At 69.9% G+C, this 57,671-nt stretch carries 41 protein-coding genes and 2 pseudogenes (1 of these 43 running past the window's edge); 15 read left to right on the top strand and 28 right to left on the bottom strand.

The window, feature by feature from the left end; all coding sequences use genetic code 11:
- A protein-coding gene (locus AB0M82_RS04265) for a DNA methyltransferase (RefSeq protein WP_364717603.1) crosses the window boundary here: on the bottom strand, positions 1–3,485 show its 5' portion. The gene continues 613 nt to the left of window position 1, outside the view; 3,485 of the gene's 4,098 nt are visible here — the first part of the coding sequence; it begins with the start codon at positions 3,483–3,485; its stop codon lies beyond the left edge, outside the window.
- Complete coding sequence (drmD, locus tag AB0M82_RS04260; protein ID WP_364717602.1) at positions 3,482–6,652, bottom strand: DISARM system SNF2-like helicase DrmD; 3,171 nt, start codon at positions 6,650–6,652, stop codon at positions 3,482–3,484. The genes AB0M82_RS04265 and drmD overlap by 4 nt, the downstream gene beginning before the upstream one ends.
- Positions 6,653–7,933: 1,281 nt before the next feature.
- Here drmD and AB0M82_RS04255 point away from each other — a divergent pair.
- The 3 genes from AB0M82_RS04255 to AB0M82_RS04245 are packed head-to-tail and all read left to right on the top strand — an operon-like array spanning position 7,934 to position 14,095.
- Positions 7,934–9,139 carry a DUF6361 family protein gene (locus AB0M82_RS04255; protein ID WP_364717601.1) on the top strand — a complete coding sequence of 402 codons (1,206 nt, stop codon included), beginning with the start codon at positions 7,934–7,936 and terminating at the stop codon, positions 9,137–9,139.
- A complete protein-coding gene (locus AB0M82_RS04250; protein ID WP_364717599.1) occupies positions 9,126–10,943 on the top strand; it encodes a hypothetical protein in 1,818 nt (605 codons plus the stop codon). Before AB0M82_RS04255 ends, AB0M82_RS04250 begins: the two co-directional genes overlap by 14 nt.
- Entirely contained in the window at positions 10,940–14,095 is a 3,156-nt protein-coding gene (locus tag AB0M82_RS04245) for a helicase-related protein (RefSeq protein WP_364717598.1), read from the top strand. Before AB0M82_RS04250 ends, AB0M82_RS04245 begins: the two co-directional genes overlap by 4 nt.
- A gap of 117 nt (positions 14,096–14,212) precedes the next feature.
- Here AB0M82_RS04245 and AB0M82_RS04240 read toward each other — a convergent pair whose 3' ends face one another.
- Positions 14,213–14,344: a hypothetical protein gene (locus AB0M82_RS04240; RefSeq protein ID WP_364717596.1), complete on the bottom strand. Its 132-nt coding sequence runs from the start codon at positions 14,342–14,344 to the stop codon at positions 14,213–14,215.
- A 199-nt stretch (positions 14,345–14,543) separates the two neighbouring features.
- On the opposite strand from AB0M82_RS04240, the gene AB0M82_RS04235 reads away from it, so the two are divergent.
- Entirely contained in the window at positions 14,544–14,897 is a 354-nt protein-coding gene (locus AB0M82_RS04235) for a hypothetical protein (protein WP_364717594.1), read from the top strand.
- Positions 14,898–15,299: 402 nt separating this feature from the next.
- Here AB0M82_RS04235 and AB0M82_RS04230 read toward each other — a convergent pair whose 3' ends face one another.
- The 6 genes from AB0M82_RS04230 to AB0M82_RS04205 form a co-directional block, all read right to left on the bottom strand.
- Positions 15,300–15,908, bottom strand: a complete 609-nt coding sequence (locus AB0M82_RS04230) for a response regulator transcription factor (RefSeq protein WP_364717593.1) — start codon at positions 15,906–15,908, stop codon at positions 15,300–15,302.
- On the bottom strand, positions 15,905–17,047 hold the full coding sequence (locus AB0M82_RS04225; protein ID WP_364717591.1) for a sensor histidine kinase: 1,143 nt from the start codon (positions 17,045–17,047) through the stop codon (positions 15,905–15,907). Before AB0M82_RS04225 ends, AB0M82_RS04230 begins: the two co-directional genes overlap by 4 nt.
- Positions 17,044–17,454, bottom strand: coding sequence for a hypothetical protein (locus AB0M82_RS04220; protein WP_364717590.1), 411 nt, complete (start codon positions 17,452–17,454; stop codon positions 17,044–17,046). The genes AB0M82_RS04225 and AB0M82_RS04220 overlap by 4 nt, the downstream gene beginning before the upstream one ends.
- Positions 17,455–17,690: 236 nt before the next feature.
- Positions 17,691–18,014 carry an MFS transporter gene (locus AB0M82_RS04215; protein ID WP_364717588.1) on the bottom strand — a complete coding sequence of 108 codons (324 nt, stop codon included), beginning with the start codon at positions 18,012–18,014 and terminating at the stop codon, positions 17,691–17,693.
- Positions 18,015–18,228: 214 nt separating this feature from the next.
- Positions 18,229–18,675, bottom strand: a complete 447-nt coding sequence (locus AB0M82_RS04210; RefSeq protein ID WP_364717587.1) for a hypothetical protein — start codon at positions 18,673–18,675, stop codon at positions 18,229–18,231.
- A 342-nt stretch (positions 18,676–19,017) separates the two neighbouring features.
- The gene (locus AB0M82_RS04205) at positions 19,018–19,998 is read right to left on the bottom strand and encodes a helix-turn-helix domain-containing protein (RefSeq protein WP_364717585.1); all 981 of its coding nucleotides are present in this window, start codon (positions 19,996–19,998) and stop codon (positions 19,018–19,020) included.
- Positions 19,999–20,078: 80 nt separating this feature from the next.
- On the opposite strand from AB0M82_RS04205, the pseudogene AB0M82_RS04200 reads away from it, so the two are divergent.
- Both AB0M82_RS04200 and AB0M82_RS04195 read left to right on the top strand, forming a co-directional pair.
- A pseudogene (locus tag AB0M82_RS04200) lies at positions 20,079–21,290 on the top strand (S8 family serine peptidase); the annotation flags it as partial.
- Between the two features lie 79 nt (positions 21,291–21,369).
- Complete coding sequence (locus AB0M82_RS04195) at positions 21,370–23,040, top strand: carboxypeptidase regulatory-like domain-containing protein (RefSeq protein ID WP_364717583.1); 1,671 nt, start codon at positions 21,370–21,372, stop codon at positions 23,038–23,040.
- A gap of 340 nt (positions 23,041–23,380) precedes the next feature.
- Here the strand turns inward: AB0M82_RS04195 and AB0M82_RS04190 are convergent, their stop codons facing one another.
- The gene (locus tag AB0M82_RS04190) at positions 23,381–24,643 is read right to left on the bottom strand and encodes a ricin-type beta-trefoil lectin domain protein (protein WP_364717581.1); all 1,263 of its coding nucleotides are present in this window, start codon (positions 24,641–24,643) and stop codon (positions 23,381–23,383) included.
- 179 nt (positions 24,644–24,822) lie between these two features.
- Here AB0M82_RS04190 and AB0M82_RS04185 point away from each other — a divergent pair, with 179 nt between their 5' ends.
- Complete coding sequence (locus tag AB0M82_RS04185) at positions 24,823–25,056, top strand: hypothetical protein (protein WP_364717579.1); 234 nt, start codon at positions 24,823–24,825, stop codon at positions 25,054–25,056.
- A 172-nt stretch (positions 25,057–25,228) separates the two neighbouring features.
- Here AB0M82_RS04185 and AB0M82_RS04180 read toward each other — a convergent pair whose 3' ends face one another.
- The 11 genes from AB0M82_RS04180 to AB0M82_RS04130 all read right to left on the bottom strand — a co-directional run bounded on the left by AB0M82_RS04180 (position 25,229) and on the right by AB0M82_RS04130 (position 39,534).
- Complete coding sequence (locus tag AB0M82_RS04180) at positions 25,229–26,812, bottom strand: ABC transporter ATP-binding protein (protein ID WP_364717578.1); 1,584 nt, start codon at positions 26,810–26,812, stop codon at positions 25,229–25,231.
- Positions 26,809–27,633 (bottom strand): ABC transporter permease, encoded by an 825-nt coding sequence (locus tag AB0M82_RS04175; protein WP_364717576.1) that lies wholly within the window; start codon positions 27,631–27,633, stop codon positions 26,809–26,811. Before AB0M82_RS04175 ends, AB0M82_RS04180 begins: the two co-directional genes overlap by 4 nt.
- Positions 27,626–28,579, bottom strand: coding sequence for an ABC transporter permease (locus AB0M82_RS04170; RefSeq protein WP_364717574.1), 954 nt, complete (start codon positions 28,577–28,579; stop codon positions 27,626–27,628). The genes AB0M82_RS04175 and AB0M82_RS04170 overlap by 8 nt, the downstream gene beginning before the upstream one ends.
- Positions 28,576–30,186, bottom strand: coding sequence for an ABC transporter substrate-binding protein (locus AB0M82_RS04165; RefSeq protein WP_364717573.1), 1,611 nt, complete (start codon positions 30,184–30,186; stop codon positions 28,576–28,578). The genes AB0M82_RS04170 and AB0M82_RS04165 overlap by 4 nt, the downstream gene beginning before the upstream one ends.
- Before the next feature lie 145 nt (positions 30,187–30,331).
- A complete protein-coding gene (locus tag AB0M82_RS04160) occupies positions 30,332–31,552 on the bottom strand; it encodes an MFS transporter (RefSeq protein ID WP_364717571.1) in 1,221 nt (406 codons plus the stop codon).
- A gap of 13 nt (positions 31,553–31,565) precedes the next feature.
- Entirely contained in the window at positions 31,566–32,612 is a 1,047-nt protein-coding gene (locus tag AB0M82_RS04155) for a ketoacyl-ACP synthase III (protein WP_364717570.1), read from the bottom strand.
- Between the two features lie 21 nt (positions 32,613–32,633).
- Positions 32,634–33,887 (bottom strand): ATP-grasp domain-containing protein, encoded by a 1,254-nt coding sequence (locus tag AB0M82_RS04150; RefSeq protein WP_364717568.1) that lies wholly within the window; start codon positions 33,885–33,887, stop codon positions 32,634–32,636.
- Positions 33,880–35,850: a biotin carboxylase N-terminal domain-containing protein gene (locus AB0M82_RS04145; protein ID WP_364717566.1), complete on the bottom strand. Its 1,971-nt coding sequence runs from the start codon at positions 35,848–35,850 to the stop codon at positions 33,880–33,882. The genes AB0M82_RS04150 and AB0M82_RS04145 overlap by 8 nt, the downstream gene beginning before the upstream one ends.
- Positions 35,851–35,856: 6 nt before the next feature.
- A complete protein-coding gene (locus tag AB0M82_RS04140; protein WP_364717565.1) occupies positions 35,857–37,461 on the bottom strand; it encodes a carboxyl transferase domain-containing protein in 1,605 nt (534 codons plus the stop codon).
- The gene (locus tag AB0M82_RS04135) at positions 37,458–38,663 is read right to left on the bottom strand and encodes an aminotransferase class I/II-fold pyridoxal phosphate-dependent enzyme (RefSeq protein WP_364717563.1); all 1,206 of its coding nucleotides are present in this window, start codon (positions 38,661–38,663) and stop codon (positions 37,458–37,460) included. Before AB0M82_RS04135 ends, AB0M82_RS04140 begins: the two co-directional genes overlap by 4 nt.
- Before the next feature lie 10 nt (positions 38,664–38,673).
- The gene (locus AB0M82_RS04130; protein WP_364717562.1) at positions 38,674–39,534 is read right to left on the bottom strand and encodes a 3-hydroxybutyryl-CoA dehydrogenase; all 861 of its coding nucleotides are present in this window, start codon (positions 39,532–39,534) and stop codon (positions 38,674–38,676) included.
- A 665-nt stretch (positions 39,535–40,199) separates the two neighbouring features.
- Between AB0M82_RS04130 and AB0M82_RS04125 the strand changes: the two genes are divergently transcribed.
- The gene (locus AB0M82_RS04125; protein WP_364717561.1) at positions 40,200–43,073 is read left to right on the top strand and encodes an AAA family ATPase; all 2,874 of its coding nucleotides are present in this window, start codon (positions 40,200–40,202) and stop codon (positions 43,071–43,073) included.
- A gap of 7 nt (positions 43,074–43,080) precedes the next feature.
- Here the strand turns inward: AB0M82_RS04125 and AB0M82_RS04120 are convergent, their stop codons facing one another.
- The 4 genes from AB0M82_RS04120 to AB0M82_RS04105 are packed head-to-tail and all read right to left on the bottom strand — an operon-like array spanning position 43,081 to position 46,197.
- Positions 43,081–44,019 carry an ABC transporter substrate-binding protein gene (locus AB0M82_RS04120; protein ID WP_364717559.1) on the bottom strand — a complete coding sequence of 313 codons (939 nt, stop codon included), beginning with the start codon at positions 44,017–44,019 and terminating at the stop codon, positions 43,081–43,083.
- 8 nt (positions 44,020–44,027) lie between these two features.
- The gene (locus AB0M82_RS04115; RefSeq protein ID WP_364717558.1) at positions 44,028–44,795 is read right to left on the bottom strand and encodes an amino acid ABC transporter ATP-binding protein; all 768 of its coding nucleotides are present in this window, start codon (positions 44,793–44,795) and stop codon (positions 44,028–44,030) included.
- Positions 44,792–45,715, bottom strand: a complete 924-nt coding sequence (locus tag AB0M82_RS04110; RefSeq protein WP_364717557.1) for an amino acid ABC transporter permease — start codon at positions 45,713–45,715, stop codon at positions 44,792–44,794. Before AB0M82_RS04110 ends, AB0M82_RS04115 begins: the two co-directional genes overlap by 4 nt.
- Positions 45,712–46,197, bottom strand: coding sequence for a GNAT family N-acetyltransferase (locus AB0M82_RS04105; protein ID WP_364717556.1), 486 nt, complete (start codon positions 46,195–46,197; stop codon positions 45,712–45,714). The genes AB0M82_RS04110 and AB0M82_RS04105 overlap by 4 nt, the downstream gene beginning before the upstream one ends.
- 385 nt (positions 46,198–46,582) lie before the next feature.
- On the opposite strand from AB0M82_RS04105, the gene AB0M82_RS04100 reads away from it, so the two are divergent.
- The 4 genes from AB0M82_RS04100 to AB0M82_RS04085 are packed head-to-tail and all read left to right on the top strand — an operon-like array spanning position 46,583 to position 49,982.
- Positions 46,583–46,825, top strand: coding sequence for a hypothetical protein (locus AB0M82_RS04100; RefSeq protein ID WP_364717554.1), 243 nt, complete (start codon positions 46,583–46,585; stop codon positions 46,823–46,825).
- A 49-nt stretch (positions 46,826–46,874) separates the two neighbouring features.
- Positions 46,875–47,078 carry a hypothetical protein gene (locus AB0M82_RS04095; RefSeq protein ID WP_364717552.1) on the top strand — a complete coding sequence of 68 codons (204 nt, stop codon included), beginning with the start codon at positions 46,875–46,877 and terminating at the stop codon, positions 47,076–47,078.
- Positions 47,079–47,100: 22 nt separating this feature from the next.
- Complete coding sequence (locus AB0M82_RS04090; protein WP_364717550.1) at positions 47,101–49,509, top strand: hypothetical protein; 2,409 nt, start codon at positions 47,101–47,103, stop codon at positions 49,507–49,509.
- A 5-nt stretch (positions 49,510–49,514) separates the two neighbouring features.
- Complete coding sequence (locus tag AB0M82_RS04085; protein WP_364717548.1) at positions 49,515–49,982, top strand: hypothetical protein; 468 nt, start codon at positions 49,515–49,517, stop codon at positions 49,980–49,982.
- An 801-nt stretch (positions 49,983–50,783) separates the two neighbouring features.
- On the opposite strand, the gene AB0M82_RS04080 is transcribed toward AB0M82_RS04085, so the two are convergent.
- The 3 genes from AB0M82_RS04080 to AB0M82_RS04070 form a co-directional block, all read right to left on the bottom strand.
- Positions 50,784–51,833 carry a phenylacetaldoxime dehydratase family protein gene (locus tag AB0M82_RS04080; RefSeq protein WP_364717547.1) on the bottom strand — a complete coding sequence of 350 codons (1,050 nt, stop codon included), beginning with the start codon at positions 51,831–51,833 and terminating at the stop codon, positions 50,784–50,786.
- Between the two features lie 14 nt (positions 51,834–51,847).
- A complete protein-coding gene (locus tag AB0M82_RS04075; RefSeq protein ID WP_364717545.1) occupies positions 51,848–52,840 on the bottom strand; it encodes a carbon-nitrogen hydrolase family protein in 993 nt (330 codons plus the stop codon).
- Positions 52,841–52,922: 82 nt separating this feature from the next.
- A complete protein-coding gene (locus AB0M82_RS04070; protein ID WP_364717544.1) occupies positions 52,923–53,879 on the bottom strand; it encodes a helix-turn-helix domain-containing protein in 957 nt (318 codons plus the stop codon).
- A 383-nt stretch (positions 53,880–54,262) separates the two neighbouring features.
- Here AB0M82_RS04070 and AB0M82_RS04065 point away from each other — a divergent pair, with 383 nt between their 5' ends.
- The 3 genes and pseudogenes from AB0M82_RS04065 to AB0M82_RS04055 all read left to right on the top strand — a co-directional run.
- Positions 54,263–55,783, top strand: coding sequence for a hypothetical protein (locus tag AB0M82_RS04065; protein WP_364717542.1), 1,521 nt, complete (start codon positions 54,263–54,265; stop codon positions 55,781–55,783).
- On the top strand, positions 55,780–57,291 hold the full coding sequence (locus AB0M82_RS04060; RefSeq protein WP_364717540.1) for a hypothetical protein: 1,512 nt from the start codon (positions 55,780–55,782) through the stop codon (positions 57,289–57,291). Before AB0M82_RS04065 ends, AB0M82_RS04060 begins: the two co-directional genes overlap by 4 nt.
- A gap of 2 nt (positions 57,292–57,293) precedes the next feature.
- Positions 57,294–57,671 (top strand): annotated as a pseudogene (locus AB0M82_RS04055) (glycosyltransferase family 2 protein); the annotation flags it as partial.

The following is a 57,671-nucleotide window of genomic DNA, read 5'->3' as shown; positions in this document are numbered from 1 at the left end:
ATAACCACCTTGCTGACCAACGTAATCGCAATCACATGATCGAGACCGTCGATCGCCCGATAGAGCGCTTTTCCGCGACGGCCGTACTGCCACCAAGTTCGTCGATAGTCCGCTTGTTTTTTGGCCATTCTATCTTGTTTGACGAGACGAACCACCTGATCGAAGCATTCGACATACTTGGCCGCGCGATCCTCTGGCCAATCAAAGAAGTTGATAATCCATCTACTGGCCGCCCCGTCGGGACGAGAGTTGAGATCATCGCCGTTTACATAAGGAAAGAGGATTTCGATATTTCGTGGATCCTTGCTGATGAATCCCTCCGCCTCAAGCCCTGTCATGGTGAAGCCAAGTCCTAATACGATCGAGCCCTGAAATGCAATGCCTTGATTGGAGTGGAGTCGGCGTGGATTCCCCATGGTGCGACCTGCCGGATCCAGAGCGGGAGTGATCGTTTCAACTAATACCCCGTCGGCGGTCGCTCGAACACCGACCCGGCGTTGCTTTCGTGAAGCCCACACGACACAGTACTCAAGGTTGGCACCTTTGGTGGGCCATTTGGCACTCTTGATGGCAGCTCGAATGTCAATACCGTCGGCTGCAATCTGGTCAAGTCCTACCTCTCGCGTGTCACCCTGAGCCAGTGTGTTTGTGGCAATGAGGCCGAGTTGGCCTTGCTGGAGGTCGGCCACACTTGCCGCACGAAGAAACATGTAAGCCACCAGATCGGCATTGCCGGCGCGGCCATGAGCGACGGCCCGAACAAGATGATCTCGGTAGGCGCCACCAAGGACGCCGCTGATCTTCTTCCCGCCTAGGAATGGAGGGTTGCCAACCACCGCGTCGAACCCTGTATGTGGTCGGGCAAAGACTTCAGGGAACAGTAGGGGGAAATGCGCGGGCTGGTGAGTCGTGCCCTGATTGTCAGTGAGACCGAACTGGCCTTCCTCGCCAAGTTGTGTCCAGGCATCCAACCCGACCGTCTCGGTAGTTCCCACTGTCGCCGTATCGGCGAGTTGGGCGACTCGCAGGTACTGCTGGTCCTGTCCCCCCGCGAGACTCGCGCCGGAGAGGGCATCCGCGGTGATCTCCAACTGTTCCGTGGCGGCTCGGGCTTGATTCAGCAGCCGTGCTTTGTGCTCGCCATCATGGCTGTCGATGAGGTCTACCTCGGCGATCTGTTCGCGTAGGTCGACGGACTGTTTGATCAGGCCGGGCATGTCGGCGGTCCACAGCGGGAGTGCCCCGTGGTGAATCCGCCTGCCGGCCTGTGGGTCCAGGTGCAGGGTGAGGAGTTGGTCCATGCTCGTGATGCCCAGGAGGCTGTCGCCGACCGCGAGTCGGTCGTCGAGGAAGCCGAAGGGGCGTTGCCGGTCGAGGGTGACGAGCCAGAGGGAGAGTTTGGCCATCTCGATGGCCATGGGGTTGATGTCGACGCCGTAGATGCAGTGGTCGAGGATGCGGCGGCGAGCGTCGATGACCTGCTGTTCGTCGTCGACGGGCAACGACTCCGGTCGCGGTTGGTGCTCCTGTCGGGCGTCGAGGAGTCGGTCGGCCAGGTAGCGGGTGGCGGCGACGAGGAAGGCTCCGCTGCCGGCCGCGATGTCCACGACCTTGAGGTCGGTGATCTGCTCGGGTGTGCGGATCTTCCAGTCTGCTTTGTCTTCGGTCTCGAGTGGCCCTGGTGTGTAGACGAGGGGTTCGAGGGCTTTCACGACGACGCTCTCGGCGAGCATCCTCGGGGTGTAGACGCCACCGGTGTGGCTGCGGAGTTCGCTGTCGGTCAGGTAGAGGGTTCCGGGGGCGTAGATGACGGGCAGCTCTCGTGGGTCGTGTCGCAGCAGGCCGGCGAATGGGAGGATCGCGGTGGCGGCCCGCTGGTTTCCGCCGCAGGCCTCCAGCACACCTGTCCAGGCGTGGTCGCCGGCCGACCCAGTGGCTGGTATCAGCGCCTTCTTGATGGCTGCGGGACTTCGCTTGGAGCCGCCATCCTTGGTCAGCGGCGACAGCCAGTCAGCGAAGTCGACAGGACCTGCGGCGAGATGGCGCTGGAGGTCCACCAGCGCCATCTCGGGGCCGTTCTTCTCACCCTTGTTGTCGGCCGCGATCCCGAGGGTCCAGCCTTCGGAGCGGCGCGCGTCCTGGTCGAGCAGACCTTCGTAGACGTAACCGATCTGTTCGACGTCGAGGACCCGGAACGACACGCGGCGGCGCTCGCCGACGAAGCGGAGCCATTGCAGGGCTTCGAGAGCGCGCAGGAGCGTGCGATCGTCGATCTTGAGCGGCTGGCAGTCCTGCAGTGGTGCGACGGCGTCGGCTCGGCCTTCGAGCCAGGGATAGCGGTCTGGGTCGAAGAGGCTGCCGCCGTATCCGGGGAGGTTGAGTTGGTCATGGCGGGCACCACGGTGGACGGCGCGGAACGTGGCCAGCAGGCGATGCCAGGCGGCGCTGGAGCGTTCGAGGGTGTCCTCGCCCGCGTCGCCGGCGCGGTCACGGAGCTGCCCGGCGAGGGTGCTGGCGGCATAGCCGGCGGCGTAAGTGTCGTCGTCCAGCGGGAGGAGCCCGCGTTCCTCGGCGTAGAGGAGGAAGACCAGGCGCATGAGGACGGCGACAGCGGCTTGGTAGATCTCGGCGGGTTCGACGTGCGCGGGCAGCAGTGGCGTGCCGTGCTGGGCGCGGTGGTCGGCGTCGAGCCGGCCGATCGTGGCGACGAGCATCTCCACGACGGCTTGGGACTGCTCGGAGAGTCGTTCGGTGATTTCCTCCTGCCGTTCCAGGCTGGCGGCGAGCATCGCGGGCAGATGCTCGGCGTCCGGGACGCCGTAGAAGCGCAGCCGGCCGAGCAGGGCGTGGAACGCCTTGAGCGTGTCAGGCTCGTCGAGCCAGGTATGCCGGGTCCAGGTCGCGGTGGTGGTCGCACCACCGGGCACGGCGCACACCAGAGTCCATTCGCTGCCATCGGTGACCAGGCCGAGCGGAACCTTCTGCGCTCGGAGGGCGTAGGCGAGCCGGTCGGCGGCGCTGGTGTTCCACGTGCCGGCGCCGGGTGCGCCTGCTCGTGGCTTGGCCGTCGCGTGCACCCCGGGATCGGTGATCACACCGAGCAGCAACGGCCGCGCCGCGGGCTGGTCGAGCTCCGCGAGGAGCGCGAAGTCCGGACGGACGTCGGTGTGGTGTTCTGGGACCTGGGTGGTGAGCATGGGCGCGACGGTGCCGCTGTTGGCGAAGTTGCCGTGCCAGCCGAGGAAGTCGGCTAGAACGTGGTGGACGAAGGCGTCCCGGGTGCCGGGGCTCGCGTCGAGCAGGCCGCTGGCGTCGCGCAGGTGGCCCACCGCGTCCCGGTCGAGCGCCGGTAGCCCGCTCGGCCAGATCTCGTTGACGACGGGGGCGGCCAGGAACGGCCCGTCGGGAGCGAGGAGTTCGAGCCATTCGGTAGTGCTTGCCCGCCGACCGGGCCTGCTGAATCGTCGGGTCTTGGCTGGGCTCATCGTGCGCTCCGAACAGGGACGAGGTGGACGACGGCGGCGGGGAACCACAGGACCCGGACGGACTCGTACCGCCGGGCAATCCCGGCCAGCTCGCTGGCCTTCTCGCCGGGCAGTGCGTCCAGGCGTTCCTGCCACGCGGATCTGTCCTGTTCGAGCTGGGCGCGCTGGTCTGCCTCGATGTCGGCGAAGGACAGCTGCAGGTCGGTGTCCTCTGGGGCGAGTGCGGTGCGCAGGGACTGCTCGAACGCGTCGAGTAGTCGGGTTGTGCGGGTTTCGTCCTCGGTCTGCCGTGTGGCCAATGCTCGCTGCAGGCTTGCTTCTCGTTCCCTCGCCCGGGCGGTGATGGCCGCGTCCAGTCCTCTGGCGACGTGCCGCCAGGTCACGGCGAGTTGTTTACGTACTGTGTCGGAGCTTTGCCGGGGGTGGGCGTCGGGGCCGAGCGCGGCATCGAGGATGCTGGCAAGCTCGGTGACGCCGAGCCTGGCGAAGGACCGGCCACGCAGCCAGCCGCCCGCGGGGAACAGTTCCTCGTGCAGCCGTGTGCCGTCGGCTCCGACTAGGACCAGCCGGGAGTAGGCCGCGAGTACTGGTGCGGTCAGGCGTGGATCGTCGATGAGCAGGCTCGCTGCGCGGGCGAGGTTCCCCGCTCCCCACACCTCCGCCCGCAGCAGCCGGGTAGCCATGGCGACCAGGGGGTGGTTGAGATGGGCGAGGACCAAATCGGTGCGGCTGGCCGCGATGGTGGCGTCGAAGCTGATCGGGCGCTGCCCGTAGTCGCGATCCGTCAGGCCGGCAGTTGTGCGGGCCCACGATCCGGTCAGCGCCGGGACGCGCCAGATCGAAGCCCCAGTCGGTCCGTCGTTTTCGGGGACAAGGGACGGTTGCCGGCCCAGGGCCAGGCCGACCCGCACCACGCGCTCGACATCGGCCGGGGTGCAGTGCAGTTCGTGCGCGGACTGCGCGAGGGTGGCCCGTAGGCGGTCAGCCTCGTCGCGCAATTGTCGCTCTACCTTCAGCGCCTGCCGGGCGATGTTCTTGGGCTGGATCGTGTTGAGGTTGAACGCCGGGTCCGGGTAGCCGAGCATGCGGCGCTCCACCGCGGCCGACAGGACCGGGTTGATGCTGCCCAGATCCTCGCTTATCGTCGCGACCTTGACCGCGACGCGAGTAAGGAAGTCCAGGTCGGCGTCGGCGCTGTGCGCGGCAGCGGTGTGCCAGTGCGAGCCGACGAAGTGCCGGATCTGAGGGCGGTGTGTCTGCCCGTATCGATCGATTCGGCCTGCGCGTTGTTCGAGCCGGTTCGGGTTGAACGGGATGTCGTAGTTGACCAGCCGGTGGCAATGATTCTGGAGGTCGATTCCCTCGCTCGCGGTGTCCGTGGCGAGCAGGATCCGTACGGGGTGGCGGTCGGGTGGCTTCTGGAAATCATCCTTGACTCGTTCGCGTTGGTCGTCGTCCATGCCGCCGTAGAGCAATTCCAACCGGCCGCCGTCGGCGAGTTCGTAGCGATCGAGGAGTTCGGCCAGCCAGGTCTGGGTGGCGCGATACTCGGTGAACACAACGACCCGTTCGTCGTTCCACCGGCCCTTCGGTTTGCCGTTTTTGCAGACCGCTGTGAGATAGGTGATGAGGGCACGGGCCTTGGCGTCGCTGTCGTGGCCGTGTTCCTCGACCCAGGCGGCGAGCCGGTCCAGGAGGATCTGTTCGGCCTTGCCCGGACGTCCGGCCGCCTCGGTGGCGGCGTCGTTGGCGGCGGTTTCGGCGTCGTCGAAGACGTCGTCTGTTCCCCACTCGCCGAAGATCAGGTCGCGGCGCTGCTCGTCGACCCATTCTGGATCGACCTCTTCGGCGTGGCCGGCACGGGCGACGGCGTCCTGATGCAGGCCGAAGGTGCGGGTGAACGCCGCCGGGCTGGAGAACAGACGCTTTTTCAACAGCAACGTCACCAGGTCAGCTGCTCTATTGGTGCCCGTGCGCGCCGTCGAGGTCCGGCCGATCCTGTTCTTGCGAGCCGCGGTGTAGTCCCGGAGCAGAGTGTGGACCTCACGCTCATGATCGGGGTACACGACGGGGATGTCCTCGACGACCCGGTCGGGGTAGCGGCTGGTGCCGTCGGCATTGGTGAGCTCAGACTTGAGCCGGCGGATCAGGACCTGCTTGAGCGCGATCGGATCGGGCGCCGCGCCGCGGAGGAACCGTTGCGGGTCCAGCATGGCCAGCAACGCCGACCAGGACTCGGGGTAGCCGTTGTGCGGTGTGGCGGAGAGGAACAGCCGGTGTTCCGAGTGCGCCGACAAGCGCGAGACCGCGCGGGTCTGCTGGCTGTCGACGGCATACTTGCCGCGGCCTGGCGGTGCGCAGTGATGCGCCTCATCGACGACCAGCAGGTCGATCACCCGAGGCAGGGCTGGGCTCGCGTCTCCGAGAACCTCGGCGAGCAGGCGTTGGCATCGGTCCCCGCGCAACCACGACAGGCTGACAATCGTGTGCGGGTGAACACGGAACGGGTTGGCGTACAGGCCACGCTCGCGGTGGACTTCTCGTATCTTGTCCGTGTCGATGATGTGGAAGTCCAACCCGAAGCGGACATCCATTTCCTCCTTCCACTTCACTGTCAATGGAGCGGGGCAGACGATCATCACGCGCCGGGCCCGGTGACGCAAAAGCATTTCCTGGATTACCAGGCCAGCTTCGATCGTTTTTCCTAGTCCAACATCATCTGCGACGAGAAGATTTACCCGCGGCATTCTCAATGCCCGGGTCACCGGCTCAAGTTGATAGTCCTCGATCGCGATACCAGCACGAAATGGCGCCTGCAGAACAGTGGTTTCGGCGTTGGTGACCGCTCCCCATCGGAGTGCGTCGAGGAACGCACCCAGCGTTGACGGGTCATCGAAGCGCCCTTCGGACAGGTCAGGCAGGGTGGCGGCGTCAAGGACTCGACGGCCGGCCTCCAGCTCCCAGAGGACGCGCAGTTCCTCCCCGAGGCCATCGTCTTCGACGCTGGACAAGGTGACCAACGTGTGTCCCTCACCGACGGCAGCGCTCTTCACGTCGAACGGGATGGCCGTCGGCAAGATCTCAGTGACGACCCAGTGCCGGCCGCGGACCATGGCAAGCTGGCCGGTGGCGGGCAGGTCGGGCGCGCGGAGAGTTGTGCTAGTCATATGGACCTGACCTCTCAGGCTCGGCAAAGCGGCCCGACGGTCGTACCGGGCTGGAAGGACCTGCGGGTGCGGTCATGCCCAGTGAAAGTGGCCCATTGTATTCGGACTCAATCGGCACGTATGATCAACTTCGAACACGTTGCGGAGGACGTTTCTCCGTGTGGTGAACGCGTCTGTCCTCAGGACTCGTCGCGGTCGTCGTCGAGCCCCGCCCTTGACTCGCGTGTGGACCGACTTTTCGGACCACACGCTGGCGAAGTTGATCCGCCGGTCCGGTACCGCCGCTAGGGAGCGAAACCGAACCTGCCTCCGTCACGCACGGACGCGTAGAGGCGATATTGGACAGTCGTCATAGTGGCCTCGACCCGGTGTGTATCCGTCACCGGCAGACTGTCAGACACCGGGGTCCCGGGCGACACTCTCACCCTACGCTCCCGAGCTGCTCGTGGCGCATCGTCCGATGTGGTGAGTGCGCGGCCGTGGACGACGGTGCCGGTGGTGACGGTGATGGAGGTGAGGGCCATGATCGTGCCGCGGAAGGTCGAGGTTGGCCCAGTGTCGCCGAGCTGTCTACCTGCCAGTAGATGCTGGCAGGTCGAGCGTTACGTGGCGACGGCGGCCTGACGGACTCCGTCGACACCAGGCGTCGTCATCCGACCTGTGTGACTGCTCGCCGACACCGCTGCCGGAACCCGGCTCGCCACCGTGGGCCAATTCCTCGAACAACTCGGCAACGACATCCTCCGTGCCGCCGAAAAACACGCTCATGCCACTCAGGACGCCGGACCCCAGAACCTCCGGAAAGTCCCGAAAACGGCCGCTGGAACCAGCCAAGCCCTGCGCGTCGGAACATCCGGTCATGCCCCGGAGCCCGCAGATCGAACTGCGTGCTCGAACCCGATATGCGGTGAGGAACACCTGCGTACCTTGCTGCCGTTGTTGTGTGATCGAGTTGGACGGCCTGTCGAAGAGACTGCCGTTGGCCGCTCATGGGGGTAAGGTGGGTGGACTACCGGGTGCTCAGACCCCGCTTCCGGCGATGCCGGTTTTCCGTGCTCATTATTTCAGGGCCTGTCATGCCCGAAGCGATCGCGGCAGTGTATCCGATGAACGCGTTGGCTAACGCTCAGTGTAGTGAGTTCAAGGGGCCCTGGAAGACGCTATGGAAGAACTCCTCCGTATTGCCAACTTCGCCAGTCTGGCGATCATCCGGAGAGCGGCGTGACCTGTCCATGATGGCAATCACCAGGCCTGACAGCGATGCGATATTCGGGAGGTGTCATGGGATCGGTTTTGGCGTGGCTTGACGGTGATGACGAGCAGCGCAGGCGGATGTTGCAGGTGGTGCAGCTGTTCAAGGATGAGAGCACCGTCGACGAGTTGGGTATCGGGTCGATCCGTGATGCCATCGCCGACACGCTGTTCCCCGGTACGTCGGTGTTGCACACCCGGCTGCGGTATCTGCTGTTCGTGCCGTGGCTGGTGGACTCGGTCGCTCGGTCGGGTATGCGGCCCGATCAGGCGGCCGACGAGCTGCGGCGTCGGGAGATTCGGCTGATCCGCGCGCTGCTGCGGGGAAATCAGACAGACGGGGTGATCGGGAAGCAGGCCGGGGACAAGCTTAAGCGCATGCCCAGCGCGGCCTACTGGGCGGCGACTCTGCGGTTCGGTATCCGGACCTGGGACACGAGCATCGACGGCTTCTTCCGCAAGGCGCGCGGACAGGCCGCGTTGCGCTCGTTCGAGCCGGAGTCGGACGATCCGGGGATCGCGCGGGCACACGGCGACACCGGGTTCACGATGCACCTGCCGCCGCCCCCGGGGGATCTCTTTGAGGCCACCACGTTCGACCTGGAACCTGCCGAAGCCGGCATCCTCGCCGACTACATGGCAGCGTCCACGCGAGGGTCGCTGATCGCCTGGCTCACGCAGCATGGGCGGTCCACCTCTGCCGAGTCCATCTGGCGGCACGAGCAGTTGGGTGAGTTCCCGCTGGCTCTGCGCGAGGCAGTCGATCACGGCCGGCGCTTCCGCTGGGCGATCTACGGCGCGGTGCTGCTGTATAACCTGATGCTGGCCGAACGTGTCGGCGGGGCCTCGGGCGAGCGGTATAGCCAGAGGCTGGCCGGCTGGCAGGACGATCTTCGCCGGGAGCGGCCGCTCGACGGCTGGTCACGGCCTGAGTTGTGGCGGCTGGTCTCGGCCCGCAACCCGAGGTTGTCCCCGCTCACCCAGCGGTTCGTGGAGTCCTGGCTGAGTCTGGTCGAGTCGGGGGAGCCGGTCGACGGTTCGCGGGCGCGGACGCTGGTCACCGAACGTGAGGTGCAGATCAAGGGTGGGCGGGCCCGGCTGCGCAACGACGCCGCGCTGGATCGATGGCGCGGAGAGTCCGGACTGTCCCCATTGGACTATCGGTGGACCGTGACCCGCGGACTGCTCAACGACCTCCACCTTGCCCGGACGGAGGCCGCTCATGCTCGCCCCTGAGACCCGCTCCCTGCTCACCGATGCGCTTGGCCCACCGGACGGCTACCGGGTGGACGTCGCGGTCACCACGACCTTCTCCCTCGACCTCACCGCGCTGCTGCTGGCACCGATGTCGTTCGCACTCGCCGAAACCACCGACCTCGACCGGATCGACCCGCTGCGCCTGCTGGAGGCGGTCCGCCGCTACGCCGAGCGCACGACCGTGTTCTGCCAGGCCGGGTCGATCCACGTGCCGCCCAGCTACAACCGCATCCTCGCGTTCGCCGAGGACTGCGTACACGAAATGCGCCCACCCGATCCGGCCCGGGCCTTCCACCCGAAACTGTGGGTGGTGCGGTTCGTCGATCCCACCGGTGGCCAGCCGTATCGGCACCGGGTGCTGTGTCTGAGCCGGAACCTGACCTTCGACCAATCCTGGGACGTGGTGCTGCGGCTGGACGAGGCAGAAACGGCGGGCGTACCGGTCGCCGGAGCCGAGGATCTCGCCGGATTCCTGCGGGCGATGCCTGGCCTGGCGCTGCGCGCACTACCTGAGGATCGCCTGGCTCAGGTAAACTCGCTGGCTGACACGATTGCCGGTGCCGCTCTCGTGGCGCCAGATGGGTTTCACGACGCACGGTTCCTGCCGGTCGGGCTGTCCGGGCCGGTGTGGCCGTTCCCCCCGGTGGCGGACCGGGTGCTGGTGATCTCGCCGTTCCTGGATATGGGCACGCTCCGCAGGCTGCAGACTGTCACACCGGCGCTGCACGTGGTGTCGCGCCCGGAGACCTTCGACCGGATCGCCGACTGGCGCCGGCCCGGCGACCAGGCCTCCACCCTGCAACGGCTGGCCGAAGTCGGCATCGACGAGGACGCCGACCATCCCGGCACAGTCACCAACGAGTGGGGTCGCGTCTCGGATGGGCTGCACGCCAAGACCTTTGTGTTCGATGTCGGCGACGACGCGGTCGTGGTCACCGGATCCGCGAACGCCACCGGCGCGGGGTTCGGCGGCAACGTGGAGTTCGAGGTACAACTCCGCGGCCCGGTGTCAACGTGCGGCACGGCGGCGGTGTTGACCGGCACGTCCGAGTCTCCCGGGCTGGAGAAGATGCTGGCGCCCTACACGCCGGCGGCCCAGCCGGCCATCCCAGCCAACGAGCACAACGATCGGCTCATCGAGGACTTTCACCGCACGCTGGCCGCGGCAGGTCCCCGGATGACCATTTCCAGCGAGCCGGGGGGCCGGGTGCGCCTGCGGTTGACCTTCTCGCAGCCTCCACCATCTCCGGGCGTCACTGAACTCTGGCCGATCACCCTGTCCGACGTGCACGTCCGCTCGTTCGACGTCGGATCCACACTGGACTGGGGTCCGCACGGCCTGATCTCGGTCACCCCGTTCGTCGCCGTGCGAACCGAACTCGGCACCGGCGATGCACAGGCCTGCCGGTCGTGCGTGTTACGCGCCGAGTTGATCGGTGATCCGGCCGAGCGGCGACACAGCGTGCTCGGCGAGTTGCTGCGGTCCAAGACTGACGTGCTGCGGTACCTGCTGTTGCTGTTCGCCGATCCCAGTGCGCTGGGCTCGTCATCCACCGTGCCGGAGACTACGGAGGGCTCGCGGCCGGTCGGCTCGGGCGTGACCAGCCAGGCACTGCTGGAGCCGATGGTCCGCGCGGCCGGTCGGGACATCGAGGCACTGGGACGGATCGAGAGCTTCATCCAGGACCTGCGCCAGCTGCCCGACAGCGTCGAGTTGATGCCGGAACATCTCGAGGAGATCTGGGACGTCGTGTGGCAGGTCCATCAGGAGGTCATGACGTGAAGCAGGTACGACGGCCGGACCTCGCGGCGGAGATGTCCAAGCTCAAGGACTTCCAACGGGCGACCGTGGAACACGTGCACCGTCGACTGTGGACCGACTCCGACCACGCGAAGCGGTTCCTGGTCGCCGACGAGGTCGGTCTCGGCAAAACCATGGTGGCCCGCGGCACGATCGCCAAAACCCTGGACCACCTGTGGGACACGGTACGGCGGATCGACGTGGTCTACATCTGCTCCAACGCCCAGATCGCCCGGCAGAACCTCAGCCGCCTCAACCTGTTCGGCGACACGATGCAGGTCGACCACGCCGACCGGCTGACCATGCTGCCCCGAGCGCTCGGCGAGCTGCGCAGCCGCAAGGTGAACTTCGTGTCATTCACCCCGGGCACCTCGTTCCACATCGGCGACAGCGGCGGCCGCCAGCAGGAGCGCATCTTGCTGTACGAGCTGCTCGCCCAAGCGTGGGGTCGCGACGCCGTCGGTTCTCCCAAGTGGACGAACTTCTTCCGCGGCGGGGTCGGGTTCGACCGATTCCAAGCCGGTCTGCACGCATCCAAGGGAAGCCGCCTCGACACCGGCACAGTGCAGGCATTCCACGATCGCCTAGCCACCGCCACGCGCAACGGCTACGCACTGCGTGAGGAGATCGAAGAATGCGTTGACCAGTTCGACCGGCGCCTCGGCGAGCCGAGCACGGCCGTGAAACGAGACCGCTACCAGCTCATCGGCGCACTGCGCCAACATGTCGCGCACGCCTCCGTGCACGCATTGGAGCCAGACCTGGTGATCCTGGACGAGTTCCAGCGATTCAAGGATCTGCTCAATCCGGCGAACCCCGGCGCCGACCTCGCGCACGCACTGTTCGACCACTCCGACGCACGGGTCCTGCTGCTGTCGGCGACGCCGTACAAGATGTACACCCTGCCCGACGAGCCGGAGGGTGACGACCACTACGCCGACTTCCTGTCCACCGTGGAGTTCCTGGCCGGACCGGACCGGGCCTACGGGATCGGGCAGCGGATGCACACGATCCGCCAGTCATTGCTGGTCGGCGAGAACACCGACGTCGCCCGGAAGGCGAAGACCGAGGTGGAACAGGAGCTCCGCCGGGTCATGTCTCGCACCGAACGACTCGCAGTCACCCCGGACCGCGACGCGATGATCGCCGAGTGCGATCTGCCGGATGTGGCTCTGCGGCCGGAAGACGTACGGGCCTACCGGTTCACCGACGACGTCGCCCATCTGGTCGAGCCCGTTGACATGATCGAGTACTGGCGCTCTGCCAGCTACCTGTTCAACCTGATGGACAACTACAAGATCAAACGCAAACTGAGCGAACGCATCGATCGGCTCGATCCCAACCTCGCCGCGTTGTTCCAGCACCCGGTCGACGTGCTCGACTGGGACGACATCCGGTCCTACCGACAACTCCATCCCGCCAACGCGAAGCTCCGCGGCCTCATCACCGATGTGCTCGACCGCGGCGTGTGGCGGCTGGCCTGGCTGCCGCCCGCATTGCCCTATTACGACCTTGGCGGGGCTTATGCGGACAGCGGACTACGGGCCTTCACCAAACGGATGGTGTTCTCCGCCTGGACAGTCGTGCCCAAAGCGATCTCGGTGGTGCTCAGCTACGAGGCCGAGCGGCGGGCGCTGGACGCGGCCGGGCTGACCAGCCGGGGATACGAACACCGACCCGCGCCGCTGCTCCGCTTCCAGGAATCCGGAGGGCGCCTGACCGGGATGCCGGTCCTGGCGCTGCTCTATGCCAGCTCGACGCTGGCCCGGCTCGGTGATCCCTTGCGAGCGGCCCAGCATCTCGGACTCCCGCTCCCGCTGCCGGGCGCGGCGCTGCGCGACGCGGTCCGCGCCGAGGTGGTCCGCGTGTTGGACGACCTGCCTGACGGCAACCCTGACCAGGCGGTTGACCAGCGGTGGTACTGGGCCGCGCCGTTCCTGCTCGACCTTGAGCACCTTGGCGGTGCCCAACGGCCACTGCTGCCGACCATGTTCAGCCGGGGTGACGACGACAGCGACGAGCCGGTCGGCCAACTGCGGGCACACGTTCAACTCGCCCAACAATTGGACCCGGCCACTCTCGGCCGCCGCCCGGACGACCTGGTCGACGTCTTGGTCAAGCTCGCGGTCGCCGGCCCCGGGGTGTGTGCGCTGCGCTCACTGTCCCGGGTTTGCGGAGCGACCGAGGCGCTCGACAACGTCGACATCCGCGCGCACGCCATGACGATGTCGTGGGGTCTGCGGTCACTGTTCAACCGCCCGGAGACCGTCACCCTGCTCCGCGCCACCAGCGACGAGGACGCCGATCGGTACTGGACCACGGTCCTCGACCACTGCTGGGCCGGCGGCCTCACAGCAGTCCTCGACGAGTACGTGCACACCCTGGTGGAAAGCGAAGGCCTGCAAGGCGACGACCCCACCACGAGGGCCTCCAAGATCGCCCCGGCTGTCGCTGACGCACTCCGGATTCGGTCGGTCACCAACGCAGTCGACGATCTTCGTCTCACCGACGGCCACGTGGTCACGGCCCGGCACCTGATGCGGGTCAACCTGGCCGTCCGATTCGGACGCGGGCAGGACGAGGACAAGACCGTGGTCCGCGAGAGCCACGTTCGTAGCGCCTTCAACTCACCGTTCGCGCCGTTCGTGCTCGCCTCGACCTCGGTGGGCCAGGAGGGCCTGGACTTCCACACCTACTGCCACGCCGTCGTGCACTGGAACCTGCCCGGCAACCCTGTGGACCTGGAACAACGCGAAGGACGCGTCCACCGGTTCAAAGGACACGCCGTGCGCAAGAACGTCGCCCAACGCTTCGGCGCCGAACCCGCACTGACGACAGCAGCCGACCCCTGGACCTACCTGTTCGACCGTGCCGCAGCCGACCGCCCGGAAGGCGACAGCGACCTGGTCCCCTACTGGGTGTACCCGCTCAAGGACGGCGCCCACATCGAGCGCTACGTACCCGCACTACCACTGAGCAAAGAGACCGAACGATACGGCCGGCTGCGCCGCACGATCACTGCCTACCGACTGGTCTTCGGCCAACCCCGACAGGACGACCTGATCCGCTACCTCGACTCAACCACCACCGACCACACCTGGCTCCGCATCGACCTATCCCCACCCCCCAGCTAACAGAAAGTGTCCGGGCAACCGGAAGCTCATCACCGCGAGCGCGACGTAGATCGGCCAGTTGGCGACCTGCCGGCCGCGGTCAGCTCGGCGGCCCTCGCCGTTTCCCGCACCGTCGCGCTACTCGGATCGAACAGCGGGCGCGGTGTCGTGCCCGTCGGCGCGTCCGGCGGCGACCTCGATGACGTGCCGCTCCCACTGCCGGGCCAACTCGGCGAGCTCGTGCGGCAGGGACGGTTGCTTCCCCGGCATTCGAGCGGACGGAACCTGGACGCTCCCCGTCGCGCCGATCGAGCGTGATCATCGCCCCTTGCGGTCGACCACAAAAGCTGAGCGGCGCTCAGTGCTTCGCTTGTGTGTTTCTGTGTGATTTCTAGAACGGAGCAGACACCGCGAATGCGGAATTCTTTATCGCCCGTCGCATAGGGCGTTATACAGTTAAGAGGAGTCGTTGCCGAGGGCGACGATCCGCTTCCGTGACCGTGATCGCCGCCATGCAGCAGACGTACGCTTCCCCGTGATAACAGGCGGTCCGTTCCTGGCCCCACTCCCCCGCCACGACACCATTACGGGGCTGGCCGGCCACGGCACTCGCCTGGGCAACGATGGCGGCGGAGCTCTTCATCGCCTGCGCCGTGCTCGCGGGTCCCCGCGCAGACAGTTCGCGCTGTGGCTCGCGATTCCGCTGCGCGGCGCGATCGCGTTGTTCATGGGACTGATCAGCTTCGGCATGGTCATGATCGCGGCGGTCGCGCTCGCCGCAGTGACGGGCACCGCGGAGTCTCGGCCGGAGTCGGGCGCTTAGGGAGTTTGATGCGGCCGCAGCCAGCGTCGGGACTCAGGTTCAACCGGACATCCATACGATCAAGGGCGACCTGTACCGACCAGCGGTCGCCGCCGGGGCTGCAGCTGGTCACCCGGCCGCCGTGGCCGGAACTGAGGACCCCGGCTCGCCGCGCGGAACTCACCGTCCGGAAGGGACGCCACGACGGCGAGGAAGTGTTCCGTGCCCTGACGCATCCACGGCAGCGTCCGGGAGACGTCGTGCTTCACGCGGTCACCGTGCCGAGCCTCTCGGCGATGTCGGCCCGCAGCGCCTTCTTGTCGCCCTTCCCGACCTTGGTCGACACCAGTTCCCCGACCAGGACCAGGTGCCGCTCGGGCCTGTCTGGCCGACTGGTCGGGCGGCGACGGGGTGTGTGAGCGGTTACAGCCAGCCGCGCTCGTCGGCCACTCGCAGCGCCTCCATCCGGTTGCGGGTGCCGGTCTTGGTGGTGGCCCCGGACAGGTAGTTCCGCACGGTGCCCTCGGCGAGGTACAGCCGAGCCGCGATCTCGGCCACGGTGGCGCCGGCGCGGGCGGCGATGAGCACGTCGCGTTCGCGGGCGGTGAGCGGCGACTGGCCGGCCGCCAGCGTGGCCGCGGCCAGCACCGGGTCCACCACCCGCTCGCCAGCCGCTACCCGCCGAATGGCATCGGCGAGTGTGTCGGCCGGGGCGTCCTTCACGACGAACCCGACGGCACCGGCCTCCATGGCCCGGCGTAGGTAGCCGGTGCGGCCGAAGGTGGTCAGGATGACCACGCGGCAGTCGGGGACCTGTGCGGTGAGCACGGCGGCCGCCGCGAGCCCGTCCAACCCGGGCATGTCGATGTCCAGCAGCGCGACGTCCGGGCGGTGTTCCAGCGCCGCGGCGGTCACCTCGTCGCCGCGGCCGACCGAGGCCACCACCTCGAACTCCGGTTCGAGGTCGAGCAGCACGCGCAGTGCCTGTCGGATCAGCTCCTGGTCGTCGGCGAGCAGCAGCCGGATCGTCATACCGACGCCTCCACCCGCAGCGACCACCCACGGGGCCGCGTCGGGCCGGCGGTCAGCACTCCACCGGCAGCGGCCACCCTGGCCCGCAGGCCGGCCAGCCCGGACCCCGCGCCGGCCGGACCGCCGACCCCGTCGTCGCGCACCTCCACGGAGGACGCGGTCAGCTCGACCGTGCACCGGCTGGCCCGAGCGTGCCGCACCACGTTCGTCACCCCTTCCCGCATGACCCAGCCGAACAGCTCCTGCCGCTCCGGCGGCACCCCGTCGTAGGCGGTGGGCAGGTCGGCGGTGACCCCTGCTGCCCGCAGCAGCTCCCGGCCGCGGGCGAGCTCGCCGGCGAGCGTGACATCCTGGTAACCGGACACTGCGGCCCGCACGTCGGTCAATGCCTGGCGGGCCAGCTGCTCCACCGATTCCATCTCGGCCAGCGCCGCAGGCGGTGCGCCAACGGCCAGCCGTCGGGCCAAACCGCTCTTCACGGTGATGGCGGTGAGCGAATGGCCCAGCAGGTCGTGCAGGTCGCGGGCGATCCGGTTGCGCTCGGCCTCCGAGGCCAGCCTGGCCACTTCCGCCCTGGCCTCGCGCAGCTGCAGGTTGGCCGTAGCGGTGCGGCTGAAGGCGTGGACCAACAGTGCGGTGAACACCACGGCCACCGCGTAGTACCAGGCCGGGCCGGTGCTCCAGCCGGGCACCAGCATCGGCACCACGACGCACCCTGCGGCGCCCAGACCCACGAGACCAAGCGCCGCTCGACCGTCGACGCGCGCTGCCGCTGCCGGCACGATCACCGCGGTGAGGACCAGCACGGTCTCGTGAGCCAGCGGCGCGACCAGCACCGCCAGCACCGTCATCACCGCTAGCAGCCACCAGTAGGCCCGCCACGCCGATCGCATCGAGGCCACCACGATGGCCAGGTAGCAAGCGGAGACGGCCACCAGCAGCAGGTAGCCGACGACGAGGCCGGCGCCGCGCGTGCGCTGGGCGACGCCGGCACCGGCCAGGAACGGGTAGCAGAGCATGCCCAGCGAGAGCAGCAGCCGGCGCCGCTCGTCCAGGCCACGCAACTCCTCGGATTCCAGCCGCTCGTCCACGTCGGTGACCGTACCGCCACCCGGCTGGACCTGCGCGGATGCGCTCACGCCGCGAAGGCGGTGCGCACGGTCCGTGCGAAGGTCACCAGGACGACGACGACCAGCAGCGCACCGCACACACCATTCTCGATCTTGAACCAGAGCGGGAAGGAACCGGGGATGGACTCGATCACGACGACCGCCACCACCTGGGCCAGCGCGATGATCTGCACCCTGCGGTAGTTGCTCCGCGAGCCCTTGGCCATGGACACACCGAGCGCGAAGGTGATCGGCGAAGCGACGGCGAGGATCGAGCCACGGATCCACACCGCATCGGTGACAATGTCGGGATTGCCACTGAACACCACGATCGCCAGCAGGGTCAGCACGCTCACTGCCACGTAGCCACCGAGTAGCACCTGGGCGATGTGCAACTTCTCGCGGACGTCGGGGTCGGTCAGGGTCTGCTTCGTCATGCCCTCAACGATGATCAACCAGAGTTCCCGCTGGTAGCGACGTTGTCCACCACCTCGTCATGACATCTGTCAGAAACTGGACATCCGGGGCGACGGCATCGGCGGGCAGCTGTACTTGAGCGATTCCTGCCAGTTGTACTGGCACGGGCCGCCTGGCCTCCCGGCTCCGGAATCCACCGTCCGGGAGGTCCACAGTGGACCTCCCGGTGCCGCCTGAGACTCACCGGCCGGGTGGCTCAATCACCGACGACGGACGACTTGGCCGCTGCACGGGACCGGGACTGCCTGCGGTCGGCCGTAGTCAGGCATCGCCACACGATGGCCGCCGCCACCACCGCGATCGCCCCCGCGATGAAGACGCCGCCGCGCGGGCCGACGCGGTCGGTGATCCACCCCATGACCGGGCCGCCGACGGGCAGCCCGCCGATGAACACCAGCGCGTACAGGCTCATGACCCGGCCGCGCAGCTCGGGGCCGGCGGTGAGTTGCAGGTGCGAGTTGGCCGTGGTGTTGAACACCTGCGTGACCAGACCGATCGGGACCACGATCACGGCCAGCACGACGAAGTTCGGGGCCGCGCGGCCAGCATCAGCACCACGCCGTGCAGCTGACGACGGCGTTGATCAGGGAGGTCCATCCGCGCCGCGCGACCTGGCAGAGTTTCCAGTGCGCAGCCCGAATGGTGATCGGCTCGGTCAAGGAACGACCGATTCGCCGACGAGGCGCGAGGACAATCGCTCTCAACCGCACGGGGTGAAGAACGCCGTGAGGTCTTCAGCCGTCGCACATCGGCACCTGATTGATGGGGTGCGCAGCTGACCGAGCAGCGGTCCAGAGGCGGACTACCGGCAGCAGCGCACCTCCACGAGAATCGGCCCTAGCGGCGATGAGACGGATCGGCCGGGTAGTGGAGGGCACGCTCGCGCTGCCGCACTGGTTCAGCCGCCTGCGTATCCGCTGGGAGACCCGCGACCACATCCACCGAGCCCTCGTGACCCTCGGCTGCGCCATCATCATGGAGATGATGTCGGCTTTCGGTGCCATGCCGTGCACCGCTTCGACGTCCAGTGCGTTTTCGATCATGCCGATGAATCCGCCGCCGCCCGGCCTCTGCGCTGGCGAACCGTCTGGGGTGGGCACCACGGTGAGCTGGCCGGGGCGCAACGGCTGAGTGCCGACGTGCTCGGACCAGGTGTTCACGTCGTGTTCCAGGGTGTCCATGGACGGTGAGACCACCGCGACCGTCTGTCCCTCGCCGGTCAGCTTCGCGCTGTCCAGCCCGTAGGCGTGGCGGAGTTGGACGGAAGGCCGTGAACCTGAAACCGGGCCAACCGGGCAGCTTGACAGCTCTCTGCCGCAGCTAACTGCCCGGCCTTGGGGCATAGCCACACAGTGCCAGCGGCGGCGTCTTGCCGTTCACAGCGGGCAGGCCGCTCGCCGGTCGTTGGCCCCAGTATCGGGAACAGGTCGACCCGCCCGACGTGGCACCTGCTGTGGGTGTGGGGATAGATCGTCCCACCGAGGCCGGCCGGCCGGTCCATCGACGCCGAGAGGAGCAGGCCCTCAGATCCAGCCGCGCCGGGTGGCCTCCATCGCGATCTGGAACCGGGTCTGCGCCCCGACCCGCGTCATGAGCTTGGTGGCGTGGCGCTGGACGGTCCGCTCGCTCCAGCCCAGCGCCCGCCCGGCTGCCTTGTCGGTCGCGCCGGAGGCCAGCAGCATCAGCAGCTTCGCTTCGGCCGCGGACAGCTCGCCGGGCTCGGCAGAGCCGCCGGCGGAACCGAGCCGCACCGGCACGCTGCGTGTCCACACCGCCTCGAACAACGCGATCAGCGCGTCCAGCAGCGGTGACGGGTGGATGAGGTACGACGCGGTGAGTGCGGGGTCGCCGGGCCGCATCAACGGGATGATCGCGAGCCGGTCGTCGGCGATCGCGAGCTTCATCGGGACGTCGCCGTCGATCCTGGCCTGCTCGCCGTGCCGCATGCCGAGCTCGATGTCGTCGATGCGCCCGGGCAGCTCGATCGCGCTCTTGTCGTAGACCACCCGGCACTTCACCCCGCGTCCGAGCAGCCCCAGCTCGACCTCGTTCGAGTCCGAGGCCCCCCGTGGCGCGGCGTACGGTGGGCGGTCGAACCCGCGCATCTGCACCCGGATGTCCTGCTGCATCCGCCCCCAGCGCTCGTTGACCTCGCCCCGCCCGGTGATCACCTCGACCAGCTCGCCGGGGTGCGCGAACCGCGTGCTCGCGCGGTATATCTCCATGAGCGTGCCGATGTGGCGGCGCGTGTCGCGCAGCGCGGCCTCGCGTTCGCGGAGCACCGCCTCGATCGCCCGGTCCGGCGGGACGACGACGTAGCGCGACGGCCGCCCGGCCGTCCGCGTCGCCAGGCCCAGCCCGACGAGCGTCCGCACCACGCGCCGCGTCACCGGCAGTGAAGAGTGAGCGTCCTGGGCGAGTTCGGGGACCGTCGCCCGGGTGCGCCGGACCAGCGCGTCGTAGATCGCTTCGTCCGCGTCACCGAGCCCGATCGGCTCCAGCACCGCCGCCCCTTTCCCTGTCGGGTTTCCGACAGCTGACGGGAATCCGCCGCCTCCATGACCTTGTCATGTGTTGATCACTGATGCACCGTTTTGACGTCGACGGCGCGCAACCTCGCTCGGGGCGCGCCGTCTCGCTTGTCCGCCGGAACCTGACGGAGCGAAGGAGTCTCCCCATGTCCCTGTCCGCCTCGCGGACCCGTGGCCGCCGGTTGGCCCTCGCGGTGCTCGTCGCCGCCGGGTCACTCGGCGCCCTGCCGGCGACGGCAGCCGCCGCACCGGAAGCCCCGACAGCCGCGCACCACAAGATCGCCAAGGAGCTGCTCGACCGGATCGCCGGCGCCCGTTCCGGGCCGGGCACGCGGTTCGAGGCGGTCGTCGTGCTGAAGGACCGGGGCCTCGCACCGTCCTCCCCGGACGCCGCGCGACGGACGCTCACCGACTCGGCGAAGGCCATGCAAGCCCCGGTCGTCGACCTGGTCGGCGCCCGCCGCGACCAGGTGGTGAGCACGTTCTGGCTCAAGAACATGGTGCTCGTCCGCGCCACCCCGGCCACCTTGGACTCCGTCGCCGCGCTGCCGCTGGTCGAGCGCGTCATCCCCAACTTCACGCTGAAGACGCCGACCGAGCCGCAGCGGAAGCAGGCCAAGACCGACGCCGCCGTCGCGTGGGGGGTGTCGAAGATCGGCGCCGACCGGGTCCAGCGAGACGGCACCACCGGCGCCGGGGTGCGGGTGGCGATCCTCGACACCGGCATCGACACCGCCCACCCCGACCTCGCGGGCAAGCTGGTGAGCGACGACCCGGCGAACGCCGCGCACCCCGGTGGCTGGCTCGAGTTCGGTCCGGACGGCTCGCCGGTGCGCTCCACACCCCACGACAGCTCCTACCACGGCACCCACGTGGCGGGCACCATCGCGGGCGGGCGCAGCTCCGGCACGCAGATCGGCGTCGCACCGGGCGCGGAGCTGATGGCGGGGCTCGTCATCCCGGGCGGATCCGGCACGCTGGCCCAGGTGATCGCCGGGATGCAGTGGGCGATCGCGCCGTACGACGCCGACGGCAGACCCGCGGGTAAGCCCGCGAACGTCGTGAGCATGTCGCTCGGCGAAGAGGGCTACAGCAGCGAGATGGTCGAGCCGGCCCGCAACATCCACCTGGCCGGCGCGTTCCCCGCGTTCGCCATCGGCAACGACTGCGTCCCCGGCGGTTCGGCGGCGCCCGGCAACGTCTTCGAGTCGACCGGGGTCGGCGCGACGGACGACGGCGACAACGTGCCGGACTTCTCGTGCGGTGGCGTCGTGCGGAAGAAGGACTGGGCGGACGCCCCGGCGAGCTGGCCGGACAGCTACGTCGTGCCCGACCGGTTCGACGGTGCCCGGCGCGACGGTCCGGGTGCTCGACGAGCTCGACGAGCTCACCGCCGTCTCGGACGGCAACGGCCGCTACACCCTCCAGAACGTGCCCGAAGGCACCTACCGGGTAGCCGCTTCGGCGGCAGGCATCTCGGTCACGACCCCGCGGCAGGTCGTCGTGACCGGTCGGCCTTGGCCCGCCACAGCCGACTTCGCGTTGCCGCGGCCGCCCGCGACGCAGGGGGTCTCGATGACCCGTGACGGCGGGCAGATCTACGCCCACACCTTCTGGCCGGCCATGAGCGGTGACGGCGGCGTGATCGCGTTCGCCAGCGCGTCCGGCGAGCTCGCGCCCGGCGACACCAACGACGACATGGACATCTTCGCGCGGGACGGGCGCACCGGAGCGATCGAACGGATCACGACGGCACCGGACGGCAGCGGGGCGAACGCGTGGTCGGTCAGCCCGAGCATCAGCCCCGACGGACGGTACGTCGGCTTCCTCAGCGGCGCGACGAACCTGGTGCCGGGCGACGGCAACGGGATACCCGACTCGTTCGCGCACGACCGCCGGACGGGCGCGACCGAGCTGATCTCGATGTCCTCCGACAAGAAGCAGGCCGACGGGCTGTCCGGGCAGCCGGTGTTCAGCACCGACGGCCGCTACGCGGTCTTCCTCAGCCAGGCCACGAACTTGGTGCCGGGCGACACGAACGGGAAGCAGGACATCTTCCTGCGTGACCGGGTGGCCGGGGCCACCGAACTCGTCTCGGCGGGCGTCGGCGGTGCGCCGACGGACGGTGACTCGCTCGAGCCGAGCGTCAGCGGCGATGGGCGGTTCGTCGTGTTCGAAAGCGGCGCGGAGAACCTCGTGCCCGGCAGCGGCAACGCACACCGCGATGTGTTCGTGCGTGACCGGAAGACCGGGACCACGGAGGTGATCCCGGCGCCGGGCGGGGCGGAGGCGACGCAGCCGTCGATCAGTGCCGACGGCAGGAAGGTGGCCTACGTGGTCAGTCCGTCCGACGGGCCCTCCCAGGTCTACGTCCACGACCGGCAGGCACACACGAACACGCTGGTGTCGCAGGCGGCGAGCGGGGCCGGCGGCGCCGACGCCTATTCGGCGAGCCCGCGGATCAGCGGGGACGGGACCGCGGTCGCGTTCTTCAGCTTCGCCGGCAACCTCGTTCCCGGTGACGGCGACGGCGCGTCCGACGTGTTCGTGCGCGACCTGCGCACGGCGAAGACGGACAAGGTCTCCGGTGCGCTCGGCGGCCAGGTGGGCGATGCCTACAGCGACTTCCCGTCCATCAGCACCGACGGCAAGTACGTGGCGTTCGAAAGCGAGGCGACGAACCTCGTCGAGGACGACACGAACGGGCACTCGGACATCTTCGTCCGCGACCGGGCCCCCGGGCCCGCCCCGCGCTTCGCACTGACCGACCTCAGCGCTGAGGACGGCCACGGCTGGTCGCCTGGCCGGGTCACCGCGTCGGTGAAGGACGTCGGTGAACTGGCCGGCACCTACCAGGCGGTGCTGTGGATCGACGGCGTGGTCGCCGTCGAGCGGCCGGTGTTCGTGTGGCCGGGCCAGACCACGTGCGTCACGTTCGAACTGCGGAACCTGGCCCGCGGCACGCACACCGTGCGGCTCGGCCCCCTCACCGGTTCGGTGACCGTGGGCCGCTGAGTGGCCCGGCCGGGAGGGCCTGCCACCCTCCCGGCCGGATCGCACGAACGTGTCACCCGAGGCGGCCGACCGCTGGACCTGACTGCTGCGAGCATGTACTGCGAACACGAGCAGGCCGAGATGACGCTCGAGTCGCGCAGCGCCTGCTGGCCATGGCCGCCGCGATCTGGCACAACTGGACCACCGGCCTGACCAGCAAACGCTCACTCATCCCTACGACCACTTCGACGGATGCGGCCTCGCGACGCTTGAACTCCCGCGCGCGCCGCTCGAGGCAGCAGGACCACCGGCACCCCACCGGGCTCCCCCGCCTCCTCGTAGGCGGTTGCGGCGGCCGGCGTCAGCCCAGACTCCACCGTTGGTTGCCGCCGCCGTTGCAGGACCACAGTTCGACCGGAGCGCCCTCGGCGGTGGAGCCACCGGTCACATCCAGGCACAGCCCCGACCGCGCGGCAGTGACGGTGCCGTCGGGGTTGAGGCTCCACTGCTGGTTGGTCTGGCCGTTGCATGACCAGACGATCACCTTGGTACCGGGACTCGTGCCCTGGCCATAGGCGTCCAGGCACAGCGGCGCGCCGGCGAGCGTGACGGTCAGCTGGGCGGCGGCCGTCCGTGTCCAGGTCTGCGCGGCCTGCCCGTCACACATGCCGATGGTCACCTGCGTGCCGGCCGAGGGCGCGGCAAGGCACTTGGCCGCGCCCACCGCGTGCAACGCGCCGGTGTTCCCGTCCGGCGGTGGCGTGCTGCCGCCGGGCACGTACGGGCATTTGGGGGTGTAGATCGAGATGGAGCTGGGATCAGGTGGCGCCGGGCACAGGAAGGGCGTGTACCGGGTGTCGTTGTCCAGGAAGGTTTTCAGCCAGGGGATCAGCAGTTTCATCTCGACGTTGTTGGGGTGGGTGTAGTAGACGTGGTCGGCGCCGGCGATCTGGGCGAAGACGCTCTGCGTCGAGGCGGGCATGGTGGCGTAGAGGCCGCTGAGGTAGGACGGCGTGACCACGGTGTCTTTCTGCCCACCGATCACCATCGTCGGCACCTTGTCCGTGGCCAGCGACAGGTTGCCCACCGGTGAGCCGGGTGCGAGACCGATCGCGGCCTTGAGCGCGGGCCGGCTTTCCGCCGCGAGCAACGCCCCGGCCCCGCCCGCGGAATGGCCGAGCACCGCCAGCCGGTTCGGGTCGACCCGGTCGCGCACCGGGCTCTGCGTGGTCAGATAGTTCAACGCGGCCAACAGTTCGGTGCCGCGGGCGTCGGCGCTGTCGGTGCGGCTGTTGGTCTCCACGCCGATCACCACGAACCCGAACGAGGACAGCCACGGCCCCATCCACGCTTCCTCGTCGGCGAACAGTGCGGAATAGCCGGGCACGATCGCCAGCGCACCCCAGGTACCCAGGCTGGTGTCGGTCGGGTAGTACACCATTCCACCGTTGAATCCGTGGCCCGTCGGCACGCTCATCGACGCCGTCGCGAACGGGCCGGTCCTGGACTCGATCATCGCCACCGTGGGATCGGGGCCTCGCTGGTACGGATTCTCGGGCGAGATGTCCCGTGACTGAGCGACGGCGGGCCCCGCCGCGAGCAGGGCCGCAGCCAGCGTGGTCATCACCACCAGAATGGCCACGATGCTTCCGGTCGCCCGGCCCGTCGTCCCGCCTCGTTGCATGATCGCCTCCACAGTCACGCGGACGTTGCGCCCCAGTGTGACAAGACGATTCCGCAACCTCAACAACAATCGGCGGCAGCCAGGAAAGTTTCATCGGCAAGCCGGAATTCTACTAACGGTTGCGCCGGGAACGCGTCGCCTGCGAGGCCGACCGGGCGCTGCGGTGCGGCAGGCACCACGACCTGCTGTCCGAGCTGGCCACCCGAGCTCGTACCGATCCGTGGGACGAACGCGTCGCCGCGCAGCTGACGCGGCCTCACCAACCCCGACGCGGTGTTTCCAATGGCACCTATTTACCACACTGTCCGGATAGGCCAATTCAGCAACCCGACGAAGCAAATATCCGGTCTTGATTAACCGTTGGGCAGAGGGTTCAGGGCCACTGCCCACGTTACCCGGAGTACCCGCGTTCGGGCGAGGGGTTCGCGTGTTCGCGCCACGTTTTGCTCAATCTCGGGAAATACTGGTCGGACCACCCTGTCGCCGAAAGCGCGTCCGCCGACCCGAAGGCGCTACGTCAGGGAGTTACCTTCCCGCAGTGCTCATCCCCTTCCGCACCCGGCTCCCGGGAATCGCCGCCAGCAACTCCTTCGTGTACTCCGACTCCGGTTCCGCCAGAACCCGGGCCGCCGGGCCCAGCTCCACCAGCGCGCCCGCGCGCATGACCCCGACGTGATCCGCGAGCTGCCGGACCACGGCCAGGTCGTGCGAAATGAACAGGTACGTGAGCCCGAGCTCCGACTGCAGATCCGCCAGCAGCCGCAGGATCTGGGCCTGCACCGAGACATCCAGCGCCGACACCGGTTCGTCGCACACCACGAGGTCCGGCTTCAGCGCCAGGGCCCGGGCGATCGCCACCCGCTGCCGCTGGCCGCCGGACAGCTCCGCCGGCTTCCGGCGCGCCACCGACGACGGCAACGCCACCTGTTCCAGCAGCTCGGCGACGCGGGCATGCCGATCCGGCACCCGGAACGCCCGCAACGGCTCCGCCACCACGTCCTCGATCGAGAACTTCGGGTTCAGGGACGCGTACGGGTTCTGGTACACGATCTGCATCCGACGCCGCAGCCGCCGCAGCTCCGTACCGCCGAGCGACGTGATGTTCCGGCCGTCGAACCCCACCGAACCCGCCGACGGCGTCTCCAGGCGCAGCACCATCCGCGCCGTCGTCGACTTGCCCGAGCCCGACTCGCCGACCAGCGCCAGGGTCCGCCCGCGCGGGATGTCGAACGAGACCCCGTCGACCGCGCGGATCCCGCCGTCGAACTTCTTCGCCAAGTCGCGCACCGACACCAGCGGCTCGGCGGCGGGAGCGGGCGGCCGCAGCGCGCTCGACAGGCTCGGCGCCGCCGCGATCAGCTGCTGCGTGTACGGATGCGTGGGCGCACTGACGACCGACAAACCCTCCTCGACCACCGAACCCTGCGAGAGCACCACGATCCGCGACGCGCGATCGGCCGCGATACCGAGGTCGTGCGTGATCAGCAGGATCGCCGTGCCCATGTCAAGAGCCAGCGACGTCAGGTGGTCGAGGATCCGGCGCTGCACGGTGACGTCCAGTGCCGACGTCGGTTCGTCCGCGATGATCAGCTTCGGCTGCCCGGCCAGCGCCGACGCGATCAGCACGCGCTGCCGAAGCCCGCCGGACAGCTGATGCGGGTACTGCCGCGCACGAAGCTCGGGTTGCGGCACGCCCGCGCGTTCGAGCAGTTCGATCGCCTGCACCGAGGCGGAGCGCCGGTCCGCGAGACCGTGGAGCTTCAGCACCTCCGCGACCTGGTCGCCGATCCGGTGCACCGGGTTCAGCGACACCGCCGGGTCCTGCGGCACGAGGGCGATCTCGCGGCCGCGCACGCCACGCCACTGCTTGTCCGACAGGGAAAGCAGGTCCCGGCCGTCGAAGGTGATCGAGCCGCCGTCGACGCGGCCACCGCGCGGGAGCAGCCCGATCGCCGCGTGTGCCGTGGTCGACTTGCCCGAGCCGGACTCGCCGACGACCGCGACGAACTCGCCCGCGCCGACGTCGAGGCTGACGTCGCGCACGGCGGGCACCAGCCCGGCCCGCGTCCGGTACGACACGGCCAGTTCCGAGATCCGCAGCAGGGTCATCGGTCTCCTCCGTCGAGCGCGCGGGACAGCCGGTTCGCGGCGAGCACTACCGCCGCGACCGTCAGGCCCGGGAACGTCGTCATCCACCAGGCCGTGGCCAGGAAGCTGCGCCCGCCCGCGACGAGCGAGCCCCACTCCGGCGTCGGTGGCGTCGCGCCGAAGCCGAGGAAGCTCAGCGCCGACACCTCGAGCACGGCGGTGCCGAGCGTGAGCGTCGTCAGCGCGAGCACCGGGCCCGCCGCGTTCGGCAGGACGTGCCGCAGCAGCACGCCGGACCAGCGCACGCCGCTCGCGCGTGCCGCTTCGACGAACACGCCGTTTCGCACGCGAAGCACCTCCGCGCGCATGACTCGCGCGAAGGACGCGAGGTTCGCGATGCCGACGGCGATCGCGACGTTGGTCGTGCCGAAGCCCAGCGCCGTGACCAGGGCCAGCGACAGCAGGATCGGCGGGATGGCCAGGAAGACGTCGACGATCCGCATGATCACGGTGTCGGCCCAGCCGCCGCGGAACCCGGCCAGCAGGCCGAGCGCCGAGCCCGCCACCAGTGCCACCAGCACGGCGATAGCGGTCGCCCGAAGCGAGAGCGACGCCCCGTGGATCACCCGCGCGTAGACGTCACGGCCGGTTTCGTCGGTGCCGAAAAGGTGGTGCGACGACGGCCCTTGAAGCCGTTCGGCGGGGACGCCGGTGATCGGGTCGTACCCGGTCAGCAGGCCCGGTACGCAGGCCGCGAGCAGCACGAACGCCAGCACGGCGACGGCGATGACCAGCCCGGGGCGGCGCACGGCCGGCCGGGCCGGGGTGGCGAGGTCAACCACGAGCCACCTCCGGGGTCCGCGCGATGCGGGGGTCGAGCAGCGGGTAGAGCAGGTCGACGACCAGGTTGAGCAGCACGAACACCAGTGCTGCCAGCACGATCACCGCCTGCACGACCGGGACGTCCTGCGCGGTGACGGCGGCCGCGGTGATCCGGCCGACGCCGTCGCGGGAGAACACCGTCTCGGTGATCACCGATCCCGCGACGAGGTTGCCCGCCACCACGCCGGCGACGGTCAGCGTCGGCACCGCCGCGTTGCGCAGCAGGTGTCCGAAGTGGACGCGCCAGCGGCTCGCCCCCTTGGCCGCGGCGATCTCCGCGTACGGCTGTTCCTGCTGCGTGGCCAGGCTCTTCGCCAGCACCTGCCCGATGATCGCGCCGGTCGGCAGCGCGAGGGTGATCGCCGGCAGGATCACTGCTGAGAAGCCCTGCGTGCCCAGGGCGGGCAGCAGCCGCAGCCGGAACGAGAAGAACTGGATCAGCAGCAGCCCGACCCAGAACGGCGGCAGCGAGATGGCCAGCGACGGCAGCGAGAGCAGCGCCTGCCGCAGCCAGCGGAACCGCGTGAACGTGCCGAGGAACGCCGAGCCGCCGCCGAAGAGCACCGCGAACACGAGCGCCAGCCCGGTCACGGCGAGCGTCGGCGGCAACGCCGTGACCACCATGTGCGTCGCATCGTCACCAGTCGCGACGCTGCGGCCGAAGTCACCGTGCAGCGTCGCGACCAGCCGTTTCAGGTACTGGACGGGCAACGGCGAGTCGAGACCGTACTCCGCGCGCGCGGCGGCGAGCTGCTCGGGCGTGGCCGCCGAACCCGCGTCGCTGCTCGCGAGCTTCGCCGACACGGCGTCACCCGGCAGCAGGTAAAGGATCAGGAACGACAGCGTGAACGCCGCCCACAGCACGAACACCGCCTGCCCGAAGCGGCGGAGAAGATACGGCCTCATGACAGCCACGCGTCGAAGAGCTGCAGCCGCGACGACGCCTCGAAGTCGACGGCGTGTGCCTTCGAGCTCAGCGCGACGACCTGGGTCAGCTCGAACACCGGGACCGCGTAGGCGTGGTCGACGATCAGCTTCTGCACCTCGTCGGCCGACGGCTTGCGCTTGTCGGTGTCCACAGTGGACGACTGGGCGTCGAGCGCGACGTCGAGCGGGTTGCCCGGGGTGAGCTTGCTGCGGTTGCCGGCCTTCGTGGAGAACTGGCCGCGCAGGATGTCCGGGTCGGCGCGAGTCACGTTGTACCAGAGGAAGTCGTAGTTGCCGGACAGTTGGATCTGTGTGGTCTCGGCCGTGGTGTGCTGCTCGATCCGAAGGTCGAAGCCGATCTTGCGGAGCTGCTGCTGGATCAGCTCCAGCACACTGCGGTTCTGGTTGAACACCGGCGAGAACACGACGGACGCGCTCAGCTGCCGGCCGTTCTTGACGCGGATCCCCTCCGGCCCGGGTACCCAGCCGTCGGCGTCGAGCAGCGCGGCCGCGCCCTTCTGGTCGTACGCAAGCTGCTGCGAGAGGTCGCTGTGCAGTGGCGTCGCCGAGCCCAGGATGCTCGTGGCGGCCTTGTAGCTCGGCGTCAGCACCGTGGTCACGACCTCGGCGCGGTCGACGCCCTTGAGCACGGCCTGGCGCACCTTCTCGTCCGTGAGCACCCCGCGGGTGGTGTTCGCGTGCAGGTTGAACACGACACCGGGGTTGGGCCGGATGTTCTCGCTGAATCCGTTGCCGGTGAACTGCGGCTCGTCGACCGGCTGGACGTCGGTGATCGCGTCGAGCTGGCCGGAAGCGAGGCTGCCGGTGCGCACGCCCGGCTCCGGCACGATCTTGTAGTCGATCTTGTCGAGGTAGGCCTCGCCCTGGTGCTTGAACAGCGACGAGCCCCAGGCGTAGCCCTTGCGCTTGGCCAGGACGATCTCCTGGTTCTGCTTCAGGCTTTCGAAGACGAACGGGCCGGAGCCGATCAGGCCGTTGCCCTGGCAGCGCTGCTCCGGCGTCTTCGTGAACGCCGCGGGCGCGAGGACGCCGAGCGACATCGTCGAGCTGGCCTGCAGGAACTGCGCGCTGGGCGCGGAGAACTCGATGCGCACCGTCTGCGGGTCGACGACCGTCGACGCCTTGTAGGCGGCGAGGTAGCCGTAGCCGAGCTGGGCTTTCGTGCCGAGGGCCTTGATGCCGTCGAAGCTGGTCTTCACCGCGGCGGCGTCGACCGGGCTGCCGTCGGAGAACGTCGCGCCGGGGCGCAGGTGGAAGGTGAACACCGTCGAATCGGCGTTGATCTCCCACTTCTGGGCCAGCCACGGCGTGATCTCGCCGGTCTTCTTGTCCTGGTCGGTCAGCGAGTCGACGAGCTGGCGCGCGACGTTGATCGACGCGTTCGTGGCGACTTGCTGCGGGTCGACGCAGTCGGGCGCGGACGAAATGCCGAGCCGCAACGTACCGCCGGCCTTGGGCGGGCCGGCGTCGGCGGCGGATTCGGTGCCCGCGGCGGAGCAGGCGGTCAGCAGCACGGGCAAGGCGAGCAGGGCCGCGGCGTTGCGGGCGAAGGAAAGCAGGGACACCGGACGGCCTCCAGCGGGGAGCGGTTGCGTCTTCGAACCCGAAACTAGCCAAGCGCTCGAGGCCGTCCCACTGGGCGAACCGGAGTCTCAGTCCCTGGCACCGCGACGAAACACCCTTGACACGCAAGCGAAGGCGCGCCGGCGGCTACGCGACCTGCCGGTCGGCCACGGGTTCGCGGGCCCGGTCGCGCTCGGCCCAGCGGACCACCGCGGGGACGGCCAGGCCGGTCGCGGCGAAGATGCCGCCGATCACGAACCAGCCCGGGGTGCCCCAGGTGATGCACAGGGCGATCAGCACCGCGGGCCCCAGTGTCACGCCGAGCCCCAGTCCCATCCCGAAGAGGCCTTGGTACTGGCCGACCGCGTGCGGGGGTGCCAGCGTGAACGACAGCTCGAAGCCGCCCGCCGCCTGCCAGAGTTCGCCGATCGTGTGCACGACCACCGCGGCCAGCAGGAGTACGAGAGCCAGCCACGTCGGTGCCCCCGCCATCGCCGCGATCGCCACGCAGGCGGCGAAGAACGCGAAGCCGGCCCGCCGGAACGCCACCGCGCCCGCCCTGGTCGTGTCGATCCGGCGGCTCGCCCGGACCTGGAAGAACACGACGATCACGGTGTTGACCACCATCACGCCGGAGATCGTCCAGTTCGGTGCCGTCGTCCGGGCGACCAGCCACAGCGGGACCGCCGCGGTCAGCACCCGGTACTGGATCGCCAGCACACCGTCGAGCAGCGTCAGCACCAGATACGGCCGGTCCCGCAGCGCCACCCACCGGGGCCCCGCCCCGCCCGGTTTCGGCGGGACCGCGGGGAGGAACAGCACGATGGCCGTGCTCGCCGCATAGGACACCGCACTGCCGCCGATCAGCAGCAAGTAGGCGTTGCGGGTGTCGGCCGCGACGCCCCAGCCCGCCAGCACCGCGCCGAACGCGATGCCGAGGTTGGTCACCGACCGCAGGTAACCGCGGAACTCGGCCGGCCGGTCGCCGCCGTACTCCTGCACGAGCGGGCTGCGCGCCGCCGGTCCCGCGGTCTGGGCCGCGGCACCGAGACTCGCGAAGACCACAAAGGACCAGAAGTCTTCGGCGAGGCAGAGGCCCGTCATGGAGATCGCGCCGAGCACGAGCGTGAGCGCGTAGACCGTGCGGGCGCCATGGCGGTCGGCGAGGTGTCCGAACGGAATCCCGGCCGCGAGCGACACCGCGCCCGCGATCGTCAGCCCGGCGCCGACCTGACCGGCGGGCAGGTGCACGGCCCGGGTGAAATACAGGACGCCGGCGGTCAGGTAGACGCCGTAGCCGGTCATGGTGACCAGGGTGGCCACGGCCAGCAACCGGGGTGGTCCGCCGCGGGGCAGGAGCGCGGGCATGAGATGGCCTTTCTCAGCGGTGGGACAGGGCAGCGGCGCGGTCTTCGACGCCGGCTTCGGGACGCGGGCGCGCGGCGGTCCAGCGACAGAGGCTGACGCCGAGGTTCATGCCGCCACCGAACCCGGCCAGCAGCACGACGTCCCCGGCCCGCAGCGCACCGGACCGGTGAGCGGCGTCGAGGGTGATCGGCACGGACGCCGCGCCGGTGTTGGCGAACTCCTCGACGGTCAGGTGCAGCCGCGCGTTCGGCAGGTCGAGCGCGCCCGCGAGTTCGCGGAGCAGCACGCCGTTCGCCTGGTGCGGCACGAAGTGATCGACGGCGGTGGCGGGCACCCCGCTCTCGTGCAAGGCCCCGGTGATCGCACCGGGCACCTGGGCGTCGACGAACTCGCGCACGCCGCGGCCGTTCATCCGGAAGAAGTGTTCGCCGTCCAGCACCGACCGCACCGACGCGGGCAGCCTGCTGCCGCCCGCGCGGACGCCGATCAGCTCGTGCTCGTCGCCATGTCCACGCAACCGCGTGCCGATGACGCCCCCTCCCGCCGGAACCGCACCGAGTACGACCGCCCCCGCACCGTCACCGAACAGGATCGCGGTCTTCCGGTCACGCGGGTCCAGGATGCGGGAATAGATGTCCGCGCCGATCACGAGCGCATGGCCGCCGCCGCGCGCGTGCAGCAGTCCCTCGGCCATCGCGAGCGCGTAGACGAAGCCGCTGCACACGGCGTTGACGTCGACCGCGCCGGCCGAGCGCGCGCCGATCAGGTGCTGGACGAGGCTGGCCGTCGCCGGCTGCGGGTGATCGGGCGTCGAGGTGGCGACGACGACGTGGTCGACGTCGTCGGGGCTCAGGCCCGCCGCAAGCAGCGCGCGGTCGGCCGCGATCGCCGCGAGGTTGGAGGTGGCCTGTCCCGGTGCGGCGTGCCGGCGTTCGCGGATGCCGGTCTTGCGTTCGATCCACGCCGCGTCGACGCCGGCCGCCGGGGCGATCTCGGCGTTGGTGACGACGCGGTCGGGCAGGTAGGAGCCGGTGCCGATGATGCCGATGTCGGTGGTCATGTTCGTCCCCAGTTCGTCAGGTCAGTGCAGGGCCCAGAGGCCCGGCAGGCGGTCGGTTTCGGACTCGGGCACGAACTTCACCGAGTCCACGAGGTCGGCGGCCAGCGCGCTCGCGGCTTCGGCGGTGTCGGCGCCGACCACGACGAGGCCGACGCGGTCGCCGGAGCGGTGCAAGGGCCTGATCTCGTCGCCGGCCGTGACCCCCAGCTCCGCGTACAGGACGGCGGGATGCGCGAGCACCTCGTCCCAGCCCTCGACGGCGGCCAGGCGACCGGGCGGCGGCGTGAAGTACCGGACGGCCGCGCCCCGGCTCGGCTCCAGCGGGACGTCCGGGAGCGGGCGGCCGAGCATGTCGTCGAAGACCAGCCCGTACAGCTCGAGACCGGGGATGGCGTGGGCGAGCATGCGGTGGAGCCAGTCGCCGCCGAAGCGGCCGTGCACCTCGCCGAGCACGACGCCGGCCGGGGTGAGCCAGAGTTCGACGTGGAAGCCGCCGACGCGCAGCCCGAGTGTCTTCAGCGCGCTCGACACCTGTTCTTCGATTTCCCGCCGCCGGGCGTCCGGCAGCGGGGCGGGCAGCACATGCCCGGTCTCGACGAAGAACGGCGGCGGCACCTTCTCCTTGGCCGTGACGGCGAGGATCTTCGGTTCGCCGCCGAAGAAGATCCCTTCGACGCTGAACTCCGGTCCCTCGACGAACTGTTCGACGAGGAAGGGCTTCGCGTCCGGCAGCAGGGCGAGCGCCGCGGGCAGCTCGGCGACGTCGGTCACCAGGCTCACGCCGGTGCTGCCCATGGCATCCCGCGGCTTCACGATCCAGGGCCCGGCCTGCTCGCGCAGGAACGCTTCCGCCTCGGCCCGGTCCGCGCAGAGCCGGACGACCGGCTGCGGGAACCCCGCGGCGGACAGCGCTTCCCGGCAGGCGTCCTTGGTCCGGACGCGGTGCACGGCCTCGGGCGGGTTGCCCGGCGCCCCGACCGCTTCGGCGGTCTCGGCGACGGCGACCTGGAGCAGCTCCTGAAGGGCGTAGACAGCGTCGAAGCGCTCACCCCGGGCGCGGGCCCAGGCCGCGGATTCTCCAGGCCGCAGCACGTCCACAGTGGACGTCTCGGCCGCCTTCCCGACGACGTCCGCGGTCGCCTCGAGGACGTCGTCGGTGTTCGTGACGTGCACGCGGATCCCCCGGGCCGCCGCCTGGGCCAGGGCCTCCGCGGCCATGTCGAGGCTGAAGCTCAGCGGCCGGGCGCCGCCGACGAACAGCAGGGTTTCAGGCATGGGTGTCTCCTTCGGCTTTCAGGGTGACGAGTACTTGGTCGGCGGTGACGCCGTCGCCGGTGGCGCACGAAAGCCGCTCGACCGTCCCGGCGAACGGCGCGACGATGCGGTTCTCCATCTTCATCGCCTCGACCACCACGAGCAGCTCCCCCGCTTCGACCCGGGCACCGGGTGCGCACGCCACGCCGACGACGACCCCGGGCATCGGCGTACGCACCGCGCCGTCGGACGCCTCGCCGCCGCCTTCGTCGAAGGTGCGACGCGCCAAGGCGACACGGTGACCGTCGACGACGATCTCGTAGCCGCCCGCGGTGGGCAATCCGGTCCAGCGGGTGGTCCCGACCGTGCCGTGGAACAGCCCGTCCGCACCCCGGTCGGCGAGGACGGTGAAGCGGCCGCCGCTGGTTTCGACGTGCAGTCCGGCCCGGTCGCGGGCCAGTAGCCGGGCCTCGTGGTCGTGGCCGTCGTACCGCAGGGTGATCCGGCCGAGCGGGGCGTCCGGGTCGAGTGCGGCGCGGTCGAACGCCCCGATCGAGCCGGTCCAGGGTGACGCGGCCGCGGTCCGCTCCGGCACCGCCATCGCCGCCGCGCACGCGAGCGCCTGTGCGTCCCGGTCGTGCTGAGCGGGACGGGCGGTGACGGCGTCGACGAAGTGGGTGTCCACCCGGCCGTCGGCGACCCGCGGCTCGGCCAGCAGCTCGCCCAGGAACCCGAGGTTCGTGGTCAGCCCGACGAGCGTGGTCTCCGCGATCGCCGTCCGGAGACGCGCGAGGGCTTCGGGCCGGTCCCGCCCGGTGGCGACGAGCTTCGCGACCATCGGGTCGTAGCAGCCCGGTACCGCCCCGGACTCGTCGAACGCGGCCTCGACGCGGACGTCCGGCGGCCATCGGACGACTTCGGCGTGGCCGGGCGCGGGCCGGAAGCCGTGCTCGGGGTCCTCGGCGTAGACGCGGCACTCGATCGCGTGCCCGGTCGCGCGGATCTGCCACTGCGGCAGCGGGAGCGGCTCGCCGTCGGCGACGCGCAACTGCCACTCCACGAGGTCGAACCCGGTGATCTCCTCGGTGACCGGGTGCTCGACCTGCAGCCGGGTGTTGACCTCGAGGAAGAAGAACTGCCCGTCGCCGTCGAGGATGAACTCGAACGTGCCCGCGCCGACGTAGCCGAGCGCGGTGGCGCCGCGGACCGCCGCGTCCAGCAGGGCGTGGCGGGTCGTCGCGGACAGGTGGGGTGCGGGCGCCTCTTCGACGATCTTCTGGTGCCGGCGCTGCAGCGAGCACTCGCGCTCGAGCAGGTGGACGACGTTCCCGTGCCGGTCGCCGAAGACCTGCACCTCGATGTGCCGTGGCGCGGCGACGTACCGCTCGGCCAGCAGCCGGCCGTCGCCGAATCCGGCGCGGCCCAGCCGGACGGCTTCCGCTACCGCCGCGGGCAGCCCGGCTTCGTCGTGCACCACCCGCATGCCCTTGCCGCCGCCTCCGGCGACCGGCTTGAGGATCACCGGGTACCCGACCCGGCGGGCGTCGGCGAGCAGGACGTCCGCGGACTCCGTGGCTTGCTGGGATCCGGGCAGCACCGGCACGCCGGCCTCGGCCATCAGCTCCCGGGCGCGGGCCTTGTCCCCCATCGCCTCGATGGTGGCGGCGTCCGGTCCGACGAAGACCAGCCCGGCCGCGGCGACCCGGGCGGCGAACTCCGGGTTCTCGGAAAGGAACCCGTAGCCGGGGTGCACGGCGTCGCAGTCGGTCCGCACCGCCGCGTCGACGACCGCGTCGATGTCGAGGTAGCTCTCCCGGGCCGCCGACGGTCCGATGTGGACGCTCTCGACCGCGCCCTCGAGGTGGGCCGCGCCGGAGTCGGCGTCGGAGTGCACGGCGACGTAGTCGACGCCGAGCCGGCGGCAGGTGCGCGCGATCCGGCGGGCGATCTCCCCGCGGTTGGCGATGAGCACGCGTTTCGGCATCGTCCCTCACATCCTGAAGACCCCGAAGCGGGTCTCCCGCTTCGGCGCGTCGGCGGCCATGGCCAGGCACAGCGTCAGCCAGTCCCGCGTCTCGACCGGGTCGACGACGGCATCGACCCACAGCCGGGCCGCGTAGTACAGCGGCTGTGCCTGCCGCTCGTAGGCGGCCAGGATCGGCTCGCGGATCGCCGCTTCCTCCTCCGGCGTGAGCTCGCGGCCCTCCTTGGCGAGCTGGTCGCCGCGGATCAGCGTCATCACTTTGGCCGTCTGCTCCGCGCCGACGACCGTGGAGCGCGCGCTCGGCCACATCGCCATCAGCTGGGAGCCCATGGACCGGCCGCACATGGCGAAGTTGCCCGCGCCGTAGCTGCCGCCGATCACCAGGCTGAACTTCGGCACCTTCGCGCACGACACGGCGTTGACGAGCTTGGCGCCGTGCTTGGTGATCCCGCCGGCCTCGTACTCGGCGCCGACCATGAACCCGTTGATGTTGTGCAGGAACAGCAGCGGGATGTCCCGCTGTGCGCACACCTCGATGAAGTTCGCGGCCTTCTGCGCGCTCTCGGAGAACAGGACACCGTCGTTGATCAGCACGCCCACCGGGTAGCCGCCGACGTGCCCGGTCCCGCAGACCATCGTCGGGCCGAACCGGGCGCGGTACTCGGTGAACTCGCTGTCGTCGAGCAGCCGCGCGAGGACCTCCCGCGCCGGGATGTGCTCCTTGAGCCCGGCGCTGACCACTCCGGGCAGCTCGGCGGGGTCGTATTTCGGTGGCCGTGGCGGGCGCGGTGGCGGAGACAGCGACGGCCGCGGGCTGCGGGCGGCCAGATCGCGCAGGATGTCGAGGGCGTGGTCGTCGTTCTCCGCGAGGTGGTCGGCGACGCCGGTGACGCGGGTGTGCAGGTCGGCGCCGCCGAGGGTCTCCGCGTCGACGATCTCCCCGGTCGCCGCGCGCACCAGCTGCGGGCCGCCGAGGAAGACCGTGCCGGTGCCGCGGACCATGACCGTCTCGTCGCACATCGCCGGGATGTACGCGCCACCCGCGGTGCACGATCCCATCACCGCGGCCAGTTGTGGTAGTCCTTCGGCGGACATCTCGGCGATGTTGCGGAAGATCCGGCCGAGGTGGTCCTCGTCGGGGAAGAGGTCCTCCTGCAGCGGCAGGAAGACGCCACCCGAATCGACCAGGTAGATGCAGCCGAGGCCGTTCTCCCGGGCGATCTTCTGCCCGCGCAGGTGCTTGCGGACGCCGAGCGGGAAGTACGTGCCACCCTTCACCGTCGCGTCGTTGGCGAAGACCACGAACGGCCGCCCGGCCACGAGCCCGATCCCGACGACGAGCGCGGCCGAGGGCACCGGCTCGTCGTAGACGTCGTGCGCGGCGAGCTGGCCGATCTCCAGCAGCGGCGTGCCGGGGTCGAGCAGCCGCGCGACGCGCTGCCGGGCAGTCAGCTTGCCGCGGTCGGCGTGCTTGCGGTGGGCCTTCTCGCTGCCCCCGGCGAGCGCCGCGGCGCGTGCCCGGGCGATGACCTCGCGGTTGACCTCGAAGTCCTCGGCGTTGCGGCGGAACCCGGCCGACGCGATGTCGAGGTGCGAACGCAGCGCCGTCACGCCTCCCCCAGGGTGCCGAGAAGGGCGGCGAACTGTTCGATCTCGGCCGTGGTCATGCTGGCGCGCAGCATGACGCGCAGGCCCGCCTTGCCACGGCCGATGATGGGGAAGAAGATCGGCGAGACGTAGAAGCCGTGGCGGAACAGGTCCTGGGCGAGCCGGACCGTGGCGTCCTCCGAGCCCACGCGCACGAACCGGATGGGCAGGCCGTCACCGCGTTCGCCGGTCTCCACCAGGCGGTCGAAGAGCGCGATGTTGTCCTGCAGCCGCTGTTGCAGCACGGTCAGCTCGTCGGTGCGGTGCAGCTCCGCGGACGCGAGCAGGCCACCCAGGCCCGCGGTGTTGATGCGCTGCGACCACATGAGCGGACCGCCGTTGCGCTGCGCGGTGTCCAGCCGCCACTGCGAACCGCGGCGGCCGAGGAAGATCGCGCCGCCGGACGCGCCGAAGCCCTTGTTGAGCGAGGTGATGATGATGGTGCGGTCGTTGATCTGACCGAGCTCTTCCAGCACGACGCCGCGGCCGCGGTACCCGACCGTGGAGATGCCGTGCGCCTCGTCGAACACGAGGAACAGGCCGTATTTGTCCTGTAGGGCCAGGAGTTCCTTCACCGGGGCCTGTCCCCCGGTGCTGTAGACGCCGTCGGCGACGTAGGCAACCCGCTTGTGCCGCTTGCACAGCTCTTCGAGCGCTTCGACGTCGTTGTGCGGCACCACGGCGACCTCGGTCTCGTCGGCGACGCTCGGCTTCATGGCGTTGAGGCAGAAGTGCGCGTTCTTGTCGAACACCATCAGCGGCGGCTCACCTTCGGTGAACAGCCCGGACGCGACCAGCGGCAAGGCCGCCCACGCGGCGGCGGCGCACGAGTTGAGCGTCACGGCCTCGACGTCGAACAGTTCGGACAGCGCCGCTTCGGCGTCCCGCAGGGCTCCGAAGCGGACCCGCATCCGGGACGTCGAGGTGTTCAGCGCCCCTTCGGCGAGGACGGCGTCGGCGGCGGCTTTCACCAGCTTCGGGTGCGTGTCGAGACCGAGGTAGGAGTAGGAGGACATGTTGACGAACTCGTGGCCGTCGTCGAGGGCGCGGTGGCGGCCGTCGCCGAGCCCGGCCACGACGACGTCGAACAGGCCGGCCTTGTCGGTCACGTCCCAGAAGTCGTCGCTGATCCGGGCGGACTTCTTGATGTTCAGGAACGAGTGCACGGTTTCTCCTTCAGTACGTGTGGAAGCCGCGGCCGGTCTTGCGGCCGAGGTGGCCGGCTTCGACCAGCCGGGACAGCGACGGCGGGGCGGCGTACAGGGGCTGCTTGAACTCCTCGTGCAGCGCGGCGGCGATCGCGGCGACGACGTCGAGGCCGATCAGGTCGGCCAGCCGCAGCGGTCCCATCGGGTGCGCGCAGCCCAGTTCCATCGCCCGGTCGACGTCTTCGGCCGGGCAGTAGCCCGTGTCGACCATGCGGATGGCCGCGAGCAGGTACGGGATGAGCAGGGCGTTGACCACGAAGCCGCTTTGGTCGGCGACGGTGACCGGCTGCCGGTCGAGCGTGTGCTCGGCGAACGCGGTCACCGCCGCGGTGACCTCGGCGGCCGTCGGCAGCGCGGGGACGATCTCCACGAGCCGCATGGCCGGGACGGGGTTGAAGAAGTGCAGGCCGATCACCCGCTCCGGCCGGGTGGTCGCCGCGGCGAGCCGGGTGATCGCGATCGCCGACGTGGTACTGGCCAGGATCGTGTCGTCGCCGGCGACCTTGTCGAGGGTGGCGAAGAGGCCCAGCTTGAGCTGCTCGTCCTCCGGGATCGCCTCGACGACCAGGTCCCGATCGCCGAGCTCGGCCAGGTCCGTGCCGACACTGATCCGCGCCAGCGCGGCGTCGCGCTCGCCCGGCGTCAGCTTTCCCTTCTCCACCCGGCGATCGAGCGACGCCGCGATCTTGCGCGGAGCCGCCGTCAGCGACGGCTCGCGCGACACCGCGAGGCGGACGTCGAGCCCTCTGGTGGCGCAGAGTTCGGCGATCCCCGCGCCCATCGTGCCCGAGCCGACCACGCCGACCCGGCTGATTCCGTTCGCACTCACGTGTTTCCCCGCATTCTGCCGTGCGCGGCATTCGTGCCACCGCGCGAAGGAACGGTTCTTTTGCCGAACCGAATGTCCGATCGCACACCCCGGAGGGCGCAGCACCGATCGGGAAGAAACTGTTCACGCGGATAGCGGAGGCGGCTCACGTCGCGTCGCATTCCGTCGTGGTATCCCCATGCCCCGGTCAACTTCACCCCAGCCGCGGCAGTCGCCAGTCTGCACAGCCCTGGCGCGGCAGCGCTAGGGGGATATCTCCCCCACCTTTTCCCGCAACCTGCGGCCCGCAGCCGCGAAAACGCCCTGACCTGCAGGTATCCGTCCCTACTCACGGGTAGATACCGGAGGTCCAGACCTGTCGTGCGGGAAGCGTCACGTCGCAAAGCCTGGGGACGCAGGCCCGCCGCATCCTGTAAACCCCCCGAACGGATGAGTGCCCGGTCCGTTTCCCGCGCGGGCCGGCCGGAGAAACCTGGGGGCAACCGCCCCAGACCGGTGCCGCGGCGACATCGGTATCGCCGGGGTGAATTCCAGTATCCGGTCCGGCTTGGCGGTGCGACGGCCGTCGTGTATCCAGGAAGCGCCGCTCCGGAGGGGCCGGAGAGCTGGGGGACGAATTGGATGAGTGAATACGATTATTCCGACAAGCACGACTCTTTCCCGGCATGCTGATCCGCTCGCCGGTGCTGGTCGGCCGCGACGGTGACCTGCGGGAACTGGTCAAGGCCCTCGACCGTGCGCTGGCGGGGCACGGCGACGCCGTCTTCCTCGTAGGGGAAAGCGGTATCGGGAAGTCCCGCCTCGCGCGGGAGCTGGCGGCCCGGGCCGCCGGGCGGGGCGCGCGGGTGCTGCGCGGCCACGGCAGCGCCGTCGGCCCGGTGGTGCCGTTCCGCCCGCTGGCCGAAGCGCTGCTTTCGTTGGCGAGGGACGCCGAACCGGTGGACGTCGGTGATCTCGGCCCGTATCGGCCGGCGTTGGGCGTGCTCGTGCCGGACTGGCGTGGGAGTGCGGCGGACGAACCGGCGCCGCCGCTGCTGGTGGTCGCCGAGGCGGTGCTGCGGCTGCTGACTGCCGTGGGCCGGGCCGGCGGCTGTGTGCTGGTGCTGGACGACCTCCACGACGCCGACGCGGAAACGCTGTTCGTGCTCGAGTATCTCGTCAACAACCTGGGCGCGGCCCGGGTGCTGCTGATCGGCACGATCCGCGACGACACCTCCGCCGCCTGCGACATCGCCCGGTCCGCGGCACGGCACGGCGTCTGTTCGCTGCGCACACTGCGCAGACTGGGCCGCGACGACGTCCGCGGCATGGTCGCGGCGTGCCTCGGCACGAACCGCGAGTGCGTGCCGCCCGGGACGGCCACGCCCCTGTGGCAGCTCAGTTCCGGGATCCCCTTCCTCGTCGAGGAGCTGCTGCATGAACTGGTCCACGGCCGCGTCCTGACCGAACGGCCCGATGGCTGGCACCTGGCCGAGCGGATGGCCGGCACCGTGCCCGCCGCCCTGGTCAGTGGCATCGCGGCGCGGACGGCCAAGCTCGGGGCCCCCGGTGTGGACCTGCTGGCCGCCGCGGCGGTCCTCGGCCCCCGGTTCCCCGCGCCGGTCGTACAGCGGATCGCCGGCGCCGACGACCGGACCCTGGCGGCGTTCCTCGGCGCCGCCGTCGACGCGCAGCTCGTCGAACCGGATCCGGCGGCGTTCGGCTGGTACGTCTTCGGGCACCCGCTGACGGCCGAAGCGGTGCTCGCCCGGCTGGGCCCCACCCGGCGCGCCGAGCTCGCCCGGCTGGCCGCCGACACGGCGGAGCTGCTGTATCCCGGCCTGCCCGGCGACTGGTGCGTCCGAGCCGCGCGGCTGCGGGAGCTCGCCGGCGACCGGGCCGCCGCCGGCCGGCTGTTCGCCGACGCCGGGCACCGGGCGCTCGCGGCGGCGGCCGCCGACACCGCGGTCACGCTGCTGAAGCAGGCCGACGCGCTGTTGACCGACAGTCCCGACCTGCCGTTGCGGGGAGCCGTCCTCGAATCGCTGGTGTACGTACTCGGTGAGACCGGGCGGACCGACCGCGCGTTCGCGCTGGCCGGCCGGTTCTCCGAGATCGGACTGTTCGACCGGGCCGCGGTACTGCACGCTCGGCTGTCCTGGGCCGCGCACCTCGCCGGCCGGACCGATGACGGGCTCGCCCAGGTGACCGCGGCTCACACCCGGCTCGGCCCCGGCGGCGAACGGCAGCGCGCCGCGGTCGATGCCGTCCACGCCCTGCTCCTGCTCGATGCGCCGGGCCGGACGGGCGAAGCCGGGCGGCTCGCCGCGGCGGCGCTGGAACATGCCGAGCGAACCGACGACCCGATCGCCACCGTGCAAGCGCTGCTGGGGCTCGCCGCTCTCACCCGTGACCCGGCGGAGGCACGCGACCACCTGGAACGGGCGCGGCAGCTGACCGAGAGCCACCGGATCCCGTTGTGGCGCAACCACGTCCTGCTACGGCTGGGCGAGCACGCGGCATTGGCCGAAGGTGACACCGGCGGGCTGGTGCTGGCCCGCGAACAGGCGGAACGCGGTGGTGCGGTTCCGGCGGCACAAATGGCCGAAGCCGAAACCGTCCTGCACGGGTTGGTGCTCCGCGGGGAGTACCGCGCTGCCGGAGAGCGGCTGACGGCGCTGACCGCGCACCACCCGCTCGACGCCGTGCTCCGGCGTACGCACGTCGTTCGCGCGGTCTGCGCGGCCCACCAGGCCGACCGGACAGGCATGGCGGAGGCGATCGGCGACTTCCGCGCCGCGGGCGGCGACTGTCACCCGGATCTCGCTCTGTGCCTCGGCCTGGCCCAGGCGTTCTGTGCCTTGCTGGAGGAGGACCGCGACAGAGCCCGACGGGACCTGAAGCTCGCGCGAGTCCAGGAGCCCGGCGGTTCGCCACTGGCCGGGCGACACGGGCTCGAGCTGCTGCTCGACGCCCTCGCCGGCGACCTCGGAGCGGATGAGCCGGTCCGCGCGGCCGCGGCCGGTGACCACGGGTTCCGCTGGAACCGGCAGTTCGCGGCCCTCGCGGAGGCGGTGCTCCACGGCCGCCACGGCGACATCGCCCGGGCGGAAAGCGCGGCGAAGGAAGCCCGGGAAGCGGCGCTGCCGTACCGGATGGCGGGGCACCTCGGCGCGCGCCTGGTCGCCGAAGCCGCGCTCGCCGACGGCTGGGGTGACCCGGTGACGTGGCTGCGCGCCGCGGAAGAGTACTTCCACGACGCCGCGATCCCCGCGGTGGCCGGCGCGTGCCGCACTCTCCTGCGGCGAGCCGGGGAGTCCGTCCGGCAGCGACGGCCGGGACTGCACCGGCTCCCACGCGAGCTGCGCGACGCCGGTGTGACGGTCCGCGAGTACGACGTGTTCCGGCTGCTCGCGCACCGGCTCGGCAACACCGACATCGCCCGCCGCCTGCTCATCTCGCCGAAAACGGTCGAGAAGCACGTCTCCAGCCTGATGGCGAAGACGAAGCTTCCCGACCGGGTGACGCTGTTCGACTACGCGGCCACGATCAGCCGCTGAGGCCGGCTCACTTCCGGGGCAGGCCCCGGGGATTGATCTCCGAGCCCGGCAGCGCCTCCGACGTCAGGTTCCAGCGGTTGAGGACCTCGGCGTACTGCCCGTTCTTGATGACCGTGTCCAGGGCCTGCTGCAGGGCCTTCACCAGGCCGTCGTCCTTCTTGGTCATCGCCGCGATGTCCGCCGGGATCGTGCCGCCGCCCGAGACCGTGCCGACGATCTTCGTCTTGCCCTCCACGGCCACGTGGTAGGCCGAGGTCGGATTCGGGCCGACATAGGCGTCGATGCGGCCGGACTGCAGCGCGAGGTAGTAATCGGAGGTCACCTGGTAGTACTGGAACTTCACCGGCGCCAGGCCGGCGGCCTTGTTCTGCTCGTCCCAGCGCAGCAGGATCTGTTCCTGGTTGGTCCCGGCGCCGACGCCAATGGTGAGCCCGGCGATGTCCTTCGGCTCGCGTACCGAGATGTTCTTCTCGTTCTTCACCTCGAACGCGATCGTGTCCTTGCGGTAGGTCGCGAAGTCGTACTTGTCCTTGCGTTCCTCGGTCACCGTGATGTTGGAGAACCCGGCGTCGAACTGCCGGTTATCCACCGACAGGAACAGGTTCTCCCACGACGACGCCCGCAGGTCGAGCTTGAGGCCGAGCACGTCGGCGACCAGCTGGGCGAGGTCGGGCTCGACGCCGATCACCGTCTTGTCGTCGTCCGCGCGAAACGACAACGGCGGCGTGCCGTTGCCGGTGGTCCCCACGACGAGGGTGCCGCGGGCGCGAATGCCGGCCGGGACCAGTGCGGCGATCGCGTCGACCTGCTGCGCCCGGATCCGGTTCTGGTTCGCGGTGATGTCGACCCCGCCCGGCCGGTCCGCCGGGGTGTTGGTCGCCGCCTCCGGGCTGCCGCACGCGGCCAGCGCGAACACAGAAGCCAGCAGAAGGGTTTTCAGTCTCATGACTCTCCTCAAAGGACATTGTCGACGAAGGCCCGGGTGCGGGCGTGACGCGGGTTGTCGAGGACGTCGGCGGGCGGGCCCTGTTCGACCACGCGGCCTTCGTCGAGGAACACCACGGTGTCGGCGGCTTCGCGGGCGAAGCCCAGCTCGTGCGTGACGACGACCATGGTCGTGCCGGTCCTCGCCAGGTCGCGGATGACCGCGAGGACCTCCCCGACCAGCTCGGGGTCGAGCGCCGAGGTGGGTTCGTCGAAGAGCAGGACGTCCGGTTCGAGGGCCAGCGCCCGCGCGATCGCGACCCGCTGCTGCTGGCCGCCGGACAGCCGCCGCGGATACTCGGCCGCCTTGTCTTCGAGGCCGACCCGGGCCAGCAGCTCGCGTGCCTTGGCCTCGGCTTCGGCGCGAGGACGTCGTTGCGCAGAGATCGGGGCCTCGACGATGTTCTCGAGCACGGTCAGGTGCCCGAACAGGTTGAAGTTCTGGAAGACGAAACCGATCCGGGTGCGTTGCTTGAGGATTTCGCGTTCCTTGAGCTCGTGCAGCCGGTTCCCGGACCGCCGGTAGCCCATCAGCTCGCCACCGACGCTGATGAAGCCACGGTCGGCGCGCTCGAGGTGGTTGATCAGCCGTAGCAGTGTCGACTTCCCGGATCCGGATGGCCCCAGCAGGACGGTCACTTCTCCCTGACGCACCTGAAGATCGACGCCGTCCAGGACGGTCAGTGCTCCGAAGCTCTTGGAGACGCCACGGACGTCCACCATGAAATTCGCGGTCACCCCCGCCTCCAAGCCGCACGCAGGCGCTGCAGCGGCGTCGGCGGCAGGGTGCGCTGGGTGCCGCGGCCGAAGTGGCGTTCGACGGAGAACTGCGCGATGGACAGCACGGTGGTCAGCGCGAGGTACCACGCGGTGGCCACCAGCAGCAGCGGGATCACCCGGCCGCTGCGCGTGTAGATCACCTGGACCTGGTAGAAGAGCTCCGGCAACGCCATCACGTATACCTGCGACGTCGCCTTCAGCAACCCGACGATCTCGTTGGCCGCGGTCGGCACGATCGTGCGCATCGCCTGCGGGAGTACGACCCGGCGGAACTGCCGCCCGGCCGGGATACCCAGCGCCGCGGCGGCTTCGCGCTGCCCCGCGTCCACCGACAGGAATCCGGCGCGCACGATCTCCGCCGCGTAGGCCCCTTGGTGCAGGGCGAGCCCGAGGCCGGCAGCCAGGAACGGGGGGATCAGGCTCATCGTCCCGACCGAGACGAACGACGGCCCGAACGGGATGCCGAAGGAGATCTCGTTGTAGAGGATCGCGAGGTTGTACCAGAAGAGCAGCTGGAGAATGAGCGGCACCGACCGGAAGATCCACGTGTAGGTCCAGCTGACCGCGCGCAGCAGCGGGTTCCGGGAAATGCGCAGCAACGCCAGCACGGTGCCGAGGAGGAATCCGGCCACGACGCCGAACAACGTCAGTTCGAGGGTCAGGGCGATGGCTTCCAAGATCGATTTCTGGATGACGAAGCGCGTGAACGTCGGCCAGTCGAACGCCTTGTTGGTCACCAGGGCGTGGCCTGCCATCGCGATGAGAACCGCCACGACGGCGGCGGCGATCCAGGTCAGCGGATGGCGTGCGGGAACGATCTTCAGCGCTTCTTCCGGCGCCGCGGCGGGCGCCGGCCGCGCTTCGAGATCGCTGGTCATCTCGCCCCCACTGCGGCGGGAAGTACCTTCGAGAAGGGCAACCGCGTCCGGGGCACCGCGTGGACGTCGAAGTGCGGCGTATAGCCGGTGGCCAGGTAGAGTCCGCAGGCCTCGGGTTGGTTCGGGCCGGTGGTGAGGAAGATCCGGGTGTACCCACGACGGTCGGCTTCGGCCTCCAGCTCGGCGACGACGCGGCGCCCGAGGCCGCGGCCTCGGTGCGCTCGATGGGTCCAGACGCGCTTGAGTTCAGCGGTTTCTTGGTCGTAGCGCTGGAAGGCTCCGCCCGCGACCGCGGCGCCGTCCGTCAGGAGCAGCAACAATCCGCCGTGTGGCGGAGTGAACCGTTCGGGCGGATACTCACGAAGTTCGAAGTGGACGTCGCTGAGCACACGGTGGTAGCGCGACGAATACTCGCGGGCCAGGTCGGCGAGCAGTGGCCGGACCCGCGGATCAGACTGGGCGACCCAGACGGACTCGGGCATGGGGTACCTGTTCCGGAAAAGGAAAGGGAAGAAAGCGCGGGCGCTTTCCGCTGATACTGAAGAACCTTAGGAAGCGGGCCGAGTCCGGTCAACGAGCCGAGCGCGGATTCCAGATCCTGGACGACGCACCCGGCGGCGTGGTCCACATCCTGAACCTGCGTGCGTCAGGGCTGTGCACCGGATAACTGTGAAGGCATGACTTCTGGCAGCCTGCACGTCGCCGTGGAGCTGGATGACGACGGCACCACACCGGACCGGCTGTCTCCCGGGGCGTTGGCGGATGTCGTCGCCACCGCCGAACGGGCCGGGTTCACCTTCGACGACTCGCCGCTGCCGCCCCGCGGCGGGCTACCTGGAGCACAGCTCGGGCAGGCACACGACGGCGGTGAGGCACTATCGGCAGGCACTCGTGCTCTACCGCGAACTGGGTTGCAGCTACGACGAAGCGGACACACTGGAGCGCCTCGGCGACACCTACCTCGCCCTCGGCGACGCGGACCAGGCCCATGACACCTGGCAGTGGACGCTCAAGCTGTACCACACACAGAACCGGCCGCACGAAACTGTGTCAATGGCCAGCGCACCCTTCGACGAGGCGTCGTTGTCACCACACCCCCGGGGCAGATGAAAGGGCGGAGTATCGCAACAGCTCCGGCGAGCCCTACACCACCAGCCAGATGACCTACGACCTGCGCCGCCTCCGTTTCAAAGGCCTCATCCACCGGATCGAACACACCCACACCTACGTCCTCACCCCCGAAGGCCAGCGAGTGGCGACATCCGCTGCCGCATTCACACCGGCCGTACGGGGCCGGTTCGCTGCCCGCGGCGCTGCCCGAAAGGGCATCCGGCCCTCGGCCGTCTGGTGGACACTGGAGTGATGCTCGACGAAGGCGACCGCTGGTGCATCACGAGCAGCACTCCTCCGCGCTGAGGGGTGCCTCCAAGCCGGGCCCGGGTGAACGCCGGGCCCGGTCGCAGCACACCTTCCTGTCCTCGCAGCCGCTCGCTCTCGGTTCGGCCGCCGTCGTCGGGCTGCAGCGGTCCGTGGGGAACGCGGTCGTGTCGCGGATGATCGGCGGGCCGCCGGCCGACCTGCAGCGTGCGTGTGGGCCGGGGTGTACCGACTGCTCGGCGTGCGCGGAGAAGAACGAAGACGAGCTGTCCGCGCAGCGCGTACCGGAGGTCCAGCGCGACGGCGAAGCGTCGGAAGGCGATCCTTCGCTGGTCGCGAAGCTCGAGCGCGAGATCGAGGCCGTGACGAGGGACGCCGAGCAGGACGGCGACCTCGGCTTGCGGGCCAACGCCAATCGCGCGTCGCTGTTGCTGCGCTTTCGGGCGCATCCGAGGTTCGAGACGCCGGCGCAGGTCGACGAGTTCATCGACCGGGCGCGTCAGCTGGCCAGAACCGAAATGGACACGCTCACCGCGTTGGGGCCGGCCGGCGCCGAGCTGGCCATGGCGACGACGCCGAAGGGTTTTCCGCTCACCTGGTCTGGCCGGGTCCACGCCGCGCTCACCCTCGGCATCGATCCGGCAGCCGCCCTCGCCGAGCTGCAGCCGAAGCTCGCGGCACTCACCACCCAGGCGAACGAGCTGCCGCCACGGCTGGTGGACAAGGGACTCCCGGTTCCCCTGGCGGAGCTGGCCGGGCTGAGCCGTTTCGGGCTGCGCCTCGCGCACGCCCAGCTGCCCGCGGGCGAGGCTGTCGGTGACTTCGCCCGTGCCACGGCCCGCTGGGCCCAGCTGCGGTTCTACGGGAACTTCGCCCTCACGTGGGAAGGCATTGTGAACCAGGTGGCCGAAGCGGTCGCCGACGGCACGTACGTCCCGAAATTCCACGATTACCAGGACTTCGTCCAGAACAAGCAGCGGATCCTGCGTGACCTGCCGACGCGGTCCGCCGAGCGGCTCGCCATGTCGGAGGCCGAGCTGCAGGCCATCCAGACCGAGTCGCTGGGGCTGGCCGACGCCGCACTGCTCGCCGGCATGGGCGGCGGGTTGTCGGCGCTGCTGGGCATTCTCAGTGGCTGGTCGCAGGGTTCGGACCTGTTCGACACGGCGTTGGCCGCCACGGACGCGCGGATCGGCGGGGCGGGCGACGGCGAGCGGGTCGCGATGGCGTTCCGCTGGTTGCTGGCCGCCGGGTACGCGGGCGGGGCGATGGGCGAGGTCCTGGACGGGCTGATCGCGAACGGACCGGAGATCCTCAAGGAACTCGCCGTCATCGTCGTGCTGCAGATGATCCCGTTCGTCGATGTCGCGGTCGACGTCTACCTCATGGTGAAGCTCGGCGCAGACGTACTGAGCCAGCTCGTCGAGCTGGGCGACGCGTTCCGCGATGTGCTGGCCGCGCGCACCGCCGTCGCGATGCAGCACGCGGCCGGCCGGATGGCCAGGGTGCTCGCCGCGGGTGGGTCTCAGATCCTCCTTCAGCTGGCCACGATGGGCGTGGCGAGAGGCGTCCGCGCACTGCGAGCCCGCTCGGAGCGGATCCGTGCCGCCAACCCCGCACTGAGCGAGGAACAGGCCATGCGGCAAGCGATGCGCGAAGCCCCCAAGGCCGAGCGGGCGCCGCTGGAGGCGACGCTGAGCCCCTGGGAGCAGTCCCTCAACGAAGAGACGCAGGCGCTGCTCCGGGAGCGCCCCGACCTGCGCCGCCAGTTCCGGGAGATGGATCCGCGGGTGCGCGACGTCCTGACCCGGTGCGCGAGTCCGTGCATCCCGACGACGGCCACGACGGCGCAGGTGCAAACCATCCAGAGCCTGCTCGCACGGCTGCGCAATCTCAACGCCACCGACGAGCTGCTCTTGAAGGAACACTTCCACGCCGGGCGGGCCGACCTCGATACCGCGATCTCGCGGGTGTCCGGAGCGAGCACCGCAGCCCATCTGCGCAAGCTGCTCCGCGAATCGGCGGTTGACCGGTCTTCGGTGCCCAAGGTGCTCGCTCCGCTGACAGACGTTCCGGGGCACGGTTTCCCGGGCCGGTGGGGCGATCCGGCGTCGCCCTCCTACGGACACTCCTACCGCGAGCACGGCGCCCACCTCGACAGCAACGACTTCCGGAACCGGGCGATGAGCGTGCGCAAGAGCGGCCGCCGGGTGCCTGACGGCCAGTTTTACGACAACGCCCTGATCGTCGAGGCAGAGCGACGCGCGCCGGCGACCCCCGGCGCCCACGACGTCGACATGTTCCGCGCGGTGGGCCGGGTTTTCCAGCCGGACGGCAGCGTCGTCAGCGACGTGCAACGCGTCAGGGTGGTGCGCTTGGCCGACGGGTCGATCGAGTCCAGCTTCCCGATACTGTGACCTCGATGGTGCCCTTCTCGATCACCGCCGACTGGGAGCCGCGCGGGACCCCACGCGCGTACCACGAAGACGACGTCGCGCTGTGGAGCGAGGAAATGCGCGCGTTGTTCCGGTTCGTGGCCGAGTACGAAGGCCCGCTGACACTCCACTTCGGCGACCTCGCGATCCGGCTCGACCTGGACGACCTTCCCTACCCCTACCAGCACCTGGACACGGTGTTCACCGCGCTGGCCGTCGACGGCGGGGAAGCGGACCTGTACTTCGCCGCTCAGGGCACGGAACTCCGCCTCGCGCTGCGCCGAACCGGCGACATCGTGACGGTCCGGTTCCACCCCGGCCGCACCGCGCCGGCCGAGTTCGCCCCCTTGACCGGTAGAGGCGTGACCGTCAGCCTCGACGGGTTCATCGGTGCCTGGACCGATCTTCGCGTACGAGCACGCGCCGCGATGACTCGGCCACGAAGCACCGAGTGACCCGACTCCGGTGCCCGAGGTTCAGACCGGCCACACCGGCGGTTCAGGAGGCCGTCGAGCAGGTGCCGCAACCCGAAGTCGAACCAGGCGTCCGCGTTGCCCGCATCGCTCTGCCGGACGGCGGCCGGCCACGGGTGGTGCTGGGTGTGTCGCCTGCCAGGTCGAAGGGCTCTGGCGCATTTTGCGTGATCCTCGGTCGACGTGTCGTCCATAATAGACAGATGGATCACTGGGATTCTTCGAGCTGGTGGCGATTCTGGTGCACCTCACCCACCACTGCATAGGGCGTTATACAGTTAACGGGAGACCACTATCGTCTGACGGTGATCCGGTTCCGCGGTCATCATCACGCCAGGCAACGTCCGTAAGCTCCCAGCACAACGAGCGGTCCGTGCTCGCCTCACTTGGCCGCGCCGGCACCGCTACCAGGCGGATCCTGGACACTCCCCTGCTGCGTCCCAGGCCCGGCCAGCCGTCAACCCAAGTTGACTCTCCCGCCCGTGAGCGATTGAGACTTCCCGCAGGTCACCGGACCGGACCCTCGAACGATGAAGACTCTTGTGGCCCCGGCAAGACTCAGCAGACCGCCGGAGGCGATCGCGATGGCGGAAATCAGCCCAGGTCTCGGCGTCGGGATAGTCCACGGTCAGTAGCTGTTTGACCTGCCCGGGTGGTAGGCGGCGAACGCGGTCGCGTCCGCGGCGGTGAACCGGCGCACGACCAGCCGCTCGGTCACCGCCGGCAGCTCGCCCGTGAACGCAGCCTACGGTGGCCGGTAGCCGGCGCGCGCCGGACTTCGGGTCACCGGGCGCCGGCCTGGTCGAGCGCCGCGGCGCGGAGCATGCCGGTACCGGGGTGGCAGCCGAGGTACTCGAAGTACTGCTCGTCGGCGGCCGCCACGGTGACCTCGTGGTACAGCCGCAGGCGCGCGGCGGGGCCGAGCGTGGACAGGTACTTCATGGCCTGACCGAAGATGGCCTTGTGGGTGGGATGGTCCTTGGCCCACCGGTCGAGGTCGGCGAGGCTGCGCCACCAGCTCATGCCGAAGCTCTTGTCCAAGGTGTTGCCGTCTTCGTCGACCAGCCGAAGGTAGCGGTTGGCGTAGCAGCCGACGGCGTTCCCGTCCTCGCGCAGGAAGTCCATGCCTGCGCGCAGGACGGGTTCGACCTCCTCCAGGTACATGCGCCGCTCGTCGCCGTCGGTGTCGGTCCAGTCCTGGCCCGAGCGGATCAGGCACAGGTTGTGCTGTCCTCGCACCACCCGCCGTACCCCGTCGTCGACGACGACCGGCGGGGCGGCGGGCTCGAGCGCATCCCGCTGGGCGAGCGGGATCCGGTCGCGGGCGCCGCCCCAGTACGCGTGCTCCCGCACCTCGCCGCTGAGCGTGCCGGCGAGGTGGGCGACGCCTTCGATCCGGTCGTTGGAGAACAACGTCTCGAACCGCGATGTCGAGGGACGCAACACTTCCACGAAGAACCCGGCTTCGTCGCACGAGTGCCGGTCGGACAGCCACAACTCCCGAGCCGTGGCGAACCAGCGCTCGTGCTCGCTGACGTCGTCCCAGTAAGCGATGCGCACGATCGTTTCGTAGCCGGCTTCGTCGACGTACCGCGCCCGGTCGACGTGGCCCGGACCGTCCGCGCACGCCGCGTCGATGCCGGCCAGTGCGGTCCGGACGATCGGCGGTTCGCTGCCCGCGCGGTACTGCACGCCGAAGTACGCCATCGCCACCTGCGTCACCGACGGCGCGAACCGGGCCACAAAGGACGGATAGGGTGGCTGCCAGCCGGGTGGATGCGCGACCGGTTCGGTCCGTTCCGTCACCAGGTGCGCGGGAATCGCGGATTCCATGGTCTCCCCTCCACTCAGGCGATCGGCGCGAACTCGACGGCGGCGGGCTGCTCCTCCGCAGGAGCCTCCACCACCGCCGGGGCGGGGTTGCGGTTGACGAGCAGCCGCAGCACGTCCGGACGCGAGTAGTGCCCAACGGGGTCCGCCGCGGACTTGGCGATCGCGATCAGGTCGCGGTGCAGGTCGGCGTAGAGGATGCCTTCCTCGGTCTCGGGCAGCGGTTCGGCCAGAGGCGAACCTTCGGGGCCGTAGATCCGGGCGAACCCGCCGCCGGGCTGCAGCAGCTGCCGCTTCAGGTCGGTGTCGCAGAACTGCTCGATCCCGGCCTGCCCGATCACGGCGCAGGGAGCGACGACGAACGTCTGCCCCTCCACCGCGTACATCAGGCTGGCCGCGGTGTTGACCTCGGGCCCCAGGGCCTGTGCGGCACCACGGTAGACGGAGAAGCTGGGCCACGCGGCGACGTGGATTTCCTCTCCCTGGCTGTACATCGCGTACTTCGTCAACGGCTGCAGATGTTCCCAGCAGTTCAACGCGCCGAGCCTGCCGAGCGCGGTTTCGTGAACCTGCAGATCACTTCCGTCGCCCTCGCCGAACACCGAACGCTCCACGTGGGTCGGCTTGAGCTTGCGGCGCACCGAGATCAGCTCACCCGTGTCGGCGATGAATGCCTGCGCCATGTACAAGCTGCCGCCGGACCGTTCGCTGAAACCGACCACGACGTGAATCCGGTGCTCGGCCGCGGCACGGCGGATGCGGTCCATTTCCGCGCCGTCCCGGGTCATCGAATTCGCCGCATAGCGCGGGACGAACGCCATGCCCGCCGCCGGGGAATCCAGCCAGATCCACCACGGGTACCCCGGCAGGAAGGTCTCGGGAAACGCCACCAGACGCGCGCCGCCTGCCGCCGCCTCACCGATCAGGCCGACCACCTTTTCGATGCCCGCGGCCAGATCCAGCCAGGCGGACTCGGCCTGGACGGCCGCCACACGAACGGTTTCCTGCATCGCCGGGCTCCTTCGTGAAAGTGCTGATGGCCTCTCACGATGCGTCCGCAGCGCCGTGCCCGGCTGACCGATCGTGCCGCGGTCACCGACCCGGCGTGCCACTCCGCCGGTACTCACCCGGCGACCGGCCGGTGACCGTGCGGAACGCCCGGTGGAACCCGGACTCGCTGTCGAACCCGCACGCCGACGCGACCGACCCGATCGTCCGCTCCGGCTCGGCGAGAAGGATCGCCTGGGCGTGGTCGATCCGCATCCGGCGCAACGGCGCGGCGACGCCCTCCGCACCCACGATCCGGTACAGGGTGCGACGCGAGACGTGGCAACCCTGGGCGACGGCGTCCGCGTCCAGCCGGGGATCGGCCAGATGGCGGCGCAGGAACGCCAGCACGCGCGCCCGCGCCATCTCCTCCACAGCATCCGGACCCGGCCGGGCATTTCCGGCGAACGACGCCGTCGCCGACAGCAGGCCCAGCGCGTGTGGCAGCAGCAGCGAGGTGTGTTCCGGGGTCGTCTTCGCCGTCTCGGCCAACGACGTGAAGAAGGTCGACACCACCGCACCCGGACTACCGCGCCCGCACGTCCGCGCGGTCAGCTGCCTGGTGTCCCGCACCAGCAGCTCACGCTTCGGCACCTGCACCACCAGCTGGTGGAACGGGTCGTCGAAATGCAGCGTGTAGGGCCGCGTGCTGTCGTAGAACGCCAGGTCCCCCGGCGAGAGCAACGCCGTCCGGCCGTCCTGCTCGACCCGGCCCCGGCCCCGCACCTGGATGCTCGCCAGGAGGTACTCCTCGTCACTGTCTGCGATGAGCGAGCTAGTGCGCCGCACGTGCTGGCTGCCCGCCACCACCGTCGACAGTTCGAGGTCACCGACCGCGACGTGCTCAATTCGCCCGGTGAACCCGGCGTCGGCCACCGGCTCGGCGACCAGCCGCACGAACGTCGCGCAGATCATCTCCCGCCAGTAGGCGAACGCGTCCCGAGCCGGCACCAATGAGGTCGTCAGCTCCGCGTAAGCACCTCTGTTCAAAGCTGCGGGCACGCCACGAAGTATCACCATGCGACGCGCGCGCTGTCCAGCGAAGGTACGCGATGCCGGCGGCCCGGTGACTAGGTGGCACCGTCGACCTACTGCATAGGCCGTTATACACCGCGGAGCCCAGACCGAATTCAGGAGTGGGTCGCCAAGTCACCCGGCTGGCCGGACGGGTGCGTTGCGAACCCCCGGCCGAAGACGTCCACAGTGGAGCTCGGTCACACTGTGGGATCACCCCGGCCGTTCTACCATCGGGTGATGTTCCACAGGGCCGGCGGACATAACCGAGACGTAGCACCGCTGTAATGAATCGTCACTACGGTCCCCGGGACATGTCGATCGGGCAGATGACGGATCCGGCGCCGGTGGCGTTTCCACAGGGTGAACAGGTGCTTCCGGAAAGGAACGCGGAGCAGGTGAATGCGCGAGGGCGGTGGCTGCCCGTCTTCGGCGTGGTGCTGAGCGCCGCACTTTTCCTGGTGGTGCGGGGCAGTCTCACCGACGACGGCTACATCACGCTCGCCTACGCGAAGAACCTGGCCGTGCACGGCGAGTGGGGCATCATTCCCGGCTCGCCGGCGAACTCCGCGACGTCACCGCTGAACATCGTGCTCCTCGCCGCGCTGACGCTGGTGACCCGGGTGGCCGGCGACCCGCACCCCGTCGTGGCGCTCGGGATCCTGACGGTCCTGTGCGGCGGCGCGCTCGGCTGGGCATGGCAGCGCCTCGGGCGGACGCTGGCGCTACCGCCCGCGGCCGGGGTGCTCGGTGTCGCACTGGTCCTGGTCAACCCGTTCGTACTGTCCGCCATCGGTCTCGAAGTCCTGTTGATCCCCGCCGTCCTGCTGGTGCTGACGGTCTTCGCGCTCGAAGGACGGCCGATCCTGTTCGGCGTCACCGCGGGGCTCACCGTCCTCACCCGGCTGGACCTCGTCGTGTTCGTGCTGGTGATCGCGCTCAGCGCGCCCGCGATCCGGCGGCGGCTGCTGCCCGCGGCCGGCTTCGCGGTGCTGACCGCCGCGCCGTGGTTCGTCGTGAGCTGGGTCGCCTTCGGCTCGTTCGTGCCCGACACGCTGGCGATCAAGCAGACGCAGGTGGGGCTGTTCGCGCCGTGGACCTACAGCACCGGGCCGGTGATGTACTACCTCGGCTGGCCGGTCACCGTGCTGGTGACGTTCGTCCCAGCACTGCTCGGCGCAGTCGCGCTCGCCGGGTGGGCCGCGGCGCGGTTCTCCGTGCGCTGGCCGGAGTTCCCCGCGCTCGGCCCGGTCGCGGCGCTCGGCGCCGGCGGGATCCTCTACTTCGTCGCCTATTCGTTCATCGGCGTCGGCCCGTTCCACTGGTACTACGTGGCTCCGACGACCGCGGTGGGCACGTTCGCCGTCGCGGCCTTCGGTGTCTGGTTCAGCCAAGCACGCGAACGGCCGGCGCTGCGCACCGGTCCCCCGCTGCTGGCGCTCGGGCTGACCGGGGTGCTGGTTCTCGGCGCGGCGGCCGTCGACGCCGCGCAGGGTCTGCCGTGGAAGTCGCCGGTCATCTTCGGGAACTGGGCCAGCGCGCAGGACTACGCGCGCGTCGGCACGGCGCTGGGCGCGCGGCTCGACGGCGCGAGCGTGGCCAGTCCCGGGGAGATCGGCACCCTCGCGTACTACTGCGAGTGCGCCATCATCGACGAGTTCTCCGACCGCGGCCACGCCAAGGAGCTGATCGAGCAGCGGATCGCGACGGCGAACCCGCTGATGAGCCTCGCGCTGCGGGTGAACTACCACTGGCTGGATCGCTCGATCACCCCGCGCAAACCGGACTACCGGCTGCAGTACGCCTCGGGTCCGGCCACCGGGCCGGACAGCTGGCAAGTGCAGTCGGCGGCGAAGGGCGTCGGCCACTTCATCCTCACCCGCGAACCGTGACCGTGGCGCAGCGGCAGGACCAAACGGCACGGGCGATCGCGGCCCCGGAGTCCCGGCCGCGCCGCTGGGTGCTTCCCGGCGCCGTGGCCGTGGTGTCCGCCCTCGTCTTCGCGGTGGTGCGCCCGCACCTCGTCGACGACACGTTCATCACGCTGGCCTACGCGCGCAACCTCGCCTTCCACGGGCATTGGGGACTGATCTCGGCGGAGACGTCGAACACCGCGACGTCGCCGCTGAACGTCCTGCTCCTCGCCACCCTGACCCTGGTCCTGCGCGACGCGGTGCTCGCGGCCGGCGCGCTGTTCGTGCTGTGCCAGGTCGCGCTCGTCCTCGCGCTGCGCCGGGCCGGCTACCGGGCGGGGCTACCGTCCTGGTTAGCGCCGGCCGCCGTCGCCCTGTTGACGGTGAACCCCCTGCTGCTGTCGTCGATCGGGCTCGAGGTCGAGCTCGGCGCGGCCGGCATCGCCTGGCTCCTGGTCTTCGCGGGGGAACGGCGGCCGGTCGCCGTCGGCGTCCTGACCGGGCTGCTCGCCCTCGTCCGCCTCGATCTGGTCGTGGTCGCGCTGGTGCTCTTCGCGCTGCGGCGGCGGTTCTGGGAGAAGGCGTGGCAGTCGGTGCTCGCAGCCGTGGCGGTCGCGCTCCCCTGGTTCTCCTTCAGCTGGGTGGTGCTCGGGTCGGCGGTGCCGGACACGGTGATCATCAAGACGCTGCAGAAGTCCTGGGGGCCATGGGATTTCGGCAACGGCCCCGCGCTCTACGCGGACGTCTTCCCGTGGGCGACGGTCGCGTCGTTCCTCCCGGCCGCGCTCGCCCTTGTCGCCTTCGCGCTCTGCGTGGCGGACGCGGCCCGGAGAGGTCCGCTGTGGGCCCGGGTGCGGCCGTTCGCCCCACTGGTGCCCGCGGGAATCGCCCACTACCTCGCCTACACGCGGCTGCACGTCCCGCCGTACCACTGGTACTACGGGCCGAGCCTGGTCGCGGCGACGCTGTTCCTCGCCGCCGTCGCGGCGGCCGCGGTGCGCGTGCCGGCCCGAGTGGCGGCCGCCGTCGCGGTCGCGGGCGTCCTGGTGGCCGGCGTCGGCGCCTACGCGGCCGGTGGCCTGCCGCGGCGGTTCGCGCCGCTGATGTCCAACCACGACGCGACCGCGGACTACGAGCGGATCGGACCGGAGCTGGGCCGGCTGGTCGGCGGCGGCACCGTGCGCAGCGGCGGTGAGATCGGTGTGCTGGCCTACAGCTGCGGCTGCGCGATCGTCGACCTGTTCGACGACCGCGGCGCCGTCGGGCCGGCCATCACCGAGCGCGAGGCCCACCTCGGCGCGCTCGGCCGGGCGCTGGTCGACGTCAACTTCCGGTTCTTCGACTTCGGCGACCGGCCGATCGTCACCGACTACGCCCTGGTGCGCGGCGATCCGCCGCCCGGTGCGCTGGGCAGGTGGACGCTGACGTCGCCGTGGGCCGGCACCCAGCAGCTGTATCTCGTCCGGGGCAACGGAAGCGGAGCTTGAAGATGACCGACCTCACCGCACAGCGCGGGCTTTACGCTGGTCCGGCGCCGATCGTCAGCAAGGACCTCTACGCCGAGCTGGAGTGGGGTTCGGCCGTGCGGGAACGTGCGGCGATCACGGTCGAGCCCGCTTCGAAGGTGTCGGGCAACACCTACTTCGGCCGGTTCCCGGCCAGTTACTGGCAGCGGTGGACGACCGTGACCGAGGTCTCGGTCGAGGCCGTCGTCACCGGCACCGGCCAGCTGTCCATGGGCGCCTCCGACGTCGAGGGCGAACCCCGCGTGATCGCGGCCGAGCTGGTCACCGACGCCAAGCAGGCGAAGGTGACGCTGACCGGGAAGCTGGACAAGTTCTACGACGGCGGCGCGCTCTGGCTCGAC

The organism is Amycolatopsis sp. NPDC051128 (assembly GCF_040682715.1).
Taxonomy (GTDB): Bacteria; Actinomycetota; Actinomycetes; order Mycobacteriales; family Pseudonocardiaceae; genus Amycolatopsis.
Note: the sequence above shows the minus strand (reverse complement) of the source record. Positions and strands in the feature narration are given on the sequence as shown.

Coding starts and splice junctions, on each gene's coding strand:
- AB0M82_RS04095 (WP_364717552.1), top strand. CDS start 46,875: ATGACCTACGACCTGCGCCGCCTCCGTTTCAAAGGCCTCATCCACCGG.
- AB0M82_RS04110 (WP_364717557.1), bottom strand. CDS start 45,715: ATGACCAGCGATCTCGAAGCGCGGCCGGCGCCCGCCGCGGCGCCGGAA.
- AB0M82_RS04180 (WP_364717578.1), bottom strand. CDS start 26,812: ATGACCCTGCTGCGGATCTCGGAACTGGCCGTGTCGTACCGGACGCGG.
- AB0M82_RS04145 (WP_364717566.1), bottom strand. CDS start 35,850: ATGCCGAAACGCGTGCTCATCGCCAACCGCGGGGAGATCGCCCGCCGG.
- AB0M82_RS04230 (WP_364717593.1), bottom strand. CDS start 15,908: ATGACGATCCGGCTGCTGCTCGCCGACGACCAGGAGCTGATCCGACAG.
- AB0M82_RS04220 (WP_364717590.1), bottom strand. CDS start 17,454: ATGACGAAGCAGACCCTGACCGACCCCGACGTCCGCGAGAAGTTGCAC.
- AB0M82_RS04120 (WP_364717559.1), bottom strand. CDS start 44,019: ATGAGACTGAAAACCCTTCTGCTGGCTTCTGTGTTCGCGCTGGCCGCG.
- AB0M82_RS04080 (WP_364717547.1), bottom strand. CDS start 51,833: ATGGAATCCGCGATTCCCGCGCACCTGGTGACGGAACGGACCGAACCG.
- AB0M82_RS04125 (WP_364717561.1), top strand. CDS start 40,200: ATGCTGATCCGCTCGCCGGTGCTGGTCGGCCGCGACGGTGACCTGCGG.
- AB0M82_RS04105 (WP_364717556.1), bottom strand. CDS start 46,197: ATGCCCGAGTCCGTCTGGGTCGCCCAGTCTGATCCGCGGGTCCGGCCA.
- AB0M82_RS04210 (WP_364717587.1), bottom strand. CDS start 18,675: ATGGACACCCTGGAACACGACGTGAACACCTGGTCCGAGCACGTCGGC.
- AB0M82_RS04190 (WP_364717581.1), bottom strand. CDS start 24,643: ATGACCACGCTGGCTGCGGCCCTGCTCGCGGCGGGGCCCGCCGTCGCT.
- AB0M82_RS04240 (WP_364717596.1), bottom strand. CDS start 14,344: ATGCCGGGGAAGCAACCGTCCCTGCCGCACGAGCTCGCCGAGTTGGCC.
- drmD (WP_364717602.1), bottom strand. CDS start 6,652: ATGACTAGCACAACTCTCCGCGCGCCCGACCTGCCCGCCACCGGCCAG.
- AB0M82_RS04160 (WP_364717571.1), bottom strand. CDS start 31,552: ATGCCCGCGCTCCTGCCCCGCGGCGGACCACCCCGGTTGCTGGCCGTG.
- AB0M82_RS04085 (WP_364717548.1), top strand. CDS start 49,515: ATGGTGCCCTTCTCGATCACCGCCGACTGGGAGCCGCGCGGGACCCCA.
- AB0M82_RS04150 (WP_364717568.1), bottom strand. CDS start 33,887: ATGCCTGAAACCCTGCTGTTCGTCGGCGGCGCCCGGCCGCTGAGCTTC.
- AB0M82_RS04255 (WP_364717601.1), top strand. CDS start 7,934: ATGGGATCGGTTTTGGCGTGGCTTGACGGTGATGACGAGCAGCGCAGG.
- AB0M82_RS04170 (WP_364717574.1), bottom strand. CDS start 28,579: ATGAGGCCGTATCTTCTCCGCCGCTTCGGGCAGGCGGTGTTCGTGCTG.
- AB0M82_RS04075 (WP_364717545.1), bottom strand. CDS start 52,840: ATGCAGGAAACCGTTCGTGTGGCGGCCGTCCAGGCCGAGTCCGCCTGG.
- AB0M82_RS04155 (WP_364717570.1), bottom strand. CDS start 32,612: ATGACCACCGACATCGGCATCATCGGCACCGGCTCCTACCTGCCCGAC.
- AB0M82_RS04250 (WP_364717599.1), top strand. CDS start 9,126: ATGCTCGCCCCTGAGACCCGCTCCCTGCTCACCGATGCGCTTGGCCCA.